The organism is Olivibacter domesticus (assembly GCF_900109575.1).
GTDB classification, from domain to species: domain Bacteria; phylum Bacteroidota; class Bacteroidia; order Sphingobacteriales; family Sphingobacteriaceae; genus Olivibacter; species Olivibacter domesticus.
The window spans coordinates 230,686-276,675 of sequence record NZ_FOAF01000007.1; the positions used below are offsets into that span (position 1 = coordinate 230,686).

39 protein-coding genes and 2 tRNA genes (1 of these 41 only partly in view) are annotated in these 45,990 nt (G+C 38.3%); 30 read left to right on the forward strand and 11 right to left on the reverse strand.

Annotated features, from left to right (window positions below; all coding sequences use genetic code 11):
* On the reverse strand, window positions 1–695 hold the 5' end (the start) of the coding sequence (locus tag BMY50_RS21220) for a TonB-dependent receptor plug domain-containing protein (RefSeq protein ID WP_093328761.1). 2,023 nt of this gene lie to the left of the window's left edge; 695 of the gene's 2,718 nt are visible here — the first part of the coding sequence; its start codon is at window positions 693–695; its stop codon lies beyond the left edge, outside the window.
* A gap of 281 nt (window positions 696–976) precedes the next feature.
* Here BMY50_RS21220 and purD point away from each other — a divergent pair, with 281 nt between their 5' ends.
* Both purD and BMY50_RS21230 read left to right on the forward strand, forming a co-directional pair.
* Complete coding sequence (gene purD / locus BMY50_RS21225; RefSeq protein ID WP_093328764.1) at window positions 977–2,254, forward strand: phosphoribosylamine--glycine ligase; 1,278 nt, start codon at window positions 977–979, stop codon at window positions 2,252–2,254.
* 226 nt (window positions 2,255–2,480) lie between these two features.
* On the forward strand, window positions 2,481–3,968 hold the full coding sequence (locus BMY50_RS21230) for a hypothetical protein (RefSeq protein ID WP_093328767.1): 1,488 nt from the start codon (window positions 2,481–2,483) through the stop codon (window positions 3,966–3,968).
* Window positions 3,969–4,018: 50 nt separating this feature from the next.
* Here the strand turns inward: BMY50_RS21230 and BMY50_RS21235 are convergent, their stop codons facing one another.
* Window positions 4,019–4,726 carry an SAM-dependent methyltransferase gene (locus BMY50_RS21235; RefSeq protein ID WP_093328901.1) on the reverse strand — a complete coding sequence of 236 codons (708 nt, stop codon included), beginning with the start codon at window positions 4,724–4,726 and terminating at the stop codon, window positions 4,019–4,021.
* 58 nt (window positions 4,727–4,784) lie between these two features.
* On the opposite strand from BMY50_RS21235, the gene BMY50_RS21240 reads away from it, so the two are divergent.
* Window positions 4,785–5,120, forward strand: a complete 336-nt coding sequence (locus BMY50_RS21240) for an MGMT family protein (protein WP_093328770.1) — start codon at window positions 4,785–4,787, stop codon at window positions 5,118–5,120.
* Complete coding sequence (locus tag BMY50_RS21245) at window positions 5,117–5,668, forward strand: DNA-3-methyladenine glycosylase I (protein ID WP_093328772.1); 552 nt, start codon at window positions 5,117–5,119, stop codon at window positions 5,666–5,668. Before BMY50_RS21240 ends, BMY50_RS21245 begins: the two co-directional genes overlap by 4 nt.
* A 30-nt stretch (window positions 5,669–5,698) precedes the next feature.
* On the opposite strand, the gene BMY50_RS21250 is transcribed toward BMY50_RS21245, so the two are convergent.
* On the reverse strand, window positions 5,699–6,994 hold the full coding sequence (locus tag BMY50_RS21250) for an NAD(P)/FAD-dependent oxidoreductase (protein WP_093328775.1): 1,296 nt from the start codon (window positions 6,992–6,994) through the stop codon (window positions 5,699–5,701).
* 321 nt (window positions 6,995–7,315) lie between these two features.
* Here BMY50_RS21250 and BMY50_RS21255 point away from each other — a divergent pair, with 321 nt between their 5' ends.
* Entirely contained in the window at window positions 7,316–8,764 is a 1,449-nt protein-coding gene (locus tag BMY50_RS21255) for an amidohydrolase family protein (protein WP_093328904.1), read from the forward strand.
* A 162-nt stretch (window positions 8,765–8,926) separates the two neighbouring features.
* Here the strand turns inward: BMY50_RS21255 and BMY50_RS21260 are convergent.
* A tRNA-Arg gene (locus tag BMY50_RS21260) sits at window positions 8,927–8,998 on the reverse strand.
* A gap of 581 nt (window positions 8,999–9,579) precedes the next feature.
* Here BMY50_RS21260 and BMY50_RS21265 point away from each other — a divergent pair.
* The 10 genes from BMY50_RS21265 to BMY50_RS21310 all read left to right on the forward strand — a co-directional run bounded on the left by BMY50_RS21265 (window position 9,580) and on the right by BMY50_RS21310 (window position 19,483).
* A complete protein-coding gene (locus BMY50_RS21265; RefSeq protein ID WP_093328778.1) occupies window positions 9,580–10,218 on the forward strand; it encodes a peroxiredoxin in 639 nt (212 codons plus the stop codon).
* A gap of 6 nt (window positions 10,219–10,224) precedes the next feature.
* Window positions 10,225–10,539 carry a thioredoxin family protein gene (locus BMY50_RS21270; protein ID WP_093328781.1) on the forward strand — a complete coding sequence of 105 codons (315 nt, stop codon included), beginning with the start codon at window positions 10,225–10,227 and terminating at the stop codon, window positions 10,537–10,539.
* A complete protein-coding gene (locus BMY50_RS21275) occupies window positions 10,520–10,780 on the forward strand; it encodes a DUF6952 family protein (protein ID WP_093328784.1) in 261 nt (86 codons plus the stop codon). The genes BMY50_RS21270 and BMY50_RS21275 overlap by 20 nt, the downstream gene beginning before the upstream one ends.
* A 380-nt stretch (window positions 10,781–11,160) precedes the next feature.
* Window positions 11,161–12,201 (forward strand): threonine aldolase family protein, encoded by a 1,041-nt coding sequence (locus BMY50_RS21280; RefSeq protein ID WP_093328787.1) that lies wholly within the window; start codon window positions 11,161–11,163, stop codon window positions 12,199–12,201.
* A gap of 11 nt (window positions 12,202–12,212) precedes the next feature.
* Complete coding sequence (gene mutL, locus BMY50_RS21285; RefSeq protein WP_093328790.1) at window positions 12,213–14,084, forward strand: DNA mismatch repair endonuclease MutL; 1,872 nt, start codon at window positions 12,213–12,215, stop codon at window positions 14,082–14,084.
* 15 nt (window positions 14,085–14,099) lie between these two features.
* Window positions 14,100–14,855 carry a rhomboid family intramembrane serine protease gene (locus tag BMY50_RS21290; protein WP_093328792.1) on the forward strand — a complete coding sequence of 252 codons (756 nt, stop codon included), beginning with the start codon at window positions 14,100–14,102 and terminating at the stop codon, window positions 14,853–14,855.
* A gap of 28 nt (window positions 14,856–14,883) precedes the next feature.
* A complete protein-coding gene (locus BMY50_RS21295) occupies window positions 14,884–15,735 on the forward strand; it encodes a rhomboid family intramembrane serine protease (RefSeq protein ID WP_093328794.1) in 852 nt (283 codons plus the stop codon).
* Window positions 15,736–15,746: 11 nt separating this feature from the next.
* Window positions 15,747–16,877, forward strand: coding sequence for an endonuclease/exonuclease/phosphatase family protein (locus tag BMY50_RS21300; RefSeq protein ID WP_093328797.1), 1,131 nt, complete (start codon window positions 15,747–15,749; stop codon window positions 16,875–16,877).
* Between the two features lie 171 nt (window positions 16,878–17,048).
* On the forward strand, window positions 17,049–18,512 hold the full coding sequence (cysS, locus tag BMY50_RS21305; RefSeq protein WP_093328800.1) for a cysteine--tRNA ligase: 1,464 nt from the start codon (window positions 17,049–17,051) through the stop codon (window positions 18,510–18,512).
* Window positions 18,513–18,616: 104 nt separating this feature from the next.
* Window positions 18,617–19,483 carry a hypothetical protein gene (locus tag BMY50_RS21310; protein ID WP_139202306.1) on the forward strand — a complete coding sequence of 289 codons (867 nt, stop codon included), beginning with the start codon at window positions 18,617–18,619 and terminating at the stop codon, window positions 19,481–19,483.
* 54 nt (window positions 19,484–19,537) lie between these two features.
* On the opposite strand, the gene BMY50_RS21315 is transcribed toward BMY50_RS21310, so the two are convergent.
* On the reverse strand, window positions 19,538–20,923 hold the full coding sequence (locus BMY50_RS21315) for a peptidylprolyl isomerase (RefSeq protein ID WP_093328804.1): 1,386 nt from the start codon (window positions 20,921–20,923) through the stop codon (window positions 19,538–19,540).
* Window positions 20,924–21,099: 176 nt separating this feature from the next.
* Between BMY50_RS21315 and BMY50_RS21320 the strand changes: the two genes are divergently transcribed.
* From BMY50_RS21320 to BMY50_RS21345, 6 genes are all read left to right on the forward strand, one after another.
* The gene (locus tag BMY50_RS21320) at window positions 21,100–21,795 is read left to right on the forward strand and encodes a phosphatase PAP2 family protein (protein ID WP_093328807.1); all 696 of its coding nucleotides are present in this window, start codon (window positions 21,100–21,102) and stop codon (window positions 21,793–21,795) included.
* A 159-nt stretch (window positions 21,796–21,954) separates the two neighbouring features.
* Window positions 21,955–22,461: a hypothetical protein gene (locus BMY50_RS21325; RefSeq protein WP_093328810.1), complete on the forward strand. Its 507-nt coding sequence runs from the start codon at window positions 21,955–21,957 to the stop codon at window positions 22,459–22,461.
* A 5-nt stretch (window positions 22,462–22,466) separates the two neighbouring features.
* Window positions 22,467–23,042, forward strand: a complete 576-nt coding sequence (locus BMY50_RS21330; protein ID WP_093328813.1) for a non-canonical purine NTP diphosphatase — start codon at window positions 22,467–22,469, stop codon at window positions 23,040–23,042.
* 10 nt (window positions 23,043–23,052) lie between these two features.
* Window positions 23,053–25,542 (forward strand): PIG-L family deacetylase, encoded by a 2,490-nt coding sequence (locus BMY50_RS21335; protein ID WP_093328816.1) that lies wholly within the window; start codon window positions 23,053–23,055, stop codon window positions 25,540–25,542.
* Between the two features lie 5 nt (window positions 25,543–25,547).
* The gene (locus tag BMY50_RS21340; RefSeq protein ID WP_093328818.1) at window positions 25,548–25,745 is read left to right on the forward strand and encodes a hypothetical protein; all 198 of its coding nucleotides are present in this window, start codon (window positions 25,548–25,550) and stop codon (window positions 25,743–25,745) included.
* Window positions 25,746–25,856: 111 nt separating this feature from the next.
* Complete coding sequence (locus tag BMY50_RS21345) at window positions 25,857–27,566, forward strand: sodium:solute symporter (RefSeq protein WP_093328820.1); 1,710 nt, start codon at window positions 25,857–25,859, stop codon at window positions 27,564–27,566.
* Between the two features lie 82 nt (window positions 27,567–27,648).
* Here BMY50_RS21345 and BMY50_RS21350 read toward each other — a convergent pair whose 3' ends face one another.
* The 4 genes from BMY50_RS21350 to kbl form a co-directional block, all read right to left on the reverse strand.
* Window positions 27,649–28,224: a TetR/AcrR family transcriptional regulator gene (locus BMY50_RS21350; protein WP_093328823.1), complete on the reverse strand. Its 576-nt coding sequence runs from the start codon at window positions 28,222–28,224 to the stop codon at window positions 27,649–27,651.
* Window positions 28,225–28,635: a Rieske (2Fe-2S) protein gene (locus tag BMY50_RS21355; protein WP_093328825.1), complete on the reverse strand. Its 411-nt coding sequence runs from the start codon at window positions 28,633–28,635 to the stop codon at window positions 28,225–28,227.
* Between the two features lie 3 nt (window positions 28,636–28,638).
* Window positions 28,639–29,679: a phenylalanine--tRNA ligase subunit alpha gene (gene pheS, locus BMY50_RS21360; RefSeq protein WP_093328827.1), complete on the reverse strand. Its 1,041-nt coding sequence runs from the start codon at window positions 29,677–29,679 to the stop codon at window positions 28,639–28,641.
* Between the two features lie 120 nt (window positions 29,680–29,799).
* Entirely contained in the window at window positions 29,800–30,990 is a 1,191-nt protein-coding gene (kbl, locus tag BMY50_RS21365) for a glycine C-acetyltransferase (RefSeq protein WP_093328829.1), read from the reverse strand.
* Window positions 30,991–31,174: 184 nt separating this feature from the next.
* On the opposite strand from kbl, the gene BMY50_RS21370 reads away from it, so the two are divergent.
* The 5 genes from BMY50_RS21370 to BMY50_RS21395 all read left to right on the forward strand — a co-directional run bounded on the left by BMY50_RS21370 (window position 31,175) and on the right by BMY50_RS21395 (window position 37,348).
* Complete coding sequence (locus tag BMY50_RS21370; protein WP_093328907.1) at window positions 31,175–31,666, forward strand: DinB family protein; 492 nt, start codon at window positions 31,175–31,177, stop codon at window positions 31,664–31,666.
* A gap of 143 nt (window positions 31,667–31,809) precedes the next feature.
* Window positions 31,810–34,272, forward strand: coding sequence for a DUF5686 and carboxypeptidase regulatory-like domain-containing protein (locus tag BMY50_RS21375; RefSeq protein WP_162276647.1), 2,463 nt, complete (start codon window positions 31,810–31,812; stop codon window positions 34,270–34,272).
* Window positions 34,273–34,669: 397 nt separating this feature from the next.
* Window positions 34,670–36,217, forward strand: coding sequence for an exodeoxyribonuclease VII large subunit (xseA, locus tag BMY50_RS21385; RefSeq protein WP_093328836.1), 1,548 nt, complete (start codon window positions 34,670–34,672; stop codon window positions 36,215–36,217).
* Complete coding sequence (gene xseB / locus BMY50_RS21390) at window positions 36,210–36,428, forward strand: exodeoxyribonuclease VII small subunit (RefSeq protein WP_093328838.1); 219 nt, start codon at window positions 36,210–36,212, stop codon at window positions 36,426–36,428. The genes xseA and xseB overlap by 8 nt, the downstream gene beginning before the upstream one ends.
* Window positions 36,429–36,463: 35 nt before the next feature.
* Window positions 36,464–37,348, forward strand: a complete 885-nt coding sequence (locus tag BMY50_RS21395; RefSeq protein ID WP_093328841.1) for a TraB/GumN family protein — start codon at window positions 36,464–36,466, stop codon at window positions 37,346–37,348.
* A gap of 44 nt (window positions 37,349–37,392) precedes the next feature.
* Here the strand turns inward: BMY50_RS21395 and BMY50_RS21400 are convergent, their stop codons facing one another.
* A complete protein-coding gene (locus tag BMY50_RS21400) occupies window positions 37,393–39,537 on the reverse strand; it encodes a prolyl oligopeptidase family serine peptidase (RefSeq protein ID WP_093328844.1) in 2,145 nt (714 codons plus the stop codon).
* A 256-nt stretch (window positions 39,538–39,793) separates the two neighbouring features.
* On the opposite strand from BMY50_RS21400, the gene BMY50_RS21405 reads away from it, so the two are divergent.
* Window positions 39,794–42,469 carry a glycoside hydrolase family 2 protein gene (locus BMY50_RS21405; protein WP_093328847.1) on the forward strand — a complete coding sequence of 892 codons (2,676 nt, stop codon included), beginning with the start codon at window positions 39,794–39,796 and terminating at the stop codon, window positions 42,467–42,469.
* A gap of 25 nt (window positions 42,470–42,494) precedes the next feature.
* Complete coding sequence (locus tag BMY50_RS21410; RefSeq protein WP_093328851.1) at window positions 42,495–43,244, forward strand: UDP-2,3-diacylglucosamine diphosphatase; 750 nt, start codon at window positions 42,495–42,497, stop codon at window positions 43,242–43,244.
* Between the two features lie 91 nt (window positions 43,245–43,335).
* Here BMY50_RS21410 and BMY50_RS21415 read toward each other — a convergent pair whose 3' ends face one another.
* Window positions 43,336–44,619, reverse strand: a complete 1,284-nt coding sequence (locus BMY50_RS21415; RefSeq protein ID WP_093328854.1) for an MFS transporter — start codon at window positions 44,617–44,619, stop codon at window positions 43,336–43,338.
* A gap of 133 nt (window positions 44,620–44,752) precedes the next feature.
* On the opposite strand from BMY50_RS21415, the gene prfA reads away from it, so the two are divergent.
* Window positions 44,753–45,823 carry a peptide chain release factor 1 gene (gene prfA / locus BMY50_RS21420; RefSeq protein ID WP_093328856.1) on the forward strand — a complete coding sequence of 357 codons (1,071 nt, stop codon included), beginning with the start codon at window positions 44,753–44,755 and terminating at the stop codon, window positions 45,821–45,823.
* A 72-nt stretch (window positions 45,824–45,895) separates the two neighbouring features.
* Window positions 45,896–45,969 (forward strand) — tRNA-Asp (locus BMY50_RS21425).
* The last annotated feature ends 21 nt before the right edge of the window (window positions 45,970–45,990 follow it).

Consider the following 45,990-nt stretch of genomic DNA (forward strand, 5'->3'; position numbering starts at 1 on the left):
ACACCCTGACTAATATCAATCTTATCTTTACTTGCAAAATCAAGATTTAAAGTTCCCTGCTCATCAAAACGAGCCTTCCCTTTCGCTGAACTTTTAGGATCCAATCTTATTTCATAATTTACGATTCTATTTGAAACAGGCAAACCGTTAAGGTCTTTCAGATGTATAACTGCATGTCCTACTTTTCTCTTCTTCTCTTCACTATAAGTAAATTTGCTTGAAGTGATCAGGCCATTAGAAAAGCTGTTCCCAATAACAAATGTTCTATCGAAAAATCTATCCTCATCAAAGTTTCTCATCCAATTGGTATAGGCGCGGATACGATAGCTACCTTCCCGCAAAGTATCCGGCAATTTAAAGTCGCCAATGGCTAGACCGGAGATCACAGGCAATCGCCTTGATTGTACAATTTCATTCTGATTATTAATGAGCTCGACATACATAATCTTACTCACCGCGGAAAGAAAATTGAACTGACTAATGGTAACATAAGCTTTAAACCAAATATCTTCACCAGCCACATAATATGGCTTATCCATGTGAAGGTAAACTTTCTCTTGCGGATACGTTTTTTGATATTTATCTAAATTACGGAGTAAACGATTAAGGGCATCAGTACTGTCATTAACTTGCTGCGCAGCACTTATGTACTGCATCGACATTAGCATCAAGAAAAAAAACAATGATTTTTTCATGTTTGAAAGGCCTCTAATTGCTTAATAAAACAACAAAACAAGCAGCAAATAGTTTAAGCTTATTTCATACAAGATACATTTTTTAGCAAGAAAAGCACAATAAAAAATCTATATTCCTAAAGTCGGCTTTTGAATGATGGGAATGCTATAAATACGAAAAAATCTGTTAGAAGCATTTTAAAAAAATCCGTCAATTCTAGCAAAAAAAAATAACTTTGCGGGTATCTTAATTTAGAGCCTTCGGGCATGTAGGAGAATTCTTTAAAATTAAAAAATAACAGATGAATATTTTATTGATTGGTTCTGGTGGAAGAGAAAGCGCTTTTGCCTACAAAATTTCAGAAAGCCCCTTGACTTCGCAATTATTTATTGCCCCGGGAAATGCTGGCACAGGAGCCTATGGTAAAAATGTAGATATAAAGGTTACCGATTTTGAATCATTAGGAGAATTCTCATTAAAAAATGAGATCAACTTAGTGCTTGTAGGTCCTGAAGAACCATTAGTAAAGGGAATACACGATTACTTTCTAAAAAACGAAGCACTAAAACATATTCCTATTATTGGCCCAACGGCCATTGGTGCGCAATTAGAAGGAAGTAAAGATTTTTCTAAGCAATTTATGCATCGACATGGGATACCTACCGCGCTATCGGCATCATTCACGAAAGCAACCCTTGATGAAGGATTAAAATATTTGGAGTCACGAGAAGTGCCCATTGTATTAAAAGCAGATGGTCTTGCCGCAGGAAAAGGGGTCCTCATTTGTTCAACAATAGAAGAAGCAAAAGAAGAATTGATAGCAATGCTTGCCGATGCTAAATTTGGAGAAGCCAGTAATAAGGTAGTAATAGAAGATTTTTTAAAAGGTATAGAGCTTTCTGTATTTGTATTGACCGACGGAAAGGATTACAAGATCTTACCGGCCGCGAAAGATTACAAAAGAATCGGTGAGGGAGATACCGGGCTGAACACTGGTGGGATGGGATCTGTTTCTCCAGTACCTTTTGCAGACGAAATATTTCTGAAAAAAGTGGAAGACCTAGTGGTTGTTCCAACTGTAGAAGGCCTAAAAAAAGATGGCATTCCTTATAAAGGGTTCATCTTTATTGGACTTATGAATGATAATGGCAACCCTTATGTTATTGAATATAATGTACGCATGGGAGATCCCGAAACGGAAAGTGTGCTGCCACGCATCGAAAGTGATTTTGTTGATTTGTTATTAGGTGTTGCACAAGAAAATCTTTCCGAAAAATCATTCGAGATTTCAGCTAAAACTGCTGCCACTGTAATGATTGTTTCGGGCGGCTACCCTGGAAAATATGAAAATGGAAAAGCTATTAGCGGATTGGAGAATGTAAAAGAATCTATCATTTTTCATGCCGGGACGACCTTAGTTAATGATGAGGTTAGAACTGCTGGAGGAAGAGTCTTGGCCGTAACAGCCTTGAAGGATAATTTGTTAGATGCTCTACAGCAGGCTACAGCTGATGCCGGAAGAATCTTTTTTGAAGGAAAAGAATTCCGACGTGATATTGGATTTGACCTGATAGACTAGATCGCATACCATTAATCGAACGTATGTAAAGCATCACCCAATTAGCTTTCATACGTTCTTTCCTTCTTTTGTTCATTTTGTTCATTCCACTGAACAGGTAGGTTTTCTAAAAGATTATCTACTTTTTTGTAGGTAAAGTCTACAATTACAGACACATAACCAATTCGGTCTTCTATTAATATGTGCTTAGCATATTAGACTGTTTTTTTAACCTTAAAACCGTATTATGAAAAAACCTACGCTAAACTTATTTTATTTATTATTCCTTTTCTTTTTATTTGTTGGTTGCGAAAAAACTGCTCCAATTCCTGCTCCTGAAGAAAATTCAGATGAACTAAAAACTGTTATTTTCAAGTTAACCGGTTTTAGTTCTGAAATTAGGCCCCTATCATCAAAAATGGCAACAGCAAAGAACGGAGCAAAAAGTAATGTTGCCTTTAACCAAGTTCGATCTCTCTACTTTTGGTCATTTAATGAGAGTAATTTAATTCCAGAAGTGGCTATTCATCCAGATAACGCGAGTATAATGCTTGAACCCGGAAACACAGCCCTTACATATCCAACAGGATATAAACACGATATGTTTCCGGAAGGACAGTGTGTTAGTATGAGAGGTGTAAAGCGTATCATTTTTAAAATGCCCATGAAGAATGTTTCCGCCCTATCGAAAATTGATTTTGATGCTGCGAGCTCCAATACAGGTCCTAAAAATTTTAAAATTTATTGCAGTGTTAATGAAGGAAGTGATTTTACTTTAATATCGGAAGACAATCAATTTACAAACATGTCACAGCAAAGCAGAAATCACTTTGAGTTTGACTTAAGTACAATAATAACGAATGAGCATGAACATCTCTGGATTATGATAGAGCCTTTTGGTGGAGAGCGAGGGACAGTCGGCGACTATAATGAGGCCACGGGCTTATTGAGATTAGACAATTTTGACATATCAGGTATTTATAATGCTGATGGTTCTGAAGAAACAGTCCTTAATAAAATTAACTATTACATTTTTAAAAAGGAGGATAACACATTGGCGCTAGAGGGTGATCTCGCTTTTGAAGCTGATCATCAGATCTCTCCACTATCCCTCAAATTGCCTGTAGGGTCTTATTATGCTTCATTTGTATCGAACTCATCGAAAAAAAACCTACTCCTTTCAAAAAGCCCGGCTGCCGCTAAAGATTTCTATGTAGCCAACCATTTTGATAACGATCAAGCCTCGATATTTGGCACACAAATTACTGACATCACGGTATCCGAAAGCAATAGTCCAATTGACGTTGCACTCAACAGATATTTTAGCAATGTTAAGTTTGAATTTACAGATCCAGCAGACTTATCCTTCATAAATAAAATTGTTATCAATCGCATGCACGAAAACTTTATTTATACACCTTACGGTAATCCATCTTCTCTACCTGTGTCTGACGCTTCGATGATTACTTTTGTCCAACCATTTAAAGAAGAAACGAAATCCATAACTTTTAATCAGTTCATTGGTGATGTAAATCAGCCGGTAGATTTAACGTATAACATCTTGGTATATGGCGAAGGAGATGAACTACTTAGAGATTTCACAGTTAATAATGCTGTAAAAAACAATGTTCAGCTCCTTTTTAAAGGTGAGCTACTAAAAGACATCGACAAAAGCGGTGATTTTATTATTGAGTGGAATGAGCAATGGGATGATACCGTCAATGGTGAATTTTAGGGATATATTCTTTAAAATCTGCACTTGAACGCCAAACCTTCCTTTCCACATTAAAGAATCAGAAAGATTGCTGGCTTCTTGTGCAGATCCACTTTTCGTTTTCTCCATTGCGCTATGGTTTCCGTAATAATAAACTCATCTAACGAGGTAATATTACAAGCAACACATAATTTGGTTTTCGGAGAACAAACTTTCAATACTTCCTCCAATAGTTGATTATTCCTGAAAGGTGTTTCCATAAAAAGCTGCGTTTGCAGACTACGCTGGGCAGCTAGCTCTAATTCCTTAATTTTCCTTCCTCTAGCCGCCTTATCAATAGGCAAGTAACCATGAAAAGCAAAACTCTGCCCATTTAATCCGGAAGCCATTAATGCTAAAATCATTGAATTTGGCCCAACCAAAGGCCTTACTTTAATACCTAATCGATGCGCTTCCGCTACGATATCTGCCCCCGGATCTGCAATGCCCGGACAACCTGCCTCACTCATTAACCCTACGCTTCTCCCCGCCAATAACCCTTCAAAAAAATCTGTTAAATTATATTTATTTCTGGCATGTTTTCCATAATCATGTATAATCAAATCATGCTGCGGAATTGTTAAGCCAGCTTGTTTTAAGAATTTCCTTGCTGTTTTTTCATTTTCTACGATATATTCTTTTATTTCATTTATCACTTCCTTAAGAAATGGGGTATAAGATGCCTCGGCAGCATCTTCCGACAAGGGCACCGGCAAGAGATATAATGTTCCTTTCAACATACGCAAATATGCACTTTTTGGAGAGATTTTTACTACTTTAGCCAAGCAATAGAACGACATGGAGGATTTAAATTTCTATGAAAGTGTTTATGCCCTTGTAAGACAGATTCCGGAAGGAAGGGTTACTTCTTACGGTGCCATAGCCCGTGCACTAGGTAGAGAGGGATCAGCCAGAATAGTTGGTTATGCAATGGGAAATGCTGGAAAGGCTAATCCGCCAGTTCCAGCACATAGAGTACTGAATAGCAAAGGGCAATTAAGTGCGAAGGCGGCCTTCGGCCATCCCGACCTTATGCAACAATTACTCGAAAATGAAGGGGTAAAAATCAACAATGATCGGGTAGTTAACTTTAAATCTGTGTTTTGGGATCCTTTAACAGAAGAACTTATATGAAACGCTGTGGGTGGTGCGGAAATGACCCTCTTTACATGGATTACCATGATAAAGAATGGGGAAAAAAAGTAAGGGATGATAAAACCTTATTCGAATTTTTAATATTGGAATCAGCTCAGGCCGGATTAAGCTGGATTACCATATTGAGAAAGAGAGAAGGGTATAAACAGAACTTTGCAGATTTCGATGTAGAAGAAGTAGCTAACTTTAGAGAAGAAGATATTGAAAGAATAATGCAGGATCCAGGCATTATTCGTAATCGAGCAAAAGTGAAGGCTGCCATCACAAATGCGCAGATTTTTAGAAAGATTCAAGAAGAACATGGATCATTTTTTAATTATCTATATTCTTTTATGCCTAACAAAGAAACCATCAGTAACCATGTAATAGAATACAAAAATTTTATGACCACTTCACCGCAATCGGATGCGATCGCAAAAGATCTAAAGAAAAGAGGTATGAAATTTTTTGGAAGCACCATTTGCTACGCCTATATGCAGGCTGTGGGGATGGTTAACGATCACGAAAAGGACTGCGCTTTTAAATAATACTATCTCCAGGTGGATTAACAGCTTTTGCTAAACTATGGGATAACTATCTTTCTTACTACTTTTTGAAATACTTCCAACAATCCCTTTAAGCATTGCTTTTATTATTACACTTTTGGGCGCCCAGTTCTTTGGTGCAATCTCTCTTGTTAACAATTTAGAAAATTGTTTCAAATAATTCTCATTGGTTAGCAACCACCTCATTGGCCCTTTAATTACTGCAGGTGAAGGCTGAGAGAATAATTCACGTTTTAAACGACTAATTGTTTCCTGAAACATGGCGTGTGTTTGATTGTAAATTTCAGCATCATATCCTTGCATTGCTTGGTTCCAGCTGAGTGTGCCAGCATGCCATGCAAGTAATTGTTTAGCCAATATTTTCGCGCCTAACAATGCGTCGTAAATCCCTTGGCCATCGTAAGAATCCTTTTGATGATAGGCATCGCCAACCAAAACCCAACCCGCTCCATAAGCTTGCCTGTAAAGATTGGGAACATTTTTAATCCCACTGAGCGCTGAAACCTGTTTAGCACTGATAAGCCGGCGATACACTTGAGGATAACTTTTTAATTTTTCCAGGTACCATTTTTCTACTCCCTCTTTTGCCTCAAAAAAATCATGTCGGCATTGCACCAGAACTCCTGTCAAATTATTTCCGGCTGGGATTAAGATAAAACTGAAACCATCACATCCAGTATGTATCTGAATCCAGTTCTTTCCTTCGTATTCATAAGGAAGCACATTTTCCCAATAAGCATAGTAAACGGTGGTATTAAATGCGCTCACCTCCTCCGTAACCTTTGCTTCCATCTTACGCGCTACCAAGCTATTCCGCCCATCTGCACCTACAACAGCTCTCCCATAAATTTTTTGTTCCTCCTCTCCTCTGAATCGGCCTAAAACGCCAATCATTTCACCTTTTTCATCTTTTAAAATATCTCGAACAGCAAAGCCTTCCAACCGTTCTACATTTGAAAAACGGCTGAGGTTGTCCCATAAAGCTTTATCAAAAACTTTTCTATTAAGTCCATAAACATAATTTTTCCCACTCTCTGTCGGCATTTTGACGAATGTTCTGAAATAAGTAGACATTTCGAGTGATGCTCCTGCCATTTGACTTCCAGGTAGTGTGTAAATATTTTCCTGCACCCCTATCTCCTCCATTAACTTTATTCCACTACTAAAAAACAAAGGGCAAGAAACAACCTTTGTCTCCATTACACGATCTTTCTCCACAATTGCAATTTTTAAGCCGGTAGATGCTAAGCGGGCAGCCAAGCTTGCCCCTGCAGGTTTCCCACCAATGATGATTAAATCAAATTCCATATGAGATTATAAAAAGTGTATTTTAGCTGTGTTTATAATAAAGAGGGCCATTCGTCATTCACCGAATTCATTTAGCCTATAGTTAATCCCAGAGCAAATCTATATAAAAAACACCGTTGACTGATCGATCTATAACAAAAAAAACGAAAACATATTGATTTCAAGCACTTTAAGCACAACCAAGTAATTATGTGGTGGGCCAGCAGTATTGAAAATTTTCCCCTTTTATAAAAGATCGGATTATTTAGCGTTTGATTATATTTGTTCTAATTGATGGGTAGTAATGCCGTCCATAATCTTTATAGTTCCAAATAAATGAATATGCTTCGAGACCATTTGAACCACTGTATTGCAGCTCTTTTAGTATCGATCTCATCGCTTTTTTATAGCTGCCAAAACCTATCTAGGCCTTCTGGTAATTCCCGTTTTCAGTCCCTCAAAGAGCAGCGATTATTTGTAATCGAGCATGTCAATTTAATCCCGATGACTTCAGGAAATGACATCATTAACAACGCTACTATAGTAATCAGGGATAACAAAATTACATCGATAAATGGACCTATACCCGATTCTGCCCAGGTTATAGATGGGCGTGGGAAATGGTTAATACCCGGTCTCATTGATATGCATGTTCACAACCTGGCAAGCACTGGCTTCGGAACCAACTACCCAACCAAAGCAGCCAATTTTTTTATAGATACGCAAGATTTCATGATACTTTATGTCGCAAATGGAGTGACTACAGCCTTTGAATTGAGCGGAAGGGCCGAACACTTTGGCCAACGGAATGAGATTGCCCAAGGAAAGGTTATCGGTCCACGCATTGCTTTAGCCGCATTGATCGATGGAGGTCATGCTACCGGTATGATCGCTAATACCCCTTCTGATGGACGACAAATAGTCCGTGTTGCTAAGGGTATGGGCTTTGAATTTATAAAAGTCTACTCAAGTCTTGATGCCGAAACCTTTAAAGCCATCGTTGACGAAGCAGCAAAGGGCGAGATGAAGGTAGTTGGGCACATACCAAATGCCTTTCAGGGCAAATTGCAGGAGGCCTTTGTTCCCAATTTCGATCTGGTTGCCCATGCCGAAGAATTCGCTAAACAGACTAAGGATTACAGTGACAGAGATGCAGCACATTTCGCACAGCTTGCCAAAACAAATGGTACCTGGCTATCTCCCACCTTGATCACAATGGTACGTATTGCCCAGCAGGCCCGTACGCTAGACAGTATCCGTAATTTGCCCTATCTAGCCTACGTTCATCCACTTATGCAAAGCAAATGGTTAACTTCTAATCAATATAACCGCGGTACCAATGCAAAGCGTATTGACTACTTTGACCAGTTGGTTGAATTTCATAATAAACTCGTAAAAGCATTTAAAGCCGCGGGTGTTCCGATTCTTGCTGGCACGGATGCCGGTACTTCAGGAGTAGTATGGGGTTATGCACTACACGATGAACTGGAGCTACTTGTTAAAGCCGGCTTAAGCCCCCAAGAGGCACTAGCCTCAGCTACCCGACTTCCCGCAGCCTGGTTGCAGATCAGTGATAAAGTGGGAACGATTGAAGTGGGAAAATTTGCTGACCTTGTTTTACTTGAGGCAAACCCTTTAGTGAACATTGGAAATACCAGAAAAATTGCTGGCGTTTTTTTTAATGGCAAATGGGTTAGTAAAGACATAATCGATACCAAGCTTTCGGAATTATCTATTCAAAACCAAGCAAATAAGGATAAATTTGATTGGCAAAAAAGAAATGAGCAGTAGTGCGGGTAAAATGATTAAAATCGCCATTAATTGAATTTATTCCGCTGCTTGGGCTAACATTGATGATGATCCAAATGACATTTTGCACAAAATACAAGATGATGGTTATGAACCAATCAAAAAAGAGGCAAAATAATAGGATGCTATTCTTTGCCTCTTTCGTAGCCCCGACGGGAATCGAACCCATATCTAAAGTTTAGGAAACTTCTATTCTATCCGTTGAACTACAGGGCCAATTTGGAACGCAAACTTAGACAAATTTCCTTTTATATGCAATTGATAAAAAGAATTCCTGATATTCAAAGAATAATATTAAAGAGTAATATTAAGGTGTATATTTTATGACGGTCACTTTTTCATATGACAATCTTTTTATATTTCAACATTGCTCGTCCTCATGCAAAGATATCTTAATCTGGCGATGAAGATAAGACACTATTATAGCTAATTTTTGGATGAGTCCATAGTGAGTCCGTGTTAAGTCCGTTATGAGTCTGTATTTTAAGTTGAAAATATGGAATTATATTGCATAGATATTCGATTATATACCTTATAATGTAGGACTTTGTATTTTGTTGTTATCCACTTAGCATTCGAAATCCTTACTGCTGTTAATGGCATAAAACAGTAGAGGAGCATATTAAAACGGCTCAGAAACAGGAAAGGTCTACTAAAAGGCGCCCCCTCAGTATTTTTATTTATAATATCACAGCCTTGTAAATATAGTTTTTATTTATACCATATAAGAAAATAAGATACTTTAACCTTTTAGAAACCCTTATCTTTGCAACATCAAAAACGAAAAAATATTTAATATGAGCTTAGTAGGTAAAAAATTTCCGAATCTTACAATTGACGCCATGGACCACATGGGAGATGATTTAAGAATTAATGTATTAGAAGAAGCTACGAAAAGAGGTAAAAAGGTGTTGCTATTTTGGTATCCAAAAGATTTTACTTTCGTTTGTCCTACAGAACTGCATGCATTTCAAGAAGCATTGCCTGAATTTGAAAAAAGAAATACGATCGTAATCGGAGCCTCATGCGATACTAACGAAGTGCACTTTGCTTGGTTAAACACCTCAAAAGATAATGGCGGAATAGAAGGAGTAACATATCCCATCCTAGCAGACACTACCCGTAATCTTGCCAATGTTTTAGGCATTTTAGATATTCAAAAAGCTGCTTATGACGAAGAATTGGATTCTTTAATTGTGGAAGGCTCTAACGTTACTTTTAGGGCTACGTACCTAGTAGACGAAGACGGAAAAGTATTCCACGAAAGTGTAAACGATATGCCTTTAGGAAGAAATGTAAAAGAATATATCCGTTTAATTGATGCTTATTCACACGTTCAAAAATTTGGAGAAGTTTGCCCTGCCAACTGGGAAGAAGGTAAGCAGGCTATGAATGCTAACCGCGAAGGAGTGGCTAGCTACTTATCCGCAAATTAATCTGATATGTTACAAGAATTAGAACAAGATAATTTAGCAGCTATTGTAAACGAAAATGATGTTGTATTGGTACAATATGCAGCGTCATGGTGCGGTAACTGTAAAATTATGAAACCAAAATTTAAAAAACTGGCTTCAGACAATGAAAAAATTCCATTTGTTATAGTGGATGCAGAAAAACTTCCTGAATCTAGAAAATTAGCGAATGTTAACAATTTACCGACATTTGCGGCGTTCAGAGGTGGTAAACTCATCAATCAAATACAAACAAACAAACTGGATGCCTTAACACAATTAGTAAATGAAGTTACCAATAATTAAGCATTTAACAACGTTTATCGAGGAAAACGATGAAGACTATGTTTTAGAAGCAATAGAAACATTAGAATCTTTAACAGAAGTCTCTTCCTTAAAAGATGAAGAGTTGGATGTAATCGGTGAGTTAATCTCCAATATGTATGGCGCTATCGAAGTTAATAAATTAGTTCGAGAAGAAGGCCTGGATAAAAAGGAAGCACTTAATACCTTTATGAAAAGAGTATTAGGTTCTATTGACAAATAAAACTTCAATCAAAGAAAGAGCAAGTAATATTAATTATTTGCTCTTTCTATTAAAACACCTTTTATAACCCCTCCAAATTTCAACTGTCACGCCTTCAACGTTTTCCACAAAAACATGTTGAAAACCTTCTTATTTGTTGAAAACTAATTTATTTAAAAAAAATAATTTCCGTAAATTTACTAATGTTAAAGGTTAATACTTTAAGTCGCTTTTTTAAACAGCTAATAGTATATTCTAACGCAGTGATGTGTCATGCAATGAAGCCAGCTTAAAGACCAAGATTTTTTAATTGTTAATTTACAAAGACCGCCGATATAACATTTCGGCGGTCTTTGTGTTAAGTCGCTTTTGGGTTACCTTTGAACAAAAAATTAACGTTCATGAAATCATTTGCTAGCGACAACTATGCAGGAGCTATTCCTGAGGTAATAGAAGCCTTAGTAGCTGAAAACAAATCTCACAAGCCCGCTTACGGTAATGATAGCACCACAAAACTATTAGAAGATACATTATCCTCATTATTAGAGATACCATTTAAAATGCACTTGGTTTTTAATGGAACAGGGGCAAATCTTTTCGGCTTAAGTTGTACAATACTTCCCTATAGTGCAATACTTTGCGCTGAAACCGCTCATATATATGTAGACGAATCTACTGCACCGGAAACGCTTATGGGGTGTCGATTAATACCCCTTTCTGTTGACGATAGGGGAAAGCTCACTATGGACGTCATTACAAGGTCAATAAAAAGACAAGGAGATTTACATCATCCACAAGCAACTACCTTGAGCATTGCACAGCCAACTGAATACGGCACGCTTTACACCTTGGAAGAATTACAACAAATCAGAGCTATTACCGCCCAGCATGGCATTTTGCTACATATTGATGGGGCTAGAATTTTTACTGCCGCTACGGCCCTTGGCTGTGAGTTAAAAGATATAATTGTCGCCAGCGGTGCAGATGTTATATCCATCGGCGGGACGAAAGCCGGCATGCTTTACGGAGAGGCTGTTCTTATCCTTAATCAAAAATGTATGGAGCACAGCTCATTTCTCCACAAGAGAAGCATGCAATTAGCTTCCAAAAACCGCTTTATAGCTGCACAGTTTTTGGCCTTGCTACAGCATTGGAAAACGTATAGTGCCACAGCAATAAATAAAACGAAACAGTTAGAAGAATTGCTTAAAAAGTATGCTTCCATCAAATTAACAAAGCCAGTGGAGGCTAATGCTATTTTTGCACGTTTCCCCCCCTCATGGATAAAGCCTCTCCAAGAAATAGCCTCTTTTTATATTTGGGAAGAAGCAAGTCATGAAGTTAGGCTAATGTGTTCATTTGATACGACAGAAGAAGAGTTAGAGAGATTTGACAAGAAGCTTGCACAGCTAAATAAAGATAGTGTCATATCAAATTCGTAAATTCGCAGGGTATGTCTGATATCATTAAATTACTGCCCGATGCAGTAGCTAATCAAATTGCGGCTGGCGAGGTAGTGCAACGCCCGGCATCTGCAGTTAAAGAACTGATAGAGAACGCTATCGATGCTGGTGCTGATAAAATTCAACTGATAATAAAAGATGCCGGGAAAACATTGATCCAGGTAATCGATAATGGTTGTGGTATGAGTATTACAGATGCCCGCCTTTGTTTTGAACGGCATGCCACCTCAAAAATACGAAAAGCTGAAGATCTTTTTGCGATACGTACGATGGGTTTTAGAGGAGAAGCGATGGCATCAATTGCCGCAATTGCCCATGTAGAACTTAAAACGAGAAGGCACGAGGATGAGCTAGGAACTTGTATTGTTATCGAAGGCACACAAATAACCAGTCAGGAACCGATAGCCGCTGCTCCGGGCACAAGTATTTCTATTAAAAATCTTTTTTTTAACACCCCTGCCCGCCGCAATTTCTTAAAAAGCAATCCTGTAGAGATGCGGCACATTATAGAGGAATTTCAACGTGTGGCGTTGGCACATCCAAAAATTTTCTTCAGTTTACATAGTGATGGAAACGAAATGTTCCATCTTCCAGCCGAAGGATTAAAGCAACGGATCATTCATATTTTTGGAAATAATTATAACCAACGCTTGGTACCTGTAGAAGAATCGACAACGATCATCAACTTAAATGGGTTTATTGGTAAACCCGAATATGCCAAGAAAACAAGGGGAGAGCAGTATTTTTTTGTCAACAACCGATTTATAAAAGACCCTTATCTTAACCATGCGGTGCTGAATGCTTATGACGAGATTCTTCCCGCAGAAAGTTTTCCATTATACGTGTTATTTATCGAGATTGAACCTGCCCAAATTGATATTAATGTACATCCTACTAAAACCGAAATTAAATATCAAGATGAAAAATCGATCTATGCTATCATTCGTTCGGCAGTTAAACGTTCTCTTGGAAAGTATAATATTACGCCAAGTTTAGACTTTAACCAAGAGACAGGCTTTAGCCACATGATTTCTCAGAAAAAAACGGAAGATATCATACCCCCAACGATCAACTTTAATCCCCAATTTAACCCTTTCGACATAGGTAATAACCAACCGAAAGAAAGACATAGCAACTACACTGAATCCTTTGAAAAAAAGATTGGTGGAATTCCTCAAAATTGGGACACTTTATATGAAATTGCACATAAAACAAATAGTCAGCAGCTAACATTCGATTCAGCGAACAAACAAGAACCGTTAAATACGGTTGATGAACAACAAGAGAAACCAGCTGGAAAAACCATATTTCAATTACATAACCGCTTTATTTTATCGCAGATAAGATCTGGATTTATGTTAATTGACCAACAAGCGGCCCATGAGCGCATTTTATTTGAACGCTTCCTACAACAATTGGAAAACCATCAAGGGGCGAGCCAACAAAGCTTATTTCCGCAAACAATTCACTTAAATACAGCTGATTTTGAGCTTATCAATGACTTGCTTCCGGATATCCATGCATTAGGTTTCCAGATAAGGGCTTTTGGCAAAAATACCTTTGTCGTGGAGGGCATTCCTGCCGACATTGGTTCTGGTATCAGCGAATCTCAAGTTTTAGAGCAATTGTTAGAGGCATATAAAAATAATCAAAATGAGTTAAAATTAAATAAAAGGGAAAACCTCGCCAGAAGTCTGGCGCGAAATGCTTCTATAAAAGCAGGAACAGCGCTCGGCCCGGATGAGATGAACGATATAATTGATAAGCTTTTTGCCTGCACAAGTCCGAATATTTCTTTGAGCGGTAAACCCATAATTATTACCTTTACCCTGAAGGAGCTTTTAGAGAAATTTGAAAAATAACCTGATATAATAGATATGCTAAATAATCCATCCTCCCCGTTTGGCGGATTACCTCCTGTAATAAAGAACTTGCTTATAGCAAACATCATTTGTTTTATAGGCGCAAACTTTCTGTTTAAGTATGCGTACACCATATTTCCTGTATATTATTTAGACTCACCTATGTTTCATTGGTGGCAGCCTATCAGTTACATGTTCATGCATGGAAACATAGCAAGAGGTGGTTTGGCGCATATATTTTTCAATATGTTTGCGTTATTTATGTTTGGGCCCATTTTAGAAAGGATTATGGGGTCCAAAAGATTTATTTATTTTTATCTTATAACCGGTCTAGGAGCCCTGGCTCTCCAATTTGCGGTGCAGGCATTTGAAATCTTTCAAATTACAGGTTCTATATCTGCTAAAAGTATTCTTGACTTTGATATGGAAACCGGCATGGTAAGAAGTAAAATTGACGGCTTATCGCAAGCAAATTTCAACACCTTGACCTCCATATATTTTACGCCAATGGTTGGGGCCTCGGGTGCTATCTTCGGTTTATTAGTAGCTTTTGGCTATCTATTTCCTAACACTGAGCTATATTTAATGTTTATTCCCATACCCATAAAAGCTAAAATATTTATTCCTATTTATATTGTGTTGGAGTTATTTTTGGGTGTATCAAAATTTGCCGGCGACTCCGTTGCACATTTCGCGCACTTGGGCGGAGCCCTGTTCGGTTTTATATTAATCAAAATTTGGGGTATAAAAAGACCCGGATTTTGGAGTTGAGTTCACAATTAGACATTAGTTAATATTTATGAAGAAATCTTTTTTAGGCGAATTGTATTATAAAGCATTCCAATCAGGCAATAAGCTTAACTTCTTTATAGCGATTAATACCCTTATTTTTTTATTGCTAGGCATTCTTGTACTGGTAGATTTTTTTGCTAGAACTGGAATTGCCCCTTTATTGTTGAGACAGCTTGCGCTGCCCGCAGATCTAGGTGCTCTTTTATATAAGCCTTGGACTATTCTGACATATATGTTTACGCAGCAAGATTTTTTCCACTTTCTGTTTAACATGCTTTGGCTTTATTGGATCGGAATAATCTTTCTAGACTTCCTTAATAACAGACAATTGACCTTCACCTATATTGCAGGCGGGTTAACTGGAGGAATTATTTTTCTCATTCTATATCAATTCATTCCTGCATTCCAAGCCCAACAGGCAATTCTTATAGGTTCATCAGGAAGTGTTTATGCTGTGGTTATCGCTACAGCAACACTGGTTCCGGACTATACCATTCGCATGCTTTTTTTCGGCAATGTTCGCTTAAAATATCTGGCCGCTGCCTTCATCGTATTGAATATCCTAGGGTTGGCCGGCAACAACATTGGCGGAAACCTTGCGCATCTTGGTGGTGGACTTTTTGGATTTCTTTATATTATTCAACTTAGAAGAGGAAATGATTGGAGCAAACTATTTAAAGCTAGAAATAAAAAACTGAGAGTTATAAAAAATGAAAAAGGCCCAAAGGGTAAAACACCCTTTACCAATCAAGAATATATTGATAGTATATTGGATAAAATCTCACAGTCAGGCTATAATAGCCTAAGCAAAGCAGAAAAAGAGGCTTTGTTTAATGCAGGAAAACAGGATCAGGACTAAACTGTAAACGCATGCCGCCCCGTAAAAAAAAGAAAAAAACAGGCTCGCTCACATGGGTAATTTTAGGGGTTAATCTATTATGCGTAATGGCGTTGCTACTTAGTTATTTGGCTCCGTACATTAATCCTAATACTTTTTGGCCGATTGCCTTTTTTGGGATTGCTTATCCATTACTGCTGCTGCTTAATATGCTATTTATAATCTTTTGGACTATAAAACGCTCAAAATATTTAGCTCTTTCTTTACTTTTTATTCTAGTTGGATACGCCCCCTTGAAAAAACACTTTGGCCTTCATGCGGCACCTGAAGAAAAAGTTATTAAACATCCTGATTCCTCTTCTATTCGAGTACTTACTTATAACATACATTTATTCCGACGGGAAGATAGCGATGTTCAACCGAAAACAAAAGAAGAGGTTACTGAACTTATCAAATCGGTCTCTCCCGATATAGTTTGTTTACAGGAGTTTTATACCCGAAAAAAGGGCAAGCATAATATCAAACGGCAAATGACAGCGTCTTTAGGTCTACCATTCAGCTATTTCCATCCAGTTATCGAGAATGAATATGAGGCCTATGGACTCATTATACTGTCACGTTACCCTATCAAAAACGCCGGCTCAATTCCGGCTTATAAAGGAAAGAGGACTTTAAATGAGGTAATCTATACCGACATAGTAAAAGACGGACGGTCATTTCGGGTCTATAATATTCATCTTCAATCTATAGGCTTCCAGCCACAGGATTATGCCTTTGTAAAAGATGTTCAAAAACGTGCCTTTGAACCCGACAATGTGGCTTCAACTAAGAGGATAGGTGGTCGGTTAAAAAGAGCGTTTTTAGAACGTAGCATACAGGCTAAACATGTAAAAGAAGATATAGACCGATGTCGAAAACCCTTTATAATTACAGGAGATTTTAACGATACTCCCTTATCTTATGCTGTTAATACCATTTCAAGTAATTTGAATAATAGTTTTAGCGAAAAGGGGAGCGGTTGGGGCGTTACATATAATGGGGATTTTCCAAATTTTCAGATCGACTATATTCTGTCTTCAAAAAATTTTGAAGTCAGAAACTATCAAATTCTAAAAAAGAAATTATCAGACCATTATGCCGTTTGGAGCGATTTAAAATTATAATGTGATTATCTTTGATTTACACATTTTGGTAATAAAATCACCATATAAACGCATATACGCAGAGTAACGAGTTTATTACGAATGAAATTATTAAATTCGCAACTTGAATAGCGGTACGACCTTGTTAAAAAATAATCATTCAAGTTCTTACAGGAAAAACTACATTTACGAATGGATAGCAAATTAGTCATTTACAACACACTTAGCAGAAGAAAAGAGCTTTTTGAACCCATCAATCCCCCTTTAGTAGGCTTATATGTATGCGGTCCTACTGTGTATAGTGATGTTCATTTAGGCAATTGCCGTACATTTGTTTCGTTCGATCTCATCTTTCGATATCTACTATATCTCGGCTATAAGGTACGTTATGTCCGTAATATCACAGACGCCGGTCACCTCGAAGGTGACCGTGATGAAGGTGATGACAAGTTTGCAAAAAAGGCTAAGCTGGAGCAATTGGAGCCAATGGAAATTGTTCAAAAATACACACTAGGCTTCCACGACGTACTCCGTTTGTTTAACACTTTACCGCCAAGTATTGAACCAACAGCTACCGGTCATATATCTGAACAGATTGAGATGGTGAAGCAAATTATTGAAAACGGTTATGCCTACGAGGTAAATGGTACTGTATACTTTGATGTTGAAAAATACAGCCAAACCAACGACTATACTTTGCTTACAAACAGGCAGTTAGAAGACATGCTGAACAATACGCGCGAACTCGGGGGGCAAGATGAAAAAAAAGGAAGATTGGATTTTGCACTTTGGATTAAGGCTAAACCTGAGCATATCATGCGCTGGCCATCCCCTTGGGGTATTGGATTTCCAGGCTGGCATATAGAATGTTCGGCCATGAGCAATAAATATTTAGGAAATCAGTTCGACATTCACGGAGGAGGAATGGACTTAGCGGCTACTCATCATACAAACGAAATAGCGCAATCTCAAGCCTGCAATCAAACTGCACCGGCAAAATATTGGATGCACACCAACATGTTAACGGTAAATGGTGCACGTATGTCAAAGTCAGCAGGAAACGGTTTCCTTCCTCATGAGCTCTTTTCCGGTAATCATCCACTGTTAAATCGTGGTTATGCCCCTATGTCCGTACGCTTTTTTATGCTTCAGGCACATTATAGAAGCACGTTAGACTTCTCTAATGAAGCATTAGAAGCATCCGATAAAGGATATAAAAGATTAATGAATGCAATTGCGCTACTTCCGAAACTAAAGGCCTCCAACACATCGGAAGTTAATATTGCGGAAATAAAAGATAGATGCATACAAGCTATGGATGATGACTTTAATAGCCCAATACTTATTGCCGAGCTATTCGAAGTAGTACGTATTATAAATAGCGTTTATGATGGCAAAACCAAAATTGACTTGAAAGGACTAGAGCAGTTACATTTATTAATCAATGACTTCGTCTATAACATATTGGGACTAAAGGAAGACAGTGCTGAAAATAATGGAGATTTAGAGAAGCTCATGGACTTTCTTATCAAATTACGTCATGAAGCTAAGATTGCTAAAGACTATTCGACATCCGATTTGATACGTAATAGCTTGCAGGAAATTGGTTTTCAATTAAAAGATAGTAAAGAGGGGACTATCTGGAGTAAATCCTGATTAAAATTGAATCATTTATAGTATTATCTCTAAACAAGTAGATATAAATTTACTTGACACCCTCGCAAATTTATTTTTTTGATAAAAGCGAAGTATTGTTAAATATGTTAAGAACCTTTTTAATTACCTTATATACATTTGTTTTTAGCGCTATGAGCTATGCGCAGCAGGATCTTAGCGAGCAAGTGAACGAGCTCATATCTGCAGAATATAACATGTCTGTCTTAGCCAAGAATAGGGGGCTTTTAACGGCCTATAAAACATATTCTGATGAATATACAACGTTTTTCGTTCCTTCCCCGATAAATGCCTTATCTTATTTAAATGGAAAGCCAAAGCTACCAGACGTCATGACCTGGAAACCAATTTATGCTAAGGTCTCAAAAAGCAATGAATGGGGCTTTACCACAGGGCCTACCGATTGGCAAAGCGTTGGCTATAGTAAAAAGTTTGGCGAATATTTATGTTTATGGAAAAGAGACCGAAAGGGGGTTTGGAAAATTGCCTATCGTGCAATAAGTGAGCATGGGAAACCCAGGGGAGATGTAAACACAATATTTGAAAGCCCTGCAAATAACAAATTCAGGAAACTGCGTTCAAAAGCACGCATTAAACAGCGCGAAGATATTATCTTCAGTACGGATCAACTTTTTTCTACTATATTAAAAGCTGATAATTTGACCGCATTTAACGAATTTTTATCGGCAGATGCACGGATTTATATTCCTTCCTATAACCCGATTGTAGGATTAAAAAATATAAAATCTCTTTTACAGAAACAGGAAATAATCATCGAATCCTCCTCCGTTGAGAAAGTAGATAGGACGTATAGCGGTGAATTAGCTTACAGCAGTGGAGAGGCCATTATACGTAAAGGTAATGAACAAATCAATTGCCGCTATATTAGGATCTGGGAAGTGCAGACAGATGCTAAGTGGAAAGTAGTGGTGGATATGTACTTCAAAAAATAAAAGGCGAAAGATTTAACATTCTTTCGCCCTCCCTATGCTGATTCAATTACTTAATTATTTACTTGCCTGTGCATTGTTTTGTGCATCCTTCATCCAATCTTTCAATTCTGAGCAGGTGGTAAATTCATCGTCTATTCTAATATAAGTGGTTTTCCTACGTTCTTCAAACCATTCGCTAACCACCCTATTTAATTTGTCAGCTTCAGCAAGCTCCTTTATTTTTGCATAATCTTTTTCCAACGATGCACGGTGTGGCTCAGTTCTTGATTTTAGGTATAGAAATCGATAGCCGCTCTTTTTGGTTTGAGGATCAGCAAACTCATAAGGTTTCGAGTATCCCCCAGCTTTTAAAGTATCTATAGCGGAGAAATCAGCTGCATCTAATTGGTCTACGGGAATGTAGGTAGTTCGACTTTGTTGATTTGCTGCATTCAACATCATACCACCATTATATTTACTCATTTCATTACCGGAATATAGAGCCGCTGCTGTGGAAAACGGAATTTTATTGTCCTTTACTTGCGTATACATGCTATCAATTTGTTTTTTAGCTCTTTGCATACTGGTTTCATTAGGTTTTACTCCAATAAGTATGTGCCTAGCTCTTACCTGTTCTCCTCTGCGTTCTAACACCTGCAAAAAGTGAAAACCATACTCTGATTCAAATACGTTAGAAATTTCTCCTGGTTTTAACCTGAAAGCTACTGAGGTAAATTCTTTAACCATACTACTCCTGTCAAAAAAGCCAAGATCACCACCCGCAGAAGCCGAACCAGGGTCTTGAGAATACAAGCGGGCCATGGTGCCAAAGTCGTCCCCAGCTTTGATACCCATCCTAAGTGACTCTGCTCTATCATAAAAGGGCTGTTTCTCTTCTTTGGTCAATTTAGGATATATGACGATTTCTCCAACTTCAACTTCAGTATTATAATTCGGCAAGCTATCTTTAGGTATTTTTTCAAAATAGCGTTTTACTTCAAGTGGAGTAATACCGGTTTTTTCAGTAATTTTTGCCTGCATTTTTTGTGCAATCAGCTGTTCCTTTACCGCTGGTCGCATCTCTTCCTTATACTGAAGTAATGACCGGTTTAGAAATTTCTCTAGTTGCTCTTGTCCTCCAGCCTGCCTGGTCATATAACGAAGCCTGTTATTAATATTGTCATCAACTTCATCTTCTCCTACCTCGATGGAGTCAATAACCGCTTGTTGTGTTAATAATTTATTGGTTAATAACTGCTCCAAAATATTACACCTTATGCTGGGGTTTGGATTATTTCCTTCCGACAGGTATTGCGCATATTGCATTTCAATATCAGATTGGAGAATAATATTTCCACCAACAACAGCAGCCACCTTATCAATCACTTTTACATCCTGAGCTTCGACGCCAACAATGCAAAAAATTGTTAAAAGTGCTAACAAACCGACATATTTCTTCATTTGTTGTATTTCTATTTCTATTATATTGCTGTTTAAAGGTGCTAAGTTACACAATCCCTTACACTCTTATCCATATTTAACGAAATTTAACAACAATATATATGATAAGACTTTTAATATTTTTCTAGTATGTTTGGATGAATAAAGTTAATCATTCGCTATAATACACAGACGCTATGAACCAAATCAGCAGTCATCATAACAGCTATCTTCTTTTTATAAAACAGTTTCTTATATTTATTACGTTACTCCTTATTTTTCAGCTGATTGGCATTATCTGTTCCTTAATCTATTCACAGGCAGCATTATTTTTAGCGGTAAATCGATTACATAACAATACAGCAGATAAAATTTTTATGGTTATTACTCATTTAGGAGATTGGCCTGTAACATTGGGTTTCGCAATTTTTTGTTTATTTATTAGATTCAAGTATTCACTCGTGCTGCTAGCGACTATGTTATATACAGGTTTCTTTACGCAAGTAATTAAACTAATTGTCCAACATCCAAGACCTTCCATTTATTTTGAAGATATCACGCCTATATATACAATCAAAAACTATGTTCTCCAAAATTCATTAAGTTTTCCATCCGGCCATACCACCTGTGTTTTTTCATTGGCCATTACACTTTCATATATGGCAACCTCGAAAAACAAACAAGTTCTATTTTTCTTTATGGCGCTTATTGTTGCTCTTTCAAGAGTCTACTTATCACAACATTTTTTTAAAGATTTGTTAGCTGGTTCATTAATTGGGACCTTCTTTGCGCTACATCTTCTGTGGTTATTTGAAGGGAGCAAATGGTATCAATCCGGTTTACTAAACAAAAATGTAATGACAGTATTAAATCGTAACAAGTCTGTTTCTTAAATCACAATTATCCTTTTTTACCTTCGAGCGCTTGCAACTAGGATAAAATTCTTATATTTTCGTTATAATTTACAAGAACCCATTTAGCATTTTTTGCCCAAATGGCAACACAAGTCATCTCGACCGAAATGAAATCCGATGGCCTTAAATTCATCTCCAATGACAACATTAAACACCAATAATCCATATGCGTTGCGCTTTCTCCTAAACGAGACGGTATATGCCTTTGAGATCGCAAAAAAAGATGAAGAACCGAATCAAGAACCGCTGGCAGAAGTATCTCCAGCCTACCAATTTTTAGGAGGAAATAAAAATCAAATTCTATATATTATAAACAACAGCAAACACGAGTACTTTTCCACCGCCGCTCATGATGCCTTTTCCAAAACCATTAATGCCTTAGGGCTTTCTATGGAAGATATAGCGGTTCTCAATGTTGGCAATTATCCTCCTGTTTTATATTTCGATCAAATTTGCACCTACTTTGACCCGCGAAAGGTTATATTAGCAGGAGCGTCTCCAACACAGTTAGCGCTAAACGGACTATTGTTGAACGATCCCACTACTCTTAACAATATTAGGGTGCTGTATACCTTTTCATTTGAGGAAATGCTCACTGACATAGAGAAAAAAAAGACATTTTGGCAACAAGTTAAAACTTTATAGCATTCATGAACAATTTAGTATTTGCTACTAATAATCTGCATAAGATAGAAGAAGTACAGACCATATTGAAAGGACAGTTTACTTTAAAATCTTTAATAGATATTGGATGCACCGAAGATATTCCAGAAACGGCCGATACCTTCGAAGGAAACGCAGGCCTTAAGAGCGAATATATTGTAAAACATTTTGGCCTAGATTGCTTTGCCGACGATTCCGGACTGGAGGTAACTGCCTTAAACAACGAGCCAGGGGTATATTCTGCAAGATATTCAGGTTCAAGGGATATGGAGCAGAATATAAATTTACTATTAGCTAAATTGGGTAATCACCAAAACAGAGCAGCACACTTTCGTACGGTTATATCTCTCCGACTGAAAGGCGAGCATTATCTTTTTGAGGGCGTAATAAACGGAACTATTACCCACACACGTATGGGAATCGAAGGTTTTGGCTATGATCCTATCTTCATACCTGAAGGTCATAAAAAAACTTTTGCCGAAATGAGCCAAAAGGAAAAGAATAGTATAAGTCATCGGTTTATTGCCGTTAATAAGCTCTCATCCTTTTTGAAGAACCGCTAATTTAACACGAATGATGTATTCTAGACGGATTAAATTACTTATTACGTCCTTAAGCATTAGCTTAATTACCAATTTTTCATTCGCTCAAAGCGCCTCGAGCAGCAATGCCGCGTCATTAAAATTGAAAATACAAAAACTAAATACACTTGGGAGCGTTTTATATTTCGCCGCCCATCCTGATGACGAAAACACAAGGCTTATCAGCTGGCTAGCCAATGAAAAGTTGTACCGCACAGGATATCTATCCCTTACGCGGGGCGATGGTGGACAAAATCTAATTGGGACTGAGCAAGCGGAAGAACTTGGTTTGGTTAGAACGCAGGAGCTACTCGCTGCGCGAGGGGATGACGGAGGCGAGCAATTCTTCTCAACGGCAAATGATTTCGGCTTTTCCAAGACTTTTGCTGAAACATTTAAAATATGGAATAAGGAAAAAATATTAGCTGATGCTGTTTGGGTAATACGTAACTTCCAACCTGATGTCATCATCACCCGGTTTCCCGGAGATCCTAGAGCAGGGCACGGCCACCATCAAGCCTCTTCCTTAATCGCACAAGAAGCATTTAAAGCCGCTGCCGATCCAGCTAAGTTCCCTGAACAGCTAAAGTATGTAAAGCCCTGGCAAGCCAAACGTATATTATGGAATACCTATAATTTTGGGAGCGCAAACACCATTAAAGAAGGACAGTTCTCTGTAGATATCGGTCAATTTAATTCTTTATTGGGCAGAACCTATGGTGAAATAGCGGCCATTAGTAGAACAAATCATAAGAGCCAAGGCTTCGGCTCTACTCCTCAACGGGGAGAAATGTACGAATATTTTGAAACGCTTGCCGGAAGTTCTCCGAAACATTCCCTTTTTGATGGTATCGACACGAACTGGTCGCGGGTTCCTCATGCACAGCACCTACAATCGCAGATCCAAAAAATTAACGACTCCTTTAACGTCGAATATCCGGCCCATTCAGTTAAGGACCTAATTGAATTACTCACAGCGTTAGAAAAATTGGGTAATAGCCCTTGGCCTTTACAGAAAGCAAAAGAAGTGAAAGAACTTATCTTTGCCTGTGCTGGAATTTGGACGGAAAGCCAAGCTTCTATTCAGAAGTATGCTTTAGGAGAAACTGTTGACGTAAATACAAATGTTGTGCTCCAAGCAAAGAACATATCTGCGTCATTAATTAGTTTAAAAGCAAATGGCGGAAATGAAAAATTTGAGAAATCTCTCCAGTTAAAATATAACCAGCTTGAACGGATAAAATCTTCATTTGTTGCACACGCCATCACACAGCCGTATTGGTTAGCTCAGCCTCATAGTTTAGGCTCATTTTCGGTACATAATCAAACATTAATTGGTAAACCGGAAGCAGATGATCTTCCTATGATTACCGCAACGTTTAATATTGAGGGTAAAATTATAGATTATGAATTTCCTATTGTTTATAGTTTTAATGATCCTGTAAGAGGAGAGATAAAAAATCCGCTTGTTATAGCCCCACCATTAACGCTCAATCTTCATCAGAAGGCGATTATCTTCAACGGGAAAAACCCAAAAGAAATGGAGGTCTCTTTTATCTCCAATGCTGAGCAGACACATGCAACGATCACGCCCATACTTCCTAAGGGCTGGCGCACTGAACCCGCTTTCTTCCAAGTTGATCTAGATCATCGTAATGACGAAGAATCTAAAAGTATTACCATTTACCCTGCGGAAAATGCGACAACGAACGATTCTATCTCCTTTAAAGTTTCCTATCAAACTAAAAACACCGAGATTGCCAAATCAATTAACACTATTAGCTATCAACATATTCCGCAGATTACCTGGTTTCCGCCAGCTACCGCCAAATTAAGTAAAGTAGAAACAGGAATTTCTGCCAAACGTATAGGTTATCTTTCAGGGGCGGGCGACCTGGTTCCACAGTCATTACGTGAAATCGGATTAATTGTGGATGTTCTTTCAGAAAACGATATTATGCATAAAGATCTATCCATTTATGACGCTATTGTAACAGGTATCCGGATTTACAATGTAAACGATCGCATACGTTTCATACAACCAAAATTATTGAGTTACGTTAAAAATGGCGGAACCCTAGTAGAACAATATAATGTTAGTGGCGGACTTAAAACAAATCAAATAGGTCCCTATCCATTTACGATATCTCGTGATAGAGTTACAGATGAAAATGCTCCTGTTAGTATAGTAGATGCACAAAATTCTCTTTTACAATTTCCAAATAAAATCACTGAGAAAGATTTCAACGGTTGGATTCAAGAGAGGGGATTATATTTTGCAACAGATATAGATAAAGCGTACGTCACGCCTTTGGCAATGAACGATCCTGGAGAGACTTCCAATCGAGGATCATTGTTGATAGCCAAATATGGTAAGGGAAAATATGTATACACATCGTTGGCTTTTTTTAGAGAATTACCTGCCGGAGTGCCCGGTGCATATAGATTATTTGTAAATTTGCTGGCAAAAGAAAACAATTAAAGACAATGGAGACAAAAGCAGAAAAAAAAATTAACACAGATTCATTATTCTATCTTATAGGTGCATTCTTCGGTGCTTTAACGGGTGGCTATTGCGGAGAATCTTTCTGGGGCGCAGTGGGCGGTCTTGTGATAGGTTTATTCATAGGTATGTTTTTCTTAAATGTACTAGTAAAACGAAAAAGTGAGGAAGAAGCGGCCTAAAGCAAATGGCCTGCCCCCTTTTATAAATAGCTGGCAACAGTTCTATTTACTAGTCTTGCTATGGCTGGTTATTTTAATCCTTTTGTTTTACTTATTCAAAATTCACTTTGAATGAGTGTTATCGACTGGATTGTACTTGGTAGTACACTTATTATAATTGTTGGCTATGGTATGTTAAAAAGCCGTGGCAGCAAAAACATTGATGGTTATCTACTTGGGAATAAGTCGCTTCCCTGGTATCATATAGGTTTTTCAGTGATGGCCACGCAAGCAAGTGCCATCACTTTCCTTTCAGCTCCCGGCCTGGCATATTCCTCGGGTATGAGCTTTGCTCAGTTCTATTTTGGGTTGCCATTAGCAATGATAATACTCAGCATCACCTTTGTGCCTATCTTTCATAGAATGCGTGTATTTACTGCCTACGAATATCTTGAAAGACGTTTTGACGTTAAAACCCGCGTTTTTACTGCATTTCTATTTTTATTGCAAAGGGGTTTATCTACCGGTATTACTATCTATGCACCTTCAGTGATCTTATCAAGCATTTTACAGATAGATGCTAATTATACTACACTATTAATTGGCTCGGTGGTGGTAGTGTATACCGTTTATGGCGGTACAAAGGCTGTATCTTATACCCAATTATTGCAGATGGGAATTATTTTTGTAGGTCTGCTTACGGCAGGATTTATGGTGGTCCATTTGTTGCCTGAAGACATTGGTTTAGTTAAGGCACTTCATATTGCCGGAAAATCGGGAAGGGCTAACGCTATTGACTTTTCATTTGACTGGAATAATCAGTATACTTTATGGAGTGGCTTAATCGGCGGTTTTTTTCTTCAATTGTCCTATTTTGGTACAGACCAGAGTCAAGTTGGAAGGTATTTAACTGGCTCATCGATACGAGATAGCCGACTTGGATTATTAATGAATGGCCTTATCAAAGTACCCCTTCAATTTTTAATATTGCTGATAGGAATTCTAGTATTTGCCTACTATCAGTACAATCAGCCTCCTCTCTTTTTTAATAAGTTAGAGCTCAACAAAATTGAAAAAAGCCAATTTCAAGACGAGCTTACCGATATCAAACAGAATTATTCAGACATTTTTGCAGAGAAACATCTACTTATAAATCAATTAAGTCAAGCCCTGGATAAGGATGATGAACACACAATAAATGGTATACGGCAAAAACTACTCGAAGCAAACGAAGAAACGGCCACCATTAGAAAAAGTCTAACGGACTTGATGCAAAAAAATGATGCTAAGGCTGACACCAATGACAACAACTATATCTTTCTCAACTTCGTAACGGAGAAACTGCCAAAAGGTTTGGTAGGACTACTTATAGCCATAATTTTTTTGGCTTCCATGGGGTCTACAGCAAGCGCCTTAAATTCTTTAGCTTCCACCACGGTAATAGATATCTATAAAAGATTTATACATAAAGACGGGAGTGACGGCAGATACCTTTCTATTTCTAGACTGATGACCTTTGCTTGGGGTATTTTTTGTATAATTATTGCCTTATATGCCAGTAAGCTCGGCAATTTACTAGAAGCGGTTAATATTTTAGGTTCCTTATTTTATGGCACTATATTAGGCATTTTCGTAGTAGCGTTCTACATGAAAAAAATAAATGGATCCGCCACTTTTATTGCAGCTATTATTGCAGAGGTAATAGTTATCTTATGTTGGAAATTTGATTTGATGGCCTTTCTTTGGCTTAATTTAGTAGGATGCGTACTTGTTATGTTTTTTGCATTTATCATTCAGCAACTTCTAACACTTAATCCTGTCGCTAAAAGCCACATGGACTAAGCTTTCCAATTATACGAGCACTAGCGCCTGCCGCCAATAATGAATAGTCAACCCTCTGCCAACGATCCATCTTTTGTTTACATTAAACAACAGTTGCTTTTACCAAATACGGTAATAATTCTTTCTGAAAAGAAATAAAGTTCTTCCGAACATCGGCTACACTTACGGCCGTAAAAGCAAATGAAAAAACAATACTCTTGCTCGATTTGATTAAGAAAACAAGATTTTCTTTCGGAATATTTGGGTCAATAACATTACTTTCTTTAAAAGAATTTATGAGAAGATTTTCAAGATCATCTGATAGCGTCTTAAGATATTCTTGTGCATTGGCCGATTCGCGAATAAAGTCCCATCCTATAAATTCATTACAGATAGTATAGGTTAGACGACTAACTTTTAAGATAAGATTGCTTAAATAAATTTCCTGATCATTTTCGGTATTGGGATTATGAACAAGGTCATCAACACCAACACGGATATAATCCATCAAAATCGCATGCAACACGAGCTCTTTACTATCGAAATATTTATAAATGGTTGCTTTAGCGATCTTTGCTCTTTTTGCAATTTCATTGACGCTTGTTTTATTATACCCATAGCGTCTGAAGAGGTCTCTTGCAGATCGCTTAATACTTTCTTTTATTTTATCTGCTTCCATTTAGTTTATAACTCTAATAATATTCCCTTCTCTTCTTACCTGATAAGGTTTTAAAGGGCGTTCAGCAGGCGCCTTTGATGGCATACCGTTTCTAATATCAAACTTAGCTCCGCTACAAGGATCATTTACAACAATACCTGTTGAATCGACTTCAATGGCACATCTTTTCTCTGGGTTTACAGTGCTACACCGATCAAATGCGACATAACCACCACCGGTATTATAAACCAAAACTCCCGCAACCCCACCTGTATTTGACATAGCATAGCCACCTGCCACTTCAAGCTGATGATACTCAATTGTAGAAAATGTTTCATTCACTATAACATCGGGAATTCCATAGTAATCTTTTTGACAGGCGGTGATAAGCAACAAAAGTACAAAAACACTCAAATTCCGATGTATATTCATTTATTAAATAGTTTCTGATTCAAATTGTTTTAAGAAACGGATATCATTTTCAGAGAACAGTCTTAAGTCTTTAATCTCGTATTTTAAATTTGTGATGCGCTCAATACCCATCCCAAAAGCGAACCCAGTGTATTTAGCTGCGTCAATACCGCTATTCTCTAATACATTCGGATCAACCATTCCGCAACCCAATATTTCAACCCATCCGGTATATTTGCACATATTACATCCTGCTCCTTTACAAATGGTGCAAGAAATATCCATTTCTGCAGAAGGCTCAGTAAAAGGAAAGTAAGATGGCCGGAAACGCACTTTAGTACCCTCTCCGTACATTTCTTGGACGAAATGAAATAGGGTTTGTTTCAGATCCGCAAACGATACTCCTTCATCAATATATAAACCCTCTACCTGATGAAAAAAACAATGCGCCCTTGCAGATATTGCTTCGTTTCGATAAACTCTTCCAGGCATGATAGCTCTGAACGGTGGTTTACCATTTTCCATCATACGCACCTGCACAGACGAGGTGTGTGTACGAAGTGCGATATCGTTTCCCGCTTGCTTTCTGATAAAAAATGTATCTTGCATATCCCGGGCGGGATGCTCCTCAGGGAAATTAAGTGCACTGAAATTATGCCAGTCATCTTCAATTTCTGGTCCTTCCGCAACAACAAATCCTAACTTTTTGAATATCTCTACAATCTCTTTTCTAACGAGCGAGAGAGGATGCCGGGCGCCAAATTCAAAACCAGGGCCAGGCAGTGTAAGATCCTGACTCGGCTTCGCTTTGGATTGCTCCTCACTAAATTGATCTTTAAATTCATTGAACCTGCCTTCAGTAGCCTGCTTAAATTCATTTAACACTTTACCTAGTGCTCTTTTCTCTTCGACAGAGACATTCTTAAATTCTTCGAAGAGATTTTTCAAAATACCTTTTGAAACTAAAAATTTTAACCGATAAATTTCTACTTCTTCGGCAGAACTTGGTGTCCAGTTTTTAACTTCTTCCCAATATTGGTCAATTCTTTCTTGTATACTGCTCATTTGTTTATTGTAAAGAACTATCTTACAATAGATAATATTAAATTTTCTGCTCTTTTTCTAATTGGAGCACATATATAATTACAAAAATATACAAAAGCAAACGCTTTATTCTATATATCGTTATTTTATTACACCCAAGGCTTTCCCAACCTTTGTAAAAGCTGCTATTGCTTTATCTAAGTGCTGCTGCTCGTGAGCAGCAGATAATTGCACACGAATACGGGCCTTTTCTTTTGGCACTACAGGATAGTAAAAACCAATTACGTATATTCCCTCTTCCAGCATTTTGGCAGCAAAAGCTTGGGCCAGCTTTGCATCATACAACATAACAGGTACAATAGGATGAAATCCAGGCTTAATGTCAAAACCCGCATCTGTCATTTTATCTCTAAAATACTTGGTATTGTGCTCTAACTTATCCCGTAAACTTGTTGTCTCACTTAACATATCTAATACCGCTATTGACGCTCCTGTAATAGCCGGTGCTAAGGTGTTAGAAAACAAATAAGGTCGTGAGCGTTGGCGTAACATGTCAATAATCTCCTTTTTGCCAGAAGTAAACCCGCCCGACGCGCCCCCAAGAGCTTTCCCCAAGGTTCCGGTAATAATATCAATTCTATCTATTACACCGAAATGTTCGTGGGTACCTCTTCCGGTTTTTCCAATAAAGCCCGTACAATGTGATTCGTCAATCATCACTAATGCTTCATACCTATCCGCCAAGTCGCATATTTTGTCGAGCGGAGCAACCACGCCATCCATCGAGAAAGCTCCATCCGTAACAATAATTCGGTGTCTTGCATCTTTAGCTGCAATGAGCTGTTTCTCTAGATCTGCCATGTCAGCATTTTTATAACGAAAGCGTTGCGCTTTACATAAACGAACACCATCAATAATAGAGGCATGGTTCAATTCGTCTGAAATAATCGCATCTTCGGCCCCAAATAAGGGTTCAAATACGCCTCCATTTGCATCAAATGCTGCGGCATATAAAATAGTATCTTCGGTTCCTAAAAATTTAGAAATTTTAGCTTCTAGCGTCTTATGAATATCTTGTGTTCCACAGATAAATCGAACCGATGACATGCCATAACCATGCGTATCAATGGCCTCCTTCGCAGCAGCTATCACTTTTGGATGTGAGGACAAACCAAGATAATTATTAGCACAGAAATTAATCACTTCTTTTCCGTCGCTTACTTTGATATCTGCACCTTGTGGTGACGTGATAATGCGTTCGCGTTTATACAATCCCGCCTCTTCTATTTCGGCTAATTCTTTTTGTAATACTGGTTGAAGTGTTTTATACATATTTTGACGATTTGCGGTAAAAATACAGATTTAAAAAGAAAAGCTGAAAGATTGATAAAAATGAACGTTGAATGTATGTTCGTATGAGAAATTATTTTTGATCAGGCGTAATCATTTTAATAAAAGAATGATTTTTTTTATATTTACTCCACGCCAATTTAGATATAAATCAAAACCTTTTATAATGAATAATGTGTTAATTAAGAACCTTGTTAAGCAGTTACAAGATGTACAAGATGGAGACCTTTGGCTCGACGAAACTTTTGCTAAAAAAATCGATTTATTAACGGAAGAACAAGCCTTTACCAGGCCCATCCCCGAAGTGCACAGCGTTGCCGAAATTATTTCCCATCTCTTAGAATGGCGTAAAGGGTGCATACTTAAGTTGCAAGGCCAGAAAAGCTTACTCACCGTTGAAAGTCCGGAGGATTGGAAATCGAATGATGAATTAAAAAAAATTGGGTGGAAAAAACTAAAAGAGGATTTTTATGCTTCTCAATATCATCTAATAAGGCTTATCGAGGTAAAAGATGATAGTTTTCTCACCCAAAAATATTTAGACACAAGAGATACCTTTCAATACTTCCTAGAAGGGATGATCCATCACGATTTATATCACTTAGGACAAATAGGGATCACTGTCAAGCTCTTAAAAGTAAAGCAATTAGTGAAATAAGTTTTTGCTTCATATTAATAAAGCCTATGCGAAAAAAGTTTTGCATGGGCCACCTTCTTTAACATACTTTAACAGAAAGCACTGTAACCTTTCGGCTCCTTTATTCATCTTAATGGCATAAATTGCAGGTAAATTACATGCTGATGAATAGAACCCTTACGCTCATCTTCCTCCTATTTTTAAGTATTCGTACGATTGCCCAACAAATACCGCTACAAGGAACAGTAACCGACATTGGTGGAGCAGCCATTCCTTTTGCAACGATTGTTAAGGATCGCTCATCGGTAGGGACCTCCGCAAACAAGGAAGGGCATTTTAAGCTCTCCCTTCCAGAAGGGAACCATCAACTAACCGTTTCGGCCGTCGGTTATCGGCCCAAAACACTTAGGGTAACCTTACCTCAACGCGATAGTCTCGCCATTCAGTTGGCGGATGAGGTTTATTCTTTGCAGGAGGTGGTGATTGGAAATCAAGAAGATCCAGCCTACGAAATTATTAGAAAAGCAATTAACAAAAGACGTTACTATCTTGAAAAGACGGGCCCTTATAGCGCCCGTGTATATATAAAAGGGTTACAACGGCTACTGAAAGCACCAAAAAAATTCTTTGGTGTCAACATTGACGAACTTGGTAAAGAAATGGGCTTGGATTCTGGAAGAAGGGGTATTGTTTATTTGTCGGAATCCGAATCAAAAATTACCGTAAATCCTCCAAAAGATTTTAAAGAAGAAATGATCAGCTCGAAGATATCGGGTAATAATAGAGCTTTTAGCTTCAATAGAGCCTCCGAATTACAACTCAACTTCTACGAGAATTACCAGGACATTATTGAAGGCCTAAGCAGTCGGCCTTTTGTGTCTCCTATTGCAGATAATGCGATGTCCTATTATAAATACCAATATCTAGGGACATCCGACGAGAATGGTACCACAATTATTAAGATCAGGGTAATCCCTAAAAGAAAAGCCGAACCCCTTTACAAAGGAAATATTTATATTGTTGATGGAGAATGGCGCATTCAAAGTGTCAATTTTTTAGTGGACAAGGAATCGAGTATCAATTTTGTCGATTCTTTAAACATTAAACAACTTTACATGCCTATAAGCGATAAAACATGGATGCCCTCCACAGTACAATTAGATTTTAATGCTGGGCTATTAGGTTTTCAAGTTGCCGGATATTTCACAGCAACGTACCAGGATTATTCCTTTATTGAACTCCCGAACGAAAAAATTTTTAAGGAAGTTTTATCCATCGAAAAAGATGTTAATAAAAAGGATAGTGCTTATTGGGCAGAAAACAGGCCAATTCCACTAACAGAAGAGGAACAAAGAGACTATGTTGCAAAAGACAGTCTACACCGCATCCATCAGTCGAAGGGCTACTTAGATTCTATTGACCGCAAGCATAACCGCTTCAAGCCTTTGTCCTTTCTGGTAAATGGATACAGTTATCGTAACCGACATAAAAAGGAATCCGTTCGTTTCGGAGGACCATTACGTTCGTTGCTCTTCAACAGTGTGGAAGGTTTGGTTATCAATTACGGCATAAATTATTCCCGTCAAATCGATAGTAACCTAAACCACTATCTTGACATTGCTGGACGCATGCGATATGGCTTTGCAAACCAGCGCCTAAATGGTTCCATTAAGGCCAGCATTCCTATGAAGGATCAAACCTTTATAATATCAGGTGGTAGAGATGTGCTTGACTTAAACAATAGGGGTTCGCTTCCGGTATTACTTAACAGTTTGTATACCCTATTTGCCGGTGAAAATTATCAAAAGCTATATGAAAAAACCTTTGCAGCCTTCTCCTGGAGTAATACTCTCCCGGGCAACATCAAAATAGGCATACAAGCGGAATGGGCAAATAGGCATTGGCTACCTAATGCTACAGATTTCACTTTCTGGGATCGTAACCAACACAAACTAACGGCTAATAACCCCCTACATCCCGATACAGATCTTCCCCTTTTTGCCGATAATAAAGCTGCAAAAGTAGGTATTGGCCTGAGTTATGACTTTTCAAATCGTTATGAAACTTATCCTGGTGGTAAGCGCTATCTTCCCTCCAAATATCCAGCTATCGGCATCCATTATACAAAAGGCCTAAAAAATATACTTGACTCAGATGTAGATTACGATCTTTTAACCGCGAACATTTACAAGAGTAATTTAAGCCTAGGTTTATATGGCAGTATCTCCTTTTCGGCTACAGCTGGTAAATTTTTTAATAATAACCAGGTATATTATCCCGACTTTAAACACTTTAACGGTAACCGAATATTATTCGTAGACCAGCAGTTAAGTTCCTTTTTAGCCTTGGATTATTATCGCTACAGTACACAATCCAGTTTTATAGAAGCACATACCGAGTATAATCTTGGCGGTATGCTTACCAGTAAAGTACCGCTCTTGCGAAAACTAAAACTCGAAGAACTTATAGGCCTTCACTATCTGCATAGTCCCGAGTTAAGTAATTATGGTGAATTGCATGTAGGCTTGCAATGGAAAATGATCCGCCTCATGTATGCCCATTCCAACAGTAGCGATGAACAACTTAACCGGATCAATACATTAAGAATTGCATTGAAGTTATTCTAGAGAATAAAAAATCGGCATTTGAACTCTTTGAGTTGATTAAAAATCTGATTCTACCTATGACGTGTACCTTTTTTCCGCAAAAAGGTACCCAAAAACTCCTGGCTGCAAACCTTCTTTCAAAGCTAGTACAGCGACTTAGCTTGTGCTATCCGAAGATTTGGAGGCCAGTTTTTAGCCCACGAACAGCTGTTCCTTCGAGCCCTACTGCAGGGAATATGGCCAAATTTTCATTTGAACTCTTTGAGCGATTAAAAATTTGATTTCTCGAGAGGACAAGCAAGTAATACTTTTTAGAGAACATCCCATTTGTGTAATACCCGTTTTAATATATATCATATACTCCCTGTGAAAATAAAAACCAGTTCGTGAATGTCGGGCATTTTATCTAAGTTTGAGTATGCCACAAACAATCACAGATAAAACAATCTTTTCATTGGCAGAAGTAGCGCGCAGCATTCAAAAAACAATTGCCGACCGCTACAAAAGCTTATATTGGATAAAGGCAGAGATGAACAAGTTGAATCACTATTCGCATTCCGGCCATTGTTATCCTGAGCTCTTAGAAAAAAAAGACGGAAAAGTAATTGCGGAAATCCGATCTACCTTATGGAAGGGTGATTATGAGCGCATTAACCAACGTTTTATGGAAGTCACCAAAGAGCCTCTTAAAAATGGCATCAATATCCTAATGCAGGCGTCCATCAATTACGACCCGGTTCATGGCTTAAGTTTACATATTTTGGACATCGATGCCTCCTACTCGTTAGGCGAGCTTGAACGAGAAAAACAAGCTAGCATTGTTATTCTAAAAGAACAAGGGATTTTCGATGCAAACAAACAACTCATATTTCCCGTGCTTCCTAAACGCCTAGCCATTATTTCGGTTGAAACCAGTAAGGGTCTGGCTGATTTTTTAAAAATCATCGATAACAATCCATATGGCTATCATTTTGAACACCGATTATTTCCAGCGCTCTTGCAAGGAGAAAAATCCGTTCCTTCCATCATCGATCAATTAAAGCAGGTCCGTTTGTCCCTCCACGATTTTGATGTCGTTGCTATTATCAGAGGGGGAGGCGGAGATGTTGGACTCAGCTCTTACAACAACGTTCTCTTAGCAACTGCCATTGCCACTTTTCCAATACCCGTGATCACAGGTATTGGACATGCTACCAATGAAACGGTTTCTGAAATGGTTGCTTATAAGAATGCCATTACTCCGAGCGCATTAGCGGATTACCTTTTACAGCATTTTCATGATTTCGCCCGCCCGGTAGCTTATGCGGAGCAAGTACTCCGTTCAAAAACAACGCAGCTTTTTGAAAAACAGCACCAATTGCTAAACAACACCATTAAATATTTTAGGATGGTAAGCATAAATGAACTGCAAGAAAATAGGCATCAATTAGCGAGTTTACGTAGCCGCACACTTCAGCAGAGTAAGCAGGTATTAATACAGGAGAAAAACTCTTTTAAACAGCTCAAGGATCTTTTATCGGCTCAGTCAAAACACATTTTAATGGAGGAAAAACAGAACATTACTTTCTTAGGGCAACGATTGAAGCGTGAAAATATCCATTTAAACAAGCACTCCAGACAAATACTTGTACAAGTGAAAGTACAATTAATACGTCAGGTGCACCACATAGCGAGCAAGGAGAGAGCACAATTAAATGAATTACAGAACAGTCTTGCGTTGCATGGTAACAAATCGATACAAGAAGCGACTAAGAAAATTGAAAGTCAAGAACGTCACTTATCCATATTGGACCCACAACATGTACTTAAAAGAGGGTACAGTATCACCCTTTTAGAAGGAAAGGCAATAAAAAACGCTAATATGCTGAAAGAGGGGGATAAAGTAAAAACTATTTTAGCTCTTGGGGAAATCGAAAGTGAGATTACTTTTGTAAAGGGAAATAACAAAACCGAAAAATATGAATAATCAGTTAAGCTATACAGCTGCATTTGAAGAGCTGCAACATATTGTAGAAGAAATTGAAGATGGCGAAATCAGTGTAGACGAATTATCGGATAAAGTAAAAAGGGCCGCTTTATTAATTAAAATCTGTAAAAGTAAATTAACAGAAACAGAGGCGGATGTTAATAAGATTCTAGCCGATCTTGACAATGAGAATTTGAAAGAAGATCAGTAAACATTTGGCTATCCTACTATCAATAAAGAAAATCTATGACGAAATTAATCCAACTCACCTTTTTCCTGTTGTTTTGCCTCCAGACCCCATTAAAAGCCCAAATACCGACCGAAAAAGCTATTCTTTGGGAAGTCAGTGGAAAAGACCTGCCCAAGTCGTCTTACTTATTCGGCACCTTTCACCTTCTGTGTCCCGACGATCTGCAAGTTAGCAGTACAATTAAGGAAAAATTTGATTCAAGCAAGCAATTATATCTTGAAATAGATTTTTCTGATCCGAACATTGGAATGAAAATGATGCAAATGATGCAGATGCGAAATGACAGTACTTTTCATGATCTGTATGACAGTTTAACTTATGCTCAAATAAATGATACGTTGGAAAAACATACCCATATGGGCTTAGATATGTTCAACAAGATAAAACCCTTTGGTTTATATTCCGTTGTGATGATGAGTGCCCTGGGCTGCCAACCTGCTAGCTGGGAACTTACTTTAGTAAAAATGGCAAAGGAAAAAGGATGGAAAATGAATGGTTTAGAGACATTAGAAAGCCAAGCAGCCATTTTTGACACAGTTCCATACCTACTGCAAGCCGAACAACTCAAGGAGATGGCTTTCAATATGGACAGCACTAAACAGGAGATTAATAAGCTAATAAAGCTCTATAAGGAGCAAGATATTAATACGATGCACGAAAAAATAACGTCAGACCCCTTGACGGAAAACTATCTGGATATCATGTTATACAACCGAAACGCAAATTGGATTTCTACTATAATTAAGCAGGCGCAAACCACCTCAACCTTTTTTGCTTTTGGTGCCGGGCACCTTGGCGGTGAAAAAGGAGTAATCAATCTTTTACGACGTAGGGGATACACAGTAAGACCTATTAACCCGCTGGACGACAAATCTAATTAAAAGATAAAGCGGGATTTGTAATTCCCGCTTTTCTTTTAATTACGTTATTTTTTATATTCTATCCCCATATGCTGAAACATAAATGCCCATTTATCTGCCTGTTCTTGAATAATCATCGCGGTAGGTTTTCCTGCCCCATGGCCAGCTTTCGTTTCAATTCTTATTAACACTGGGTTGTCTCCTCTATTATATTCTTGCAAACGTGCAGCATATTTAAAACTATGTGCAGGTACAACGCGATCATCGTGATCTGCCGTTGTTACCATTGTTGCCGGGTAACTAACATCTTTCTTAAGGGCATGATAAGGTGAATATTTATACAGGTATTCAAACATTTCTTTACTATCATCTGCCGTACCATAATCATATGCCCAACCTGCACCTGCTGTAAATTTATGGTATCGAAGCATGTCGAGCACACCTACCGCTGGAAAAGCAACTTTGAAAAGATCGGGCCGTTGGGTCATAGATGCGCCCACCAACAATCCACCATTAGATCCCCCTGAAATGGCCAATCTATCTTTTGATGTATAATTCTCTTTTATTAAATATTCAGCGGCGGCTATAAAATCATCAAATACATTTTGCTTCTGTAGCTTTGTGCCGGCAATATGCCATTTTTCTCCATATTCTCCGCCCCCACGAAGGTTTGCCACAGCATAAACTCCTCCTTGTTCCAAAAGGAGTATGTTCGATACACTAAATGAGGGTGTCATACTTATGTTAAATCCACCATAACCGTATAGTAAAGTAGGGTTACGGCCATCTAATACTAAACCCTTTTTATATGTAATGATCATTGGTACTTTTGTACCATCTTTCGATGTGTAAAAGACTTGTTTGGATTCGTAATCATCAGGATTAAATAGCACATTCGGTTTTTTATATACTTCAGACTTCCCTGTGCCAATATCGTACTTAAAAATGGTTGATGGATACAGATATGAGGTAAACGAATAATAAAGTTCCTTTTCGTTTTGCTTCGCACCAAAACCATTGGCGGTACCAACTCCAGGCAATTCGATTGTACGCTCCTCTTTTCCCTGACGATCAAATTGTTTTACCAGGGACGTAGCATCTTTTAAATAATTGGCAAAAAGTTTACCTCCTCCTGTTTCTATATTCAGAACGTTTTCAGTTTCGGGAATAAGATCTTTCCAATTAATCGGCTGTGGGTTATTCACATTCACCGTCACTACTTTATAGTTCGGCGCGTTCAAATTTGTATAGATAAAGAGCTTGTCCCCCTCATTCTCCACCACACTATGCTCTTTATCAAAGTTATTTATTACTTGAATGATTTTCGAATCGGGCTTACTTAGATCCTGCACATATAGTTCGTTGCCACTGGTTGTATTTGCTGCCGAAATTACCAAAAAGCGCTGATCTTCCGTCAAATAGGCTCCAATGTACCGTCTTGGCGTAGTTTCTCCTCCGAAGATAAGCTCGTCTGTGCTCTGTGGAGTACCCAATTTATGAAAATACAACTTATGGTACTGTGTTAGGCCCGAAAGTGCGCTTCCCTCTTTAGGTTTATCGTAACTGCTGTAATAAAAACCCTCATTTCCCTTCCAAGCCAGTCCGGAAAATTTAACATCTATTAAGGTATCGCCTACTACCGATTTATCTGCTGCTTTCCAGACAATCACTTTTCGCCAATCAGATCCCCCCTCCGAAATTTGATAAGCCAGTAAACTTCCGTCTTTGCTAAAATCAATACCTGCTAGTGACGTGGTTCCATCACTTGAAAATTTATTCGGATCAAGAAATACTTCGCTTTTGCCGTCTTCTTTCTCACGATAGATCACCGATTGATTTTGAAGTCCATCATTTTTTGAATAGTATGTATAATTTCCCTCCTTGGATGGCGCTGATATTTTTTCATAATTCCATAATTTCCCCAGTCGGCTTTCCATAGCAGTGCGAAAGGGAATTTGCGCCAGGTAATCCTGCGTCACTTTATTTTCAGCAGCCACCCAGGCCTTCGTATCAGCGGCCGTATCATTTTCTAACCAACGATAGAGATCGGAAACCTTTGTCCCGAAATAATTATCAATAACTGCTTCTTTTTTTGTTTGTGGATAAGGCTTAAGATTCATACTAGCTGCTGGTTCAATTGTTTGTTGTTTGTTACCGCAAGCCGTCAAGATCGTCCCAAGCAACAAAATATTCGTGTAATTCTTTAACATGTGGAATAATTATTTGAAAAAAGCTTCAATTTACAAACTTAGATAAATTGCTTTTATATACAATATAATTGGTTTGTATAAAAAAACATTTTGATCGATCTCTCTTCTGCCATAAAAAGGTGTTGTAGCAAGCCGATACGCGTCTTTATTTTGCTGAGAAATCACTAAGTTTGTAAGAAAAGACGATCTTCTTCTTTTTTGCATAATTTACACATGCTTTGTTAAGTATTTCTTTTTTAATCAACAACCTTAGAAAATGTCTTATCTAAATCCCTTCACTAAAACGATTTATTTCTTACTGTTTTACTTATTTCTCTTTTGTAATATCAATGCACAATCACGTTATGAGCTGAACAGTGGGTGGAAATGTATTAATTACAAAGAGGTAAAACAACAAGGAGAAAAGATTTCGCTTCCATCGTTTCAATTAAAAAATTGGAAAAATGCGGTAGTGCCCGGTACGGTGTTAACCACCATGCTTCAGAATAAGGAGATTCCTGATCCCTTTTATGGCATGAACAACGAAAAAATACCCGATATATATACGATAGGAAAGGATTATTATACCTATTGGTTTGTAAAAGATTTTGAAGAAAAACAACCTACTAGCGATCAACAGGTTTGGCTACATTTCCGCGGGATCAATTATAGCTGCGAGGTCTATTTAAATGGCCATAAGGTTAATACAGAACCTTTCAAAGGCATGTATCTTCGTAAAGCCTTTAACATTACGTCTTATCTGAGAGAGGATGGCAAAAATAGACTAGCTGTTATTGTATTTCCCCCAGATGAGGTAGGAAACCCAAATGGCGGACAAGGCGGAGATGGAACCATTGCCAAAAACGTAGGCTTACAATATACAGCGGGCTGGGATTGGATTAAACCTATACGCGACCGCAATACAGGCATCTGGGATAAGGTTTCAATTGAAAAAACAGGCAGCATATCGATACAAGATCCTCATATAATCACCCTAGTTCCAGGAAAAAGAAAACCTTCAGGTTCCCAAATGCCCGCTATTATCAAGACATCAGCCTCTTTAACGAACAGCTCTAATGAAGCAATTAGTGGTACATTGGAATATACACTCGAAAATCAAAAGATTTCTAAGCAAGTTACAATAGCTGCCTCCAGTACGATTGAAGTAGCACTTCCCGAATATGAATTAAAGCACCCTAAATTATGGTGGCCTGCTAACTATGGCGCCCAACATTTGTACACCATTAATCTTCAATTCATTCCTAGTGACAAAAAACAAATAGCCGATAGCGATTCCATCTCTTTTGGTGTCCGTGAAATTCAAACAACTTGGAACGCTATTACCCGTAGCAGAGAAATTGCTGTCAATGGTCAGGAAATCTTCATAAAAGGAGGAAACTGGATTATTTCAGATGCAATGTTACGTTTCTCCAAGGAAAGATATGACGCAGAAATACGTTTCCATCGCGATATGAACCTTAATCTCATACGGATTTGGGGAGGAGCCTTAGTTGAACGTCCTGAATTTTATGAGGCTTGTGACCGCTATGGTTTATTAGTATTTCAGGATTTTTGGATGTCGGGCGACTGTAATGGTCGTTGGGAAGATCCCAAAAAATTAGACGACCAATGGACAAGGCGACAGTATCCTGATGACCATCATCTTTTTTTGGAATCGGCCGCAGATATGATCAAAATGATTAGAAATCATGCGTCATTAGCAATGTGGTGTGGAGGAAATGAAATCACCCCACCTGATGACATATTAACCTCTTTGCGCGATTCTATACTTCCTAAGCTAGATGGTACCCGTTGGTTTGTAGATTATTCCAATTCAGATGCCATGTCTTATAACTTCTTAGGGGGAAATGGTGATGGCCCGTATGGCATTCAACCTACAGACAGCTTTTGGGCTTCTCGTACTTGGCCCTTTAATTCGGAAGTAGGTTCTGTTGGAGTAGGCGATATAGAATCACTCAAAAGGTTTCTTCCCATTGAAAATCAAACACCTCCACAGTACCTTGGTGTTTCTGAAAACGGTAGCACAAAAGAAAAAGTAGACAGCGTTTGGGACTACCACACATACATCAGTTATGGAGCCCATATTAACGCTTATGGTGCACCAAAAAATTTGGAAGATTTTGCCGAAAAAGCTCAGCTGGTTAATTACGATCAATATCGCGCACTCATGGAGGGGTTTAGTGCACACATGTGGGATTGGTATACTGGGACCATTATCTGGAAAACCCAAAATCCTTGGACGTCAATGCGCGGTCAAATGTACGATTACTATCTTGATCCAAATGCCGCACTTTATGGCCTTCGTTCGGGAAGCGAACCGCTCCATGCGATGTACAACCCTGTTGATGGTTTTATTATGATGGTTAATAATCATTTTGAAAGCAGAAATAACATGATGTTGGTAGTTAAGGCATATGATATGCAAGGAAAGGAATATCCGCTTACACAAGTTTTTACCTACATGGAACCATCATCTGTTAAAAGAATCATTTCTTTAAAAGAGCGCATAAGTGAATTGAGTGAAAAGGAGGGGCTATTCTTAAGTATTAAATTACTAGGAAGCGATAAAAATGTCCTCAGCGATAATTTTTATTGGTTGCCAAGCAAAAATGGAAATTATGATGGTTTAAATCACTTAAAGCGAGCCACTCTACAGGTAAAAACCGAAAAAATAAGCGATGGCACTGTTCAGGTAACATTGACCAATGACTCTACTAATACAGTGGCCTTTTTTAATCGGCTATCTATTGTAAATGCCAAAGATAAGCAGCGAATATTACCCACCTTCTATGACAATAATTACGTATCCGTCCTACCGGGAGAAAAGAGAACTATCAACATCAGTACCGCTGAAAAAAACATAAAGGGTTCGATAGAACTAGCATTAGAAGGCTGGAATGTAGATAAAGTATATATCCCTATAAAAAAATAAGCAGGCTTTTATTACCTTCGCATCGATGGTTAATAACAAAAAGATTTATTTTGCTTCAGATTTCCATTTAGGCGTACCAACCTACGAAAAAAGCAGGGAACGTGAAAATCGTTTAGTAAGATGGTTAGATTCCATTAAGCAAGACGCAAGCGAGTTGTATCTGATGGGCGACATTTTTGATTTTTGGTTTGAATATGCCACGGCTGTTCCAAAAGGTTTTGTCCGCTTCTTAGGAAAACTGGCAGAATTGTCTGATATGGGGGTTAAAATAACCTTTTTTAAGGGTAATCATGATATGTGGATGTTTGGTTATCTCGAAAAAGAACTGGGGGCAACCATCATTTCAAATGAATTGATTATAGAGCGCAACGGAAAGCGTTTTTATCTTCATCATGGAGACGGTTTGGGACCCGGGGATGCTAAATATAAATTTCTAAAAAAATTTTTCAGGAGCCAATTTTGCCAATGGCTGTTTGCGCGCCTACACCCTAATTTAGGAATTGGACTTGCCTTAAGGTGGTCAAAAAATAGCCGTATTGCCAATGGTAAAAAAGAATGGCGTAAAGAAGCAGAACAAGAATGGCTGATTGTATATTCGAAAGAGATGCTCAAGAATCAGCACTTCGATTATTTTATTTTTGGCCATCGCCACTTACCCCTCGACATTGACTTAGGTAATAATAGCCGGTATATCAATCTAGGCGAGTGGGTGAATTACAATACCTATGCCGTTTTTGAAGAAGAAAAAGTGATCTTAAAAACATTTGAAGCATAAACGGTATTGTAAAGACCTGGGCACAGCATTACTTGACGCGATTACCCATCCCATAATATTGTATTTATTCGGCTCTTAGCACCTTTAATTATTATTCTGTTTGCAAAACGGGTGATGGTTTAATTCTATTTCTCGATCGCAGATATAGCACCAAACAGGCAAAAACAATAGTCAATACAATCGGAATAATGAGCGTAATTCGAATGACTTCAGGTCCTGCCAAACTTTTAGCCTGATTGAGTGCCTGATTCATTGGCGTATTCTCTTCAGCACCCAAATAGGTAGCAAGATCTGCCCCAGCAGGAAGGTATTTTAACACCAGTCCATCATAAAAATTCCCCATGAAGATACTGTAAATAGACACAGCGAACATCCCTGCTCCGCCCATCAGATTTAACCCTAAAGCACCTGATTGAGGAATATTCTCGGCAACAAATCCGATCATTGTTGGCCAGAAATAACATACCCCTATACCGAAAACAATAGCAGCAAAAAATATAGCATTACCCGTTAAAGTACTTAGAAGATATAAGCCTACCGCGGAAATTATTGCAGATAAGAGCAAGACTCCCTGTGGCGACAATCGATGTACAATAGGCCCTGCAAAGCCTCTTCCTATCACCATCACACCGGTAGTGAGTGTTAATATGAGGATGGCATTGCTCGTTAAGTTTTTCAATAACACATCTATCCATTGCCCGGTAAACAACTCCGTCACTGCTGTACCAAACATACAGATCAGCATCACGATAAATAGGGGGGAGAGTACTGCTTTATACATGTCGGCTGTAGAAAATCCGGATGCGACACGCTCTGTAACCGGAAATTTTAATGTCGAAAATAGATAACCATATATCAAAGTAGGAATGATCATGATCGCCACTTGCCACTGCCAACTGATTTGTATATAGTTGAACAACAAAACGATTAGCGTACCTATAACAATCCCACCAGGGAACCACAAGTGAAAATGGTTCAGTTTAACCGTTTTATTATCGGTATACAACGAAGCAACCAGTGGATTGCACGCCGCTTCAACTGTTCCATTGGCAATCCCTATCAACAATGTAGAAATAAAAAGTGTCCAATAACCCGCAGCAAAGACTGTTAACACGATCCCTGCCAAATGCAATACAAAGGCTATAACGAGCAGGTTCTTCATACCGATAGCATCTACAACAAAACCACCTATAATAATAGCTAGAGGGAAGCCCCAAAATGCCGAAGCGGTAATAACACCGAGTTCAGCGGTGCTTAAATGAAAATCGATCACCAGTTGATTCATTATACCGGCTCTAATGCCAAATGAAAGAGATGTTACGAGCAGAGCTAAGCAGCTTGCCACAAAAAGCTTGTTGCGTTCAACGGTTTGCATGATAAGGGTTCTTAAGTTTATAATTACTCAAAAGTAAGTTTTTTGGTTGACTATCACAATTGCATATGAGAAGCATTTTATCTAAGTTTGTAAACTTTTTGCCTAGCTGGGCAAAAAAGCAAATTATACTAGTATGCTAGAGAAGTTAGAAGCTATAAAATTACGTTGGGAAGAAGTTGAGCGCGAATTGAGTAATCCGGATACGGTGAACGATATGAAGCGCTTTGCTAAGTTGAATAAAGAATATAAAGATCTAGGCAAAATTGTCGATGAATATCATATCTACAAAAATATCATCAGTAATATAGAGACCAATAAAGACATTTTAGCTAATGAGAAAGATCAGGAATTAAGAGATATGGCGAGAGAAGATCTCGATAGCTTATTGGTTCAAAAGGAAGAGAAGGAAGACAAAGTTAGGCTGATGATGGTTCCAAAAGATCCCGAAGATGCCAAGAATGCCATTTTTGAGATCAGAGGAGGAACGGGAGGCGATGAAGCGGCACTTTTTGCTGGGGATCTATACCGAATGTATACCCGCTATTTCGATCAAAAAGGCTATCGCGTTGAGGTGATGGATGTAACAGAGGGTACCGCTGGAGGGTATAAGGAAGTTATATTAAAGGTTAGCGGGGAGGATGTGTACGGTCAGTTAAAATATGAATCAGGCGTACATAGGGTACAGCGCGTTCCAGATACAGAAACGCAGGGCCGCGTACATACATCTGCCGCTTCTGTGGCAGTTTTACCCGAGGCAGAAGAAGTGGACGTAGAAATTAATCCTGCGGACGTAGAATTGCAAACTTCCAGATCAGGGGGCGCAGGTGGACAGAATGTAAACAAAGTGGAGACGAAAGTTCAATTAACACACAGACCTTCCGGTATTGTGGTTGTGTGTCAGGTAGAGCGCTCTCAGCTAGCTAACCGGGAGTTAGCCATGGAAATGCTACGCAGTAAACTTTATGAATTAGAGCTCCAGAAAAAACAAGGAGATATTGCTGCTAAGCGTAAAACGATGGTCTCAACGGGAGACAGATCGGCCAAAATACGCACCTATAATTATCCGCAAGGGCGCGTGACCGAGCATCGTATCGGGTTGACAATGTACAACCTTCCAGCCATTATGGACGGTGATATTCAAGACATTATAGACGGCCTTCAATTTGCCGAAAATGCTGAAAAAATGAAAGAAGGAGGGCTTTAATAATTTTTTTCACAAAAAGATTTTAAATTTAAAAAAACGCACTATATTTGCAGTCCTCAAAAGAGGGGAATAGGTCCGGTAGTTCAGCTGGTTAGAATACATGCCTGTCACGCATGGGGTCGCGGGTTCGAGTCCCGTCCGGACCGCTGAAAAAAGGTAAAAACCTT

Coding starts and splice junctions, on each gene's coding strand:
- purD (WP_093328764.1), top strand. CDS start 977: ATGAATATTTTATTGATTGGTTCTGGTGGAAGAGAAAGCGCTTTTGCC.
- BMY50_RS21230 (WP_093328767.1), top strand. CDS start 2,481: ATGAAAAAACCTACGCTAAACTTATTTTATTTATTATTCCTTTTCTTT.
- BMY50_RS21235 (WP_093328901.1), bottom strand. CDS start 4,726: ATGTTGAAAGGAACATTATATCTCTTGCCGGTGCCCTTGTCGGAAGAT.
- BMY50_RS21240 (WP_093328770.1), top strand. CDS start 4,785: ATGGAGGATTTAAATTTCTATGAAAGTGTTTATGCCCTTGTAAGACAG.
- BMY50_RS21245 (WP_093328772.1), top strand. CDS start 5,117: ATGAAACGCTGTGGGTGGTGCGGAAATGACCCTCTTTACATGGATTAC.
- BMY50_RS21250 (WP_093328775.1), bottom strand. CDS start 6,994: ATGGAATTTGATTTAATCATCATTGGTGGGAAACCTGCAGGGGCAAGC.
- BMY50_RS21255 (WP_093328904.1), top strand. CDS start 7,316: ATGCTTCGAGACCATTTGAACCACTGTATTGCAGCTCTTTTAGTATCG.
- BMY50_RS21265 (WP_093328778.1), top strand. CDS start 9,580: ATGAGCTTAGTAGGTAAAAAATTTCCGAATCTTACAATTGACGCCATG.
- BMY50_RS21270 (WP_093328781.1), top strand. CDS start 10,225: ATGTTACAAGAATTAGAACAAGATAATTTAGCAGCTATTGTAAACGAA.
- BMY50_RS21275 (WP_093328784.1), top strand. CDS start 10,520: ATGAAGTTACCAATAATTAAGCATTTAACAACGTTTATCGAGGAAAAC.
- BMY50_RS21280 (WP_093328787.1), top strand. CDS start 11,161: ATGAAATCATTTGCTAGCGACAACTATGCAGGAGCTATTCCTGAGGTA.
- mutL (WP_093328790.1), top strand. CDS start 12,213: ATGTCTGATATCATTAAATTACTGCCCGATGCAGTAGCTAATCAAATT.
- BMY50_RS21290 (WP_093328792.1), top strand. CDS start 14,100: ATGCTAAATAATCCATCCTCCCCGTTTGGCGGATTACCTCCTGTAATA.
- BMY50_RS21295 (WP_093328794.1), top strand. CDS start 14,884: ATGAAGAAATCTTTTTTAGGCGAATTGTATTATAAAGCATTCCAATCA.
- BMY50_RS21300 (WP_093328797.1), top strand. CDS start 15,747: ATGCCGCCCCGTAAAAAAAAGAAAAAAACAGGCTCGCTCACATGGGTA.
- cysS (WP_093328800.1), top strand. CDS start 17,049: ATGGATAGCAAATTAGTCATTTACAACACACTTAGCAGAAGAAAAGAG.
- BMY50_RS21310 (WP_139202306.1), top strand. CDS start 18,617: ATGTTAAGAACCTTTTTAATTACCTTATATACATTTGTTTTTAGCGCT.
- BMY50_RS21315 (WP_093328804.1), bottom strand. CDS start 20,923: ATGAAGAAATATGTCGGTTTGTTAGCACTTTTAACAATTTTTTGCATT.
- BMY50_RS21320 (WP_093328807.1), top strand. CDS start 21,100: ATGAACCAAATCAGCAGTCATCATAACAGCTATCTTCTTTTTATAAAA.
- BMY50_RS21325 (WP_093328810.1), top strand. CDS start 21,955: ATGACAACATTAAACACCAATAATCCATATGCGTTGCGCTTTCTCCTA.
- BMY50_RS21330 (WP_093328813.1), top strand. CDS start 22,467: ATGAACAATTTAGTATTTGCTACTAATAATCTGCATAAGATAGAAGAA.
- BMY50_RS21335 (WP_093328816.1), top strand. CDS start 23,053: ATGATGTATTCTAGACGGATTAAATTACTTATTACGTCCTTAAGCATT.
- BMY50_RS21340 (WP_093328818.1), top strand. CDS start 25,548: ATGGAGACAAAAGCAGAAAAAAAAATTAACACAGATTCATTATTCTAT.
- BMY50_RS21345 (WP_093328820.1), top strand. CDS start 25,857: ATGAGTGTTATCGACTGGATTGTACTTGGTAGTACACTTATTATAATT.
- BMY50_RS21350 (WP_093328823.1), bottom strand. CDS start 28,224: ATGGAAGCAGATAAAATAAAAGAAAGTATTAAGCGATCTGCAAGAGAC.
- BMY50_RS21355 (WP_093328825.1), bottom strand. CDS start 28,635: ATGAATATACATCGGAATTTGAGTGTTTTTGTACTTTTGTTGCTTATC.
- pheS (WP_093328827.1), bottom strand. CDS start 29,679: ATGAGCAGTATACAAGAAAGAATTGACCAATATTGGGAAGAAGTTAAA.
- kbl (WP_093328829.1), bottom strand. CDS start 30,990: ATGTATAAAACACTTCAACCAGTATTACAAAAAGAATTAGCCGAAATA.
- BMY50_RS21370 (WP_093328907.1), top strand. CDS start 31,175: ATGAATAATGTGTTAATTAAGAACCTTGTTAAGCAGTTACAAGATGTA.
- BMY50_RS21375 (WP_162276647.1), top strand. CDS start 31,810: ATGAATAGAACCCTTACGCTCATCTTCCTCCTATTTTTAAGTATTCGT.
- xseA (WP_093328836.1), top strand. CDS start 34,670: ATGCCACAAACAATCACAGATAAAACAATCTTTTCATTGGCAGAAGTA.
- xseB (WP_093328838.1), top strand. CDS start 36,210: ATGAATAATCAGTTAAGCTATACAGCTGCATTTGAAGAGCTGCAACAT.
- BMY50_RS21395 (WP_093328841.1), top strand. CDS start 36,464: ATGACGAAATTAATCCAACTCACCTTTTTCCTGTTGTTTTGCCTCCAG.
- BMY50_RS21400 (WP_093328844.1), bottom strand. CDS start 39,537: ATGTTAAAGAATTACACGAATATTTTGTTGCTTGGGACGATCTTGACG.
- BMY50_RS21405 (WP_093328847.1), top strand. CDS start 39,794: ATGTCTTATCTAAATCCCTTCACTAAAACGATTTATTTCTTACTGTTT.
- BMY50_RS21410 (WP_093328851.1), top strand. CDS start 42,495: ATGGTTAATAACAAAAAGATTTATTTTGCTTCAGATTTCCATTTAGGC.
- BMY50_RS21415 (WP_093328854.1), bottom strand. CDS start 44,619: ATGCAAACCGTTGAACGCAACAAGCTTTTTGTGGCAAGCTGCTTAGCT.
- prfA (WP_093328856.1), top strand. CDS start 44,753: ATGCTAGAGAAGTTAGAAGCTATAAAATTACGTTGGGAAGAAGTTGAG.